General features: G+C 71.3%; 54 protein-coding genes (1 of these 54 only partly in view). 46 read left to right on the top strand and 8 right to left on the bottom strand.

The annotated features are described in order from the left end of the window. From EIO00_RS19205 to EIO00_RS19160, 10 genes are all read left to right on the top strand, one after another. Positions 1–120, top strand: partial view of a YebC/PmpR family DNA-binding transcriptional regulator gene (locus EIO00_RS19205; RefSeq protein WP_140180938.1) — the end only. It extends 630 nt beyond the left edge of the window; 120 of the gene's 750 nt are visible here — the last part of the coding sequence; its start codon lies off the left edge, out of view; its stop codon occupies positions 118–120. 114 nt (positions 121–234) lie between these two features. Next, positions 235–858, top strand: coding sequence for a crossover junction endodeoxyribonuclease RuvC (locus EIO00_RS19200; protein ID WP_140180936.1), 624 nt, complete (start codon positions 235–237; stop codon positions 856–858). Then, complete coding sequence (gene ruvA, locus EIO00_RS19195) at positions 855–1,466, top strand: Holliday junction branch migration protein RuvA (RefSeq protein WP_140180934.1); 612 nt, start codon at positions 855–857, stop codon at positions 1,464–1,466. The genes EIO00_RS19200 and ruvA overlap by 4 nt, the downstream gene beginning before the upstream one ends. After that, positions 1,463–2,533, top strand: coding sequence for a Holliday junction branch migration DNA helicase RuvB (gene ruvB, locus EIO00_RS19190; RefSeq protein ID WP_140180932.1), 1,071 nt, complete (start codon positions 1,463–1,465; stop codon positions 2,531–2,533). The genes ruvA and ruvB overlap by 4 nt, the downstream gene beginning before the upstream one ends. Positions 2,534–2,697: 164 nt before the next feature. Further along, positions 2,698–3,081, top strand: coding sequence for a preprotein translocase subunit YajC (gene yajC, locus EIO00_RS19185; protein ID WP_140180930.1), 384 nt, complete (start codon positions 2,698–2,700; stop codon positions 3,079–3,081). 31 nt (positions 3,082–3,112) lie between these two features. Continuing rightward, the gene (gene secD / locus EIO00_RS19180; protein WP_241661464.1) at positions 3,113–4,861 is read left to right on the top strand and encodes a protein translocase subunit SecD; all 1,749 of its coding nucleotides are present in this window, start codon (positions 3,113–3,115) and stop codon (positions 4,859–4,861) included. Next, positions 4,858–6,024, top strand: a complete 1,167-nt coding sequence (gene secF / locus EIO00_RS19175) for a protein translocase subunit SecF (protein ID WP_140180928.1) — start codon at positions 4,858–4,860, stop codon at positions 6,022–6,024. Before secD ends, secF begins: the two co-directional genes overlap by 4 nt. Before the next feature lie 2 nt (positions 6,025–6,026). Continuing rightward, complete coding sequence (locus tag EIO00_RS19170) at positions 6,027–6,554, top strand: adenine phosphoribosyltransferase (RefSeq protein ID WP_175596278.1); 528 nt, start codon at positions 6,027–6,029, stop codon at positions 6,552–6,554. A gap of 365 nt (positions 6,555–6,919) precedes the next feature. Further along, positions 6,920–9,100, top strand: a complete 2,181-nt coding sequence (locus EIO00_RS19165; RefSeq protein WP_175596277.1) for a RelA/SpoT family protein — start codon at positions 6,920–6,922, stop codon at positions 9,098–9,100. Next, positions 9,097–10,308 (top strand): glycosyltransferase 87 family protein, encoded by a 1,212-nt coding sequence (locus EIO00_RS19160; protein ID WP_140180924.1) that lies wholly within the window; start codon positions 9,097–9,099, stop codon positions 10,306–10,308. Before EIO00_RS19165 ends, EIO00_RS19160 begins: the two co-directional genes overlap by 4 nt. 69 nt (positions 10,309–10,377) lie before the next feature. Here EIO00_RS19160 and EIO00_RS19155 read toward each other — a convergent pair whose 3' ends face one another. Then, complete coding sequence (locus EIO00_RS19155) at positions 10,378–11,619, bottom strand: DUF349 domain-containing protein (protein ID WP_140180922.1); 1,242 nt, start codon at positions 11,617–11,619, stop codon at positions 10,378–10,380. A gap of 71 nt (positions 11,620–11,690) precedes the next feature. After that, positions 11,691–12,482: a peptidylprolyl isomerase gene (locus EIO00_RS19150; protein WP_140180920.1), complete on the bottom strand. Its 792-nt coding sequence runs from the start codon at positions 12,480–12,482 to the stop codon at positions 11,691–11,693. A 207-nt stretch (positions 12,483–12,689) separates the two neighbouring features. Here EIO00_RS19150 and EIO00_RS19145 point away from each other — a divergent pair, with 207 nt between their 5' ends. Both EIO00_RS19145 and hisS read left to right on the top strand, forming a co-directional pair. Further along, positions 12,690–13,385 carry an MBL fold metallo-hydrolase gene (locus EIO00_RS19145; protein ID WP_140180918.1) on the top strand — a complete coding sequence of 232 codons (696 nt, stop codon included), beginning with the start codon at positions 12,690–12,692 and terminating at the stop codon, positions 13,383–13,385. A gap of 10 nt (positions 13,386–13,395) precedes the next feature. Beyond that, complete coding sequence (gene hisS, locus EIO00_RS19140; RefSeq protein ID WP_140180916.1) at positions 13,396–14,661, top strand: histidine--tRNA ligase; 1,266 nt, start codon at positions 13,396–13,398, stop codon at positions 14,659–14,661. A gap of 16 nt (positions 14,662–14,677) precedes the next feature. Here the strand turns inward: hisS and EIO00_RS19135 are convergent, their stop codons facing one another. Continuing rightward, the gene (locus tag EIO00_RS19135; protein ID WP_140180914.1) at positions 14,678–15,421 is read right to left on the bottom strand and encodes a HesA/MoeB/ThiF family protein; all 744 of its coding nucleotides are present in this window, start codon (positions 15,419–15,421) and stop codon (positions 14,678–14,680) included. Positions 15,422–15,495: 74 nt separating this feature from the next. Continuing rightward, entirely contained in the window at positions 15,496–15,768 is a 273-nt protein-coding gene (locus EIO00_RS19130) for a hypothetical protein (protein ID WP_012852473.1), read from the bottom strand. Positions 15,769–15,863: 95 nt separating this feature from the next. Here EIO00_RS19130 and aspS (EIO00_RS19125) point away from each other — a divergent pair, with 95 nt between their 5' ends. Beyond that, positions 15,864–17,249 (top strand): aspartate--tRNA(Asn) ligase, encoded by a 1,386-nt coding sequence (gene aspS / locus EIO00_RS19125; RefSeq protein WP_206664192.1) that lies wholly within the window; start codon positions 15,864–15,866, stop codon positions 17,247–17,249. A 71-nt stretch (positions 17,250–17,320) separates the two neighbouring features. On the opposite strand, the gene EIO00_RS19120 is transcribed toward aspS (EIO00_RS19125), so the two are convergent. Then, positions 17,321–17,521 carry a hypothetical protein gene (locus EIO00_RS19120; RefSeq protein ID WP_012852475.1) on the bottom strand — a complete coding sequence of 67 codons (201 nt, stop codon included), beginning with the start codon at positions 17,519–17,521 and terminating at the stop codon, positions 17,321–17,323. 161 nt (positions 17,522–17,682) lie between these two features. Between EIO00_RS19120 and EIO00_RS19115 the strand changes: the two genes are divergently transcribed. From EIO00_RS19115 to aspS (EIO00_RS19105), 3 genes are all read left to right on the top strand, one after another. After that, positions 17,683–18,537, top strand: coding sequence for a helix-turn-helix domain-containing protein (locus EIO00_RS19115; RefSeq protein WP_161602756.1), 855 nt, complete (start codon positions 17,683–17,685; stop codon positions 18,535–18,537). Continuing rightward, positions 18,534–18,866, top strand: coding sequence for a DUF397 domain-containing protein (locus tag EIO00_RS19110; protein ID WP_012852477.1), 333 nt, complete (start codon positions 18,534–18,536; stop codon positions 18,864–18,866). The genes EIO00_RS19115 and EIO00_RS19110 overlap by 4 nt, the downstream gene beginning before the upstream one ends. A 181-nt stretch (positions 18,867–19,047) precedes the next feature. After that, positions 19,048–20,808 carry an aspartate--tRNA ligase gene (gene aspS / locus EIO00_RS19105; protein ID WP_140180910.1) on the top strand — a complete coding sequence of 587 codons (1,761 nt, stop codon included), beginning with the start codon at positions 19,048–19,050 and terminating at the stop codon, positions 20,806–20,808. Positions 20,809–20,930: 122 nt separating this feature from the next. On the opposite strand, the gene EIO00_RS19100 is transcribed toward aspS (EIO00_RS19105), so the two are convergent. The 3 genes from EIO00_RS19100 to EIO00_RS19090 all read right to left on the bottom strand — a co-directional run bounded on the left by EIO00_RS19100 (position 20,931) and on the right by EIO00_RS19090 (position 22,650). Next, positions 20,931–21,581, bottom strand: a complete 651-nt coding sequence (locus EIO00_RS19100; RefSeq protein ID WP_140180908.1) for a DUF305 domain-containing protein — start codon at positions 21,579–21,581, stop codon at positions 20,931–20,933. Further along, entirely contained in the window at positions 21,578–22,174 is a 597-nt protein-coding gene (locus EIO00_RS19095; RefSeq protein ID WP_140180906.1) for a DUF3105 domain-containing protein, read from the bottom strand. The genes EIO00_RS19100 and EIO00_RS19095 overlap by 4 nt, the downstream gene beginning before the upstream one ends. 74 nt (positions 22,175–22,248) lie before the next feature. Beyond that, the gene (locus tag EIO00_RS19090) at positions 22,249–22,650 is read right to left on the bottom strand and encodes a hypothetical protein (protein ID WP_140180904.1); all 402 of its coding nucleotides are present in this window, start codon (positions 22,648–22,650) and stop codon (positions 22,249–22,251) included. 315 nt (positions 22,651–22,965) lie between these two features. Between EIO00_RS19090 and EIO00_RS19085 the strand changes: the two genes are divergently transcribed. The 30 genes from EIO00_RS19085 to EIO00_RS18935 all read left to right on the top strand — a co-directional run bounded on the left by EIO00_RS19085 (position 22,966) and on the right by EIO00_RS18935 (position 56,236). Continuing rightward, positions 22,966–24,225, top strand: a complete 1,260-nt coding sequence (locus EIO00_RS19085; RefSeq protein WP_479681612.1) for a replication-associated recombination protein A — start codon at positions 22,966–22,968, stop codon at positions 24,223–24,225. 183 nt (positions 24,226–24,408) lie between these two features. Further along, the gene (locus tag EIO00_RS19080) at positions 24,409–24,822 is read left to right on the top strand and encodes a DUF948 domain-containing protein (RefSeq protein WP_140180900.1); all 414 of its coding nucleotides are present in this window, start codon (positions 24,409–24,411) and stop codon (positions 24,820–24,822) included. Next, positions 24,819–25,127: a DUF6167 family protein gene (locus EIO00_RS19075; protein ID WP_140180898.1), complete on the top strand. Its 309-nt coding sequence runs from the start codon at positions 24,819–24,821 to the stop codon at positions 25,125–25,127. Before EIO00_RS19080 ends, EIO00_RS19075 begins: the two co-directional genes overlap by 4 nt. A 1-nt stretch (position 25,128) precedes the next feature. Further along, positions 25,129–27,798, top strand: a complete 2,670-nt coding sequence (gene alaS / locus EIO00_RS19070) for an alanine--tRNA ligase (protein WP_140180896.1) — start codon at positions 25,129–25,131, stop codon at positions 27,796–27,798. Positions 27,799–27,913: 115 nt separating this feature from the next. Further along, positions 27,914–28,384, top strand: coding sequence for a Holliday junction resolvase RuvX (ruvX, locus tag EIO00_RS19065; protein ID WP_140180894.1), 471 nt, complete (start codon positions 27,914–27,916; stop codon positions 28,382–28,384). Further along, positions 28,381–29,535, top strand: a complete 1,155-nt coding sequence (gene mltG, locus EIO00_RS19060) for an endolytic transglycosylase MltG (protein WP_140180892.1) — start codon at positions 28,381–28,383, stop codon at positions 29,533–29,535. The genes ruvX and mltG overlap by 4 nt, the downstream gene beginning before the upstream one ends. Then, the gene (locus tag EIO00_RS19055) at positions 29,536–30,366 is read left to right on the top strand and encodes a shikimate dehydrogenase (RefSeq protein WP_140180890.1); all 831 of its coding nucleotides are present in this window, start codon (positions 29,536–29,538) and stop codon (positions 30,364–30,366) included. A 398-nt stretch (positions 30,367–30,764) separates the two neighbouring features. After that, positions 30,765–31,343, top strand: coding sequence for a translation initiation factor IF-3 (gene infC / locus EIO00_RS19050; RefSeq protein WP_140180888.1), 579 nt, complete (start codon positions 30,765–30,767; stop codon positions 31,341–31,343). Positions 31,344–31,605: 262 nt separating this feature from the next. Beyond that, positions 31,606–31,800 carry a 50S ribosomal protein L35 gene (gene rpmI / locus EIO00_RS19040; RefSeq protein WP_140180884.1) on the top strand — a complete coding sequence of 65 codons (195 nt, stop codon included), beginning with the start codon at positions 31,606–31,608 and terminating at the stop codon, positions 31,798–31,800. A 69-nt stretch (positions 31,801–31,869) separates the two neighbouring features. Continuing rightward, positions 31,870–32,247, top strand: a complete 378-nt coding sequence (rplT, locus tag EIO00_RS19035) for a 50S ribosomal protein L20 (protein WP_140180882.1) — start codon at positions 31,870–31,872, stop codon at positions 32,245–32,247. 43 nt (positions 32,248–32,290) lie between these two features. Further along, positions 32,291–33,139, top strand: coding sequence for a TrmH family RNA methyltransferase (locus tag EIO00_RS19030; protein WP_140180880.1), 849 nt, complete (start codon positions 32,291–32,293; stop codon positions 33,137–33,139). Between the two features lie 411 nt (positions 33,140–33,550). Then, positions 33,551–33,904: an STAS domain-containing protein gene (locus EIO00_RS19025; RefSeq protein ID WP_241661462.1), complete on the top strand. Its 354-nt coding sequence runs from the start codon at positions 33,551–33,553 to the stop codon at positions 33,902–33,904. Between the two features lie 168 nt (positions 33,905–34,072). Then, positions 34,073–35,179, top strand: a complete 1,107-nt coding sequence (locus tag EIO00_RS19020; protein ID WP_140180940.1) for a sensor histidine kinase — start codon at positions 34,073–34,075, stop codon at positions 35,177–35,179. A 99-nt stretch (positions 35,180–35,278) separates the two neighbouring features. Continuing rightward, a complete protein-coding gene (pheS, locus tag EIO00_RS19015; RefSeq protein WP_140180876.1) occupies positions 35,279–36,388 on the top strand; it encodes a phenylalanine--tRNA ligase subunit alpha in 1,110 nt (369 codons plus the stop codon). Then, on the top strand, positions 36,388–38,853 hold the full coding sequence (pheT, locus tag EIO00_RS19010; protein WP_140180874.1) for a phenylalanine--tRNA ligase subunit beta: 2,466 nt from the start codon (positions 36,388–36,390) through the stop codon (positions 38,851–38,853). The genes pheS and pheT overlap by 1 nt, the downstream gene beginning before the upstream one ends. 329 nt (positions 38,854–39,182) lie before the next feature. Continuing rightward, positions 39,183–40,859 carry an ABC-F family ATP-binding cassette domain-containing protein gene (locus EIO00_RS19005; protein WP_140180872.1) on the top strand — a complete coding sequence of 559 codons (1,677 nt, stop codon included), beginning with the start codon at positions 39,183–39,185 and terminating at the stop codon, positions 40,857–40,859. A 77-nt stretch (positions 40,860–40,936) separates the two neighbouring features. Then, positions 40,937–41,668, top strand: a complete 732-nt coding sequence (locus EIO00_RS19000) for a DUF7873 family protein (protein WP_140180870.1) — start codon at positions 40,937–40,939, stop codon at positions 41,666–41,668. Between the two features lie 504 nt (positions 41,669–42,172). Further along, positions 42,173–42,619, top strand: a complete 447-nt coding sequence (locus tag EIO00_RS18995; RefSeq protein WP_140180868.1) for a TIGR03668 family PPOX class F420-dependent oxidoreductase — start codon at positions 42,173–42,175, stop codon at positions 42,617–42,619. 82 nt (positions 42,620–42,701) lie between these two features. After that, the gene (argC, locus tag EIO00_RS18990) at positions 42,702–43,730 is read left to right on the top strand and encodes an N-acetyl-gamma-glutamyl-phosphate reductase (protein WP_140180866.1); all 1,029 of its coding nucleotides are present in this window, start codon (positions 42,702–42,704) and stop codon (positions 43,728–43,730) included. Next, positions 43,727–44,884, top strand: a complete 1,158-nt coding sequence (gene argJ, locus EIO00_RS18985) for a bifunctional glutamate N-acetyltransferase/amino-acid acetyltransferase ArgJ (RefSeq protein WP_140180864.1) — start codon at positions 43,727–43,729, stop codon at positions 44,882–44,884. Before argC ends, argJ begins: the two co-directional genes overlap by 4 nt. Beyond that, complete coding sequence (gene argB, locus EIO00_RS18980) at positions 44,881–45,777, top strand: acetylglutamate kinase (protein WP_140180862.1); 897 nt, start codon at positions 44,881–44,883, stop codon at positions 45,775–45,777. The genes argJ and argB overlap by 4 nt, the downstream gene beginning before the upstream one ends. Next, a complete protein-coding gene (locus EIO00_RS18975) occupies positions 45,774–46,970 on the top strand; it encodes an acetylornithine transaminase (RefSeq protein WP_140180860.1) in 1,197 nt (398 codons plus the stop codon). The genes argB and EIO00_RS18975 overlap by 4 nt, the downstream gene beginning before the upstream one ends. A 3-nt stretch (positions 46,971–46,973) precedes the next feature. Further along, on the top strand, positions 46,974–47,900 hold the full coding sequence (argF, locus tag EIO00_RS18970; protein WP_140180857.1) for an ornithine carbamoyltransferase: 927 nt from the start codon (positions 46,974–46,976) through the stop codon (positions 47,898–47,900). Further along, positions 47,897–48,403 carry an arginine repressor gene (locus tag EIO00_RS18965; protein ID WP_140180855.1) on the top strand — a complete coding sequence of 169 codons (507 nt, stop codon included), beginning with the start codon at positions 47,897–47,899 and terminating at the stop codon, positions 48,401–48,403. Before argF ends, EIO00_RS18965 begins: the two co-directional genes overlap by 4 nt. A 232-nt stretch (positions 48,404–48,635) precedes the next feature. After that, on the top strand, positions 48,636–50,054 hold the full coding sequence (gene argH, locus EIO00_RS18960; RefSeq protein ID WP_140180853.1) for an argininosuccinate lyase: 1,419 nt from the start codon (positions 48,636–48,638) through the stop codon (positions 50,052–50,054). Between the two features lie 20 nt (positions 50,055–50,074). Continuing rightward, positions 50,075–50,704 carry a DNA-3-methyladenine glycosylase gene (locus EIO00_RS18955; protein ID WP_140180851.1) on the top strand — a complete coding sequence of 210 codons (630 nt, stop codon included), beginning with the start codon at positions 50,075–50,077 and terminating at the stop codon, positions 50,702–50,704. A 289-nt stretch (positions 50,705–50,993) separates the two neighbouring features. After that, complete coding sequence (locus EIO00_RS18950; protein WP_140180849.1) at positions 50,994–51,251, top strand: hypothetical protein; 258 nt, start codon at positions 50,994–50,996, stop codon at positions 51,249–51,251. An 88-nt stretch (positions 51,252–51,339) separates the two neighbouring features. Continuing rightward, on the top strand, positions 51,340–52,617 hold the full coding sequence (tyrS, locus tag EIO00_RS18945; protein WP_140180846.1) for a tyrosine--tRNA ligase: 1,278 nt from the start codon (positions 51,340–51,342) through the stop codon (positions 52,615–52,617). Between the two features lie 1,528 nt (positions 52,618–54,145). After that, the gene (locus tag EIO00_RS18940) at positions 54,146–54,772 is read left to right on the top strand and encodes a phospholipid scramblase-related protein (protein ID WP_206664191.1); all 627 of its coding nucleotides are present in this window, start codon (positions 54,146–54,148) and stop codon (positions 54,770–54,772) included. 1,164 nt (positions 54,773–55,936) lie between these two features. Next, positions 55,937–56,236 (top strand): hypothetical protein, encoded by a 300-nt coding sequence (locus EIO00_RS18935; RefSeq protein WP_140180842.1) that lies wholly within the window; start codon positions 55,937–55,939, stop codon positions 56,234–56,236. Positions 56,237–56,919: the final 683 nt, after the last annotated feature.

The following is a 56,919-nucleotide window of genomic DNA, read 5'->3' as shown; positions in this document are numbered from 1 at the left end:
GACGAGGAGACCGCCAAGAAGGTCTTCCGTCTCATCGAGGCCCTCGAGGACAGCGACGACGTCCAGGAGGTCTACGCCAACTTCGACGTCTCCGACGAGGTGCTGGCGGCCATCGGCTGACTCCTCGCCCGACGGGCGGCCCTCGGCTCCCCGACACGCGGCGGGGCGGTACGGGTGGATTCGCGCGTCCCCGGGTAACGTGGGCACCCGAACACATGATCGAAGGGGTGGCGGATGCGCGTGCTGGGCGTCGACCCGGGGCTGACCCGGTGCGGAGTCGGGGTCGTCGACGGCGCTCCCGGCGTCCCGCTGCGCCTGGTGCACGTCACGGTGCTGCGCACCAGCCCCGAGGAGGACATCGCCGCCCGGCTGCTGGGCATCGAGACCGGCCTGGAGGCGCTGCTGGAGGAGTACGCCCCCGACGTCGTCGCGGTGGAGCGGGTGTTCGCCCAGCACAACGTGCGGACCGTGATGGGCACCGCNCTGGAGGCGCTGCTGGAGGAGTACGCCCCCGACGTCGTCGCGGTGGAGCGGGTGTTCGCCCAGCACAACGTGCGGACCGTGATGGGCACCGCGCAGGCCGGCGCGATCGCCATCGTGGCCGCCGCCCGCCGCGGCCTGCCGGTGGCGCTGCACACCCCCAGCGAGGCCAAGGCCGCGGTCACCGGCAACGGCCGCGCCGACAAGGCGCAGGTCACCGCGATGGTGACCCGGCTGCTGCGACTGGAGACCGCGCCGAAGCCGGCCGACGCCGCCGACGCGCTGGCGCTGGCGATCTGCCACGTGTGGCGCGGCGGCGCGCAGGCCCGGCTGGAGGCGGCGCGCCGGGCCGTACGACAGACAGGGAGCAGGTCGTGATCGCCTTCGTCCGTGGGCGGGTGGCCGCCACGGGCCCGGACGGCGCCGTCGTGGACGTCGGCGGCGTCGGGCTGGCCCTGCAGTGCACGCCCGCCGCGCTGGCCGGGTTGCGGGTCGGCGAGGAGGCCGAGATCCCCACCTCGCTGGTGGTGCGGGAGGACGCGCTGACGCTCTTCGGGTTCGCCGACGACGACGAGCGCGCCACGTTCGAGGTGCTGCAGACCGCCAGCGGCGTCGGCCCCCGCCTGGCGCTGTCCATGCTCGCCGTGCACAGCCCGGACGCGCTGCGCCGGGCGGTGGCCACCGAGGACGTGTCCGCCCTCACCAAGGTCCCCGGCATCGGCAAGAAGGGCGCCCAGCGCATCGTGCTGGAGCTCAAGGACCGGCTGGGCGCCCCGATCGCCGGAGACGGCGAGACCGCCCCGCGCGGCCGGCCGGTCGCCGCCCCGTGGCGCGACCAGGTCGTCACCGGCCTGATCAACCTCGGCTGGTCCGCCAAGGACGCCGAGGCCGCCGCCGAGGCGGTCGCCGCCGAGCTGGACGGCGAACAGGTCCCGCCGGTCGCCGACCTGCTCAAATCCGCCCTCAAGAAACTCGCCAAGCCATGACCGACCACGATCGCCTGGTGTCCCCCGAGGCCGGTGCGGACGGCGAGGAACGCCTCATCGAGGCGGCGCTGCGGCCCAAGCGGCTGGATGAGTTCATCGGCCAGCACCGGGTCCGCGAGCAGCTGTCGCTGGTGCTGCACAGCGCGCTGCGCCGGGGCCGTCCGCCGGACCACGTGCTGCTGTCCGGCGGCCCCGGCCTGGGCAAGACCACCCTCGCCATGATCATCGCCGCCGAGCTGGGCAAGCCGCTGCGGATCTCCAGCGGCCCGGCGATCGAACGGGCCGGGGACCTGGCCGCGGTGCTGTCCACCCTCTCGGAGGGGGAGGTGCTGTTCCTGGACGAGATCCACCGGATGGCCCGCCCCGCCGAGGAGATGCTCTACATGGCGATGGAGGACTTCCGGGTCGACGTGGTCGTCGGCAAGGGCCCCGGCGCCACCTCCGTCCCGCTGGACATCGCCCCGTTCACCCTCGTCGGCGCCACCACGCGGGCGGGCATGCTGCCGGGTCCGCTGCGCGACCGGTTCGGCTTCGTGGCGCACATGGACTTCTACGAGCCCGCCGAGCTGGAAGTGATCATCAAGCGTTCGGCCCGGCTGCTGAACGTGCGGATCGAGGACGAGGGCGCGGCCGAGATCGCCGCCCGCTCCCGCGGCACCCCCCGCATCGCCAACCGGCTGCTGCGCCGGGTCCGCGACTACGCCGAGGTCCGCGCCGACGGGGTGATCACCCGTGATCTGGCGCGGGCCGCGCTGACCCTGTACGAGGTGGACGAGCGCGGCCTGGACCGGCTCGACCGCGCCGTGCTGGAGTCGCTGCTGCACAAGTTCGGCGGAGGACCGGTGGGCCTGTCCACGCTGGCGGTGTCGGTGGGGGAGGAGCCTGAGACGGTCGAGGTGGTGGCCGAGCCGTTCCTGGTCCGGCAGGGGCTGCTGGCGCGCACCCCCCGCGGCCGGATCGCCACGCCCGCCGCCTGGCGGCACATGGGGTTGACCCCGCCGCCGTCCGCGCCGATGGCCGACACGTTGTTCGCCCTGGAGGAGGCCGGCGAGGAGAAGCCCGAATAACCGTTCGGGAACTTCCCGGCCGCCTCGCTCGTCCTGTCGTTGCCGGTGATTCGCGTAGTCTCTACACTCCGGGACTTGGTCGCCGTCCCCAGCCGGCGGTCCCGCGCGCGAACGTCATGAACGGCGAAACGCTGGGGCAACCCACATCGGAAGGATGCCCTTTGATGGGCGACAGCATGTTCCTTGCACAGCAGTCCAGCGGCGGCGGTCTGATCAACCTCCTCCTGCTGCTGGCCATCCCGGTCCTGTTCTACCTGCTGCTGATCCGGCCGCAGAACAAGCAGCGCCGTGCACAGCTGCAGATGCAGAGCTCGCTGCGACCCGGCATGAAGGTGATGACCACCAGCGGCATGCACGCCGAGATCGTCGAGGTCGACGACGACGGGGTGGTGCTCGAGATCGCGCCCGGCGTCAAGGTCCGGTTCGTCAAGGCCGCCATCATGAACATCGTCTCCGACGACGGAGACGAGGACGCCGAGGACGCCGGCGCCGTCGACCTGACCAAGGACGCCGAGGACGTGCGGAAGGCGGACAAGCCCTCGGCCTGACCGCCCTGAACGAATCGGAAGAGACCCCCCATTGGCACCGCCGAGCACTCCCTCCCGGCCCGGCCGGACGATTGTGCTGCTGTTCGCCGTCCTGGCCGTGCTCACCGGGGTGATGTTCCTGCACGGGCAGACCACCCCCAAGCTGGCGCTCGATCTGGCGGGCGGCACCACGGTGACGCTCACCGCGGTCACCGAGGACGGGCAGAGCCCGCCGCAGGCCCAGCTCCGGCAGGCGGTGAACATCATCCGGGACCGGGTCAACGGGCTGGGGCTCTCCGAGGCCGAGGTCGCCCCGCAGGGCGGCGACCACATCGTGGTCCAGGTGCCCGGCACCGGCGACCAGCGGCGGGTGGTGGACCTGATCGGCACCACCGCCCAGCTGCAGTTCCGGCAGGTGTACGCGTTGGCGGGCGCCACGCCGTCGACCGGCTCGCCCGGACCGTCGGCGAGCCCGACCGCCTCGCCCCGGCCCTCCCAGAGCCCCTCGCGGGACGCCTCCTCGCCCACGCCGACCGCCTCCGCCCGGCAGCGGGCGCTGTCGCAGGCGCTGGCCGCCCCGTCGCCCTCGCCGTCCGGTTCGCCGTCCCCGTCCGGAGGCCCGACGCCCTCGCCGTCCGCCCCGCTCGACCTGGACGACCTGACCCGCGACTACAGCGGCGTCGATGACAAGGCCGTCATCGCCCAGTTCGAGGAGCTGGACTGCTCCGGGCCGGACAAGAAGGCCCCCGGCGCCGACGATCCGCGCCGCAGGTGGGTCGCCGCCTGTGACCGGGAGGGCCGGGTCAAGTACCTTCTCGGTCCGGTGCGGGTGGAGGGCCGGCAGATCGCCGACGCCGCCGCCGTCCCGCCGAACGCCCAGAACGGGCAGACCGGCTGGTCGGTGTCGCTGGAGCTGAAGGACCGGGGCGCGCGGCAGTTCGCCGCGCTGACCGCCGACGCCTACCGCGCGTACCAGGCCGATCCGCTCTCGCCCCGCCGGCAGATCGCCATCGTGCTGGACGGCCAGGTGGTCTCCGCGCCCGAGATCACCCAGGGACCCATCACCGGCGGCCAGGCCAGCATCAACGGCCCTTCCAGCAGCTTCACCCAGCGATACGCCACCGACCTGGCCAACGTGCTCGACTACGGGGCGCTGCCGCTGAAGTTCGAGCGCTCCTCGATCGAGACGGTCTCCTCCACTCTCGGCTCCGACCAGCTGGAGAAGGGCATGCTGGCCGGCGCGATCGGCCTGGCGCTGGTGGTGGCCTACTCGCTGTTGTATTACCGGGGCCTGGGCCTGGTCTCCGTGGCCAGCCTGGCGGTCGCCGCCGGCATCACCTACCTGGCGGTGGTGCTGCTCGGCTACGAGAGCACCCTCGGGTTCCGGCTGTCGCTGGCCCACGTGATCGGCCTGATCGTCTCGATCGGCATCGCCGCCGACTCCTTCATCGTCTACTTCGAGCGTCTGCGCGACGAGCTGCGCGAGGGCCGCCCGCTGCGGTCGGCGGCGGAGACCGCCTGGCGGCGCGCCCGGCGCACCATCCTGGTCGCCGACGCGGTGATGTTCATCGGCGCGGCCGTGCTGTACGTGCTGGCCGTCGGCGGGGTCAAGGGCTTCGCGTTCGCCATCGGGCTGACCACGCTGATCGACGTGGTGGTGGTGTTCTGCTTCACCAAGCCGATGGTGGCCCTGCTGGCCCGCCGGAGGTTCTTCGCCAAGGGCCACCGCTGGTCCGGGCTGGACCCGGCCCGGCTGCGCCGCACCCGGTCCGTCCCGTCCCCGGCCGAGGGAGCCCGATGATCGCCGTCCGCGCCGTGCTGTCGCGCATCTACACCGGTGAGACCAGCGCGAACATCGTCGGCCGTCCCCGCCTGTGGACCTCGCTGTCGGTGATCCTGCTCACGTTCTCCGTCGCCGGGCTGATCGTTCGCGGCCTGTCGTTCGGGGTGGAGTTCACCGGCGGATCGGTGTTCACCTTCAAGGCCCCGAACGCCTCCATCGAACAGGTCCGCTCCACCGTCGTCGGGGCCGGACCGCACCAGGTGATCGTGCAGGCCACCGGGAGCGGGTGGCGGGTGGTCACCGAGTCGCTGTCCTCGGCCGAGGCCGCCGAGGTGCAGCGGGCGCTGGGCGAGGAGTTCGGCCTGTCCGCCGATCGGGTCAGCACGCAGGTCATCGGCTCCACCTGGGGCGATGAGATCACCGAGAAGGCCTGGCTGGCGCTGGCGGTGTTCATGCTGCTGATCGTCGGCTATCTGTCGCTGGCCTTCGAGTGGCGGATGGCGCTGGCCGCGGTGGCGGCGCTGCTGCACGACCTGGTGATCACCGCCGGCGTTTACGCCTGGTCGGGATTCGAGGTCACCCCGGCGACCCTGCTGGGGTTCCTGACCATCCTGGGCTACTCGCTGTACGACGCGGTCGTGGTCTTCGACATGGTCAAGGAGGTCACCCGCGACCTGGGCGCGCCCGGGAGGCTCAAGACCTACGGCCAGGCCGTCAACGAGGCGCTCAACCGCACACTGGTCCGGTCGCTGAACACCTCGCTGGTGGCGATCCTGCCGGTGGCGTCGATCCTGTTCGTGGGGGCGTTCCTGCTGGGCGCGGGAGCGCTGAAGGACCTGTCGCTGTCGATGTTCGTCGGCATCCTGGTCGGCACCTACTCTTCGCTGTGCGTGGCGCCCCCGCTGCTGGTCCACCTCAAGGAGCGTGAGCCCCGTTACCGGGAGCTGCGGGAACGGATCAGGGCGCGGCGGGCCAGCGTCAAACGGCGGGTGCGGGCCGCCGCTCCGGAGGCCGGCGGAACGGCGGACGCCGCACTCGGCGGAACGAGCGGCGGAGCGGCGGACGCCGAGAAGGTCGAGGCCGCCGCGGGCGCGTCCCCCAAGGTCAAGGCCGTGCAGGTCGGGCCGCGACGTCAGCCCCGACGCGGCACCCGGCGGCAGCGCCGGCGGACGAGAAGGTAACGATGATCGATCTCACCACGCTGATCACCGAGCGCATCCGAGACATCCCGGACTATCCCAAGCCCGGTGTGGTGTTCAAGGACATCACACCGCTGCTGGCCGATCACGTGGCGTTCGCCGCGGTGGTCGACGCGATCGTGTCGTACCACGGCCGCGGCACCGTCGACAAGATCGTCGGTATCGAGGCGCGCGGCTTCATCCTGGCCGCCCCCGTGGCCTATCACTTCGGCGCCGGGTTCGTACCGGTGCGGAAAAAGGGAAAGCTGCCCGCGGCGGCGCATGCACAGACTTATGATCTGGAGTACGGCACCGAGACGATCGAGATGCACATCGACGCGTTGCGGCCCGGTGAGCGCGTGTTGATCGTCGACGACGTGCTGGCCACCGGAGGCACCGCACAGGCGGCCGCCGAACTGGTCCGGCGCGGTGGCGGCGAGGTCGTCGGACTGTCGGTGCTGATCGAGCTGTCGTTTTTGAACGGGCGGGACAAGCTGGGGAATCTGGACGTTCACTCCCTGGTTACGGTGTAGTACCGAAAACCCGGCGGCTAGACTGGCCGCACCAGGGCAGGTGGCGATCCCGCCCCCCGGGTGGCCGGCAACGACGCCGGACGGTCCGCGAGCGTCCGACAAGGCGCGAACGGACTTCGACCGACGCACGACCGGCGTTGAGAGGAGGCTGGGTGCCAGGTGAGGTGGTCTCGACCGACGCGGTAGCGCAGACCCCGCAGGACCGGGGGACCACAGCGCGCACCGCGACGCCCGACCACGGGCGCCGTCCGTCCGCGCCCGCCGCGCCCTCCGGAGCGCCGGCACAGAACGCGGCCGCCGCCCCTCCGTCGGCCGCCCGCGTCCGTCGTAGGCTCGCGAGACTGGGCGCCCAGCGTGGCACCACCATGAACCCGGTACTGGAACCACTGATCAAGACCGTCCGCAACACCCATCCCAAAGCGGACATCCGGCTCATCGAACGCGCCTACGACGTCGCCGCGTACTACCACCGCGATCAGAAGCGCAAGAGCGGCGACCCGTACATCACCCACCCGCTCGCGGTCACCACGATCCTCGCCGAGCTCGGCATGAACACCGAGACGTTGTGCGCGGCGCTGCTGCACGACACCGTCGAGGACACCGAGTACACCCTCGAGGAGCTGCGCGAGGAGTTCGGCGACGAGATCGCCGCGCTGGTCGACGGCGTCACCAAGCTCGACAAGGTCAAATACGGCGACGCCGCCGAGGCCGAGACGGTGCGCAAGATGGTCGTGGCGATGGCCCGCGACATCCGGGTGCTGGTGATCAAGCTCGCCGACCGGCTGCACAACATGCGCACCCTGCGCTACATGCCGCGGCACAAGCAGGAGAAGAAGGCCCGGGAGACGCTGGAGGTCTTCGCTCCGCTGGCGCACCGGCTGGGGATGAACACCCTCAAATGGGAGCTGGAGGACCTGGCGTTCGCCACCCTCTACCCCAAGCGGTTCGACGAGATCGCCCGCCTGGTCTCCGAACGCGCCCCGCGCCGCGACGTGTACCTGCAGCAGGTCATCGAGCAGGTCTCGGCCGACCTGCGCGAGGCGAAGATCAAGGCCACCGTCACCGGACGCCCCAAGCACTACTACTCGATCTACCAGAAGATGATCGCCCGGGACGTGGGCTTCGACGACATCTACGACCTGGTGGGCATCCGGGTGCTGGTGGACACCGTCCGGGACTGCTACGCCACCTTGGGCATCATCCACGCGCGATGGAATCCGGTCCCCGGCCGGTTCAAGGACTACATCGCGATGCCCAAGTTCAACATGTACCAGTCGCTGCACACCACCGTGATCGGCCCCGAGGGCAAGCCGGTGGAGCTGCAGATCCGCACCTGGGGCATGCACCGGCGGGCCGAGTACGGGGTGGCCGCGCACTGGAAGTACAAGGAGGAGACGGTCGGCGGCCGCAAGGCCGGCGACATGCAGTGGCTCAAGCAGCTGCTGGACTGGCAGAAGGAGACCGCCGACCCGGCCGAGTTCCTGGAGTCGCTGCGGTTCGACCTGTCGGTGTCGGAGGTCTTCGTCTTCACCCCCAAGGGCGATGTGATCGCGCTGCCGCAGGGGGCCACCCCGGTGGACTTCGCCTACGCCATCCACACCGAGGTGGGGCACCGATGCATCGGCGCCCGTGTCAACGGCCGGCTGGTCCCGCTGGAGTCCACCCTGGACAACGGCGACCTGGTGGAGGTGTTCACCTCCAAGTCGCCCGACGCCGGGCCGAGCCGCGACTGGCTGAACTTCGTCAAGTCCGCCCGCGCCCGCAACAAGATCAAGCACTGGTTCACCAAGGAGCGGCGCGACACCGCGATCGAGGCGGGCAAGGAGTCCATCGCCCGCGCGATGCGCAAGCAGAACATGCCGCTGCAGCGGATGATGTCCGGTGAGGCGCTGCTGGCGCTGGCCCGCGACATGCGCTTCCCCGACGTGTCCGCGCTGTACGCGGCGGTCGGCGAGGGCCAGATCTCGGCCCAGAGCGTGGTGCAGAAGCTGGTGGAGGCCCTCGGCGGCGTGGAGAGCGCCGAGGAGGACATGGCCGAGGTGGCGGTGCCGACCCGCCGCAAGGGCCGTCCCCGTCCCGCGGGCGACCCCGGCGTGGTGGTGGCCGGCGGCGATCCGGACGTGTGGGTCCGGCTGTCGCGCTGCTGCACCCCGGTGCCCGGCGACGAGATCGTGGGGTTCGTCACCCGCGGCCATGGCGTGTCGGTGCACCGCGAGGACTGCGGGAACGTCGCCGATCTGCGCAATCAGCCGGACCGGCTGATCGATGTGAAGTGGTCGCCCGGCGAGGACTCGGTGTTCCTGGTGGCCATCCAGGTCGAGGCGTTGGACCGGCCGAGGCTGCTGTCGGACGTGACCCGGGTGCTGTCGGACCAGCACGTCAACATCCTGTCCGCGTCGGTGACCACCAACCGGGACCGGGTGGCGATCAGTCGTTTCACCTTCGAGATGGGCGACCCCAAGCATCTGGGGCATGTGCTCAAGGCGGTCCGCTCCGTCGACGGCGTCTATGACGTCTATCGCGTGACCAGCGGCGCGGCCCGGTGAGCCGCGCCGCGCTCTGGGGCTGTTGGCTGGCCACCCGGCTGATCGGCCTGCTGATCGTCGTCGACCGGTTCCCCTACCCGCGGCGTGAGGAGATCCTCGGGGATCCGGCGATCTACGCCGAGTGGGCGCAGATCCTGGCCTCCGGGTCCTTCCCCGAGGGGGACGTCCGCTGGCAGTATCCGCCGCTGGCCGCCCCGGTGATGCTGCTGCCGCGCTGGCTCGGCGGGGACTACACCACCGCCTTCGCGTTGGTCGCCCTGGCCGCGGACCTGGCGGTCATGTGGGCGTTGACCCGTTCTCGTCACAACGGGGCGTCGGCGGGCGCCTGGCTGTGGACCGTCGGCATCGTCGCGCTCGGCCCGATGAGCTATGTCCGCTACGACCTGATCGTCACCGTCGCCGCCGTCGCGGCCCTGTTCGCCGTGCACCGGGCCCGCCTCTTCGGCGTCCTGGCGGCCCTCGGCGCCCTCCTCAAGGCCTGGCCCGTCCTCCTCCTGGCCGCCCTCCCGCGCGCCCGTCGCAGCCTGCACGCGATCGCGGCCTTCGCCCTCACCTGCGGGGCGGTTCTGTCGGCCTTCGCCCTGGCCCGCGGCACGGCCCCCTGGTCGTTCCTGGACGCCCAGGTCGGACGGGGCCTGGAGTGCGAGGCCCTGGCCGCCACCCCGTTCATGCTGGGCCGCACGGGCGGACACTGGAACGGCGTCATCGTCTACCAGTACGGCTCCATGGAGCTCGTCGGCCCGCACGTCGCCCGGGTCGCCGAGGCGCTGCCGTATCTGACGGTCGCCGCCCTCCTGGCGATCGCCTGCGTGGCCTGGCGCGGCTCCGGCCGCTCCTGGGACGTCTCCTGGGGCTGCGACGTCGCCTTCGCCGCCGTGCTGGCCGCCGTCGCCACCAGCAGGGTCCTGTCCCCCCAGTACTTTTTGTGGCTGCTCGGCCTGGGCGCCGTCTGCCTGTCCCACCGCCGCACCCGGCAGCGGCCCGCCGTGCTGCTGATCCTGGCCGCCGCCGCCCTCAGCCAGTTCCTCTACCCGATCAACTGGCCCGGTCTGATGGCCGCCGAGACCCTGGAGAGCTGGACGCTGGCGATCCGCAACGCCCTCGTGCTGATCGCCGCCGTCTGGTCCGTCGCCGTCCTGGTCAAAGGACCCGCCGAGCTCCGAGGGCGGCGGACCCGTTCCGCCGGGACCCCCGAGCCCGTCCGATGAGCGCGCCGGGGCCGGCAGGCGACGACCCCGGCGGGGGAAGGGCGATGCGGACGGTCTCGGCGGCCCGGGTCAGCCGGTGAACTCGGCCAGCGTGCGCTCGGCCTCCTGCAGCCAGGCGCGACGGGCGGAGAGGGCCTCCTCGACCTCCTGGATCTCCTTGTCGTCGCCCGCCTGGCGGGCCTTGGCCAGGCGCTCCTCCAGCTGCGCGATGGAGGAGCGGAGCTGGGTGACGGTGGCCTCGGCCCGGGCGCGGGCCTCGGGGTTGGTGCGTCGCCACTCGGCCTCCTCGGCCGCCCGGACGGCGTCCTCGATCTTGCGGAGCCGGTTCTCGAGGCGGTCGCGGGAGTCGCGCGGGACGGGGCCGACGGCCTCCCAGCGCTCCTGGATGCTTCGCAGCGCCTGGCGGGCCTGACGGACGTCCCGCACCGGCAGGAGCCGCTCGGCCTCGGTCAGGATCTGCTCCTTGAGCTCGACGTTGCCGCGCAGCTCGGCGTCGCGTTCGGCGTAGGCGGCGGCCCGGGCGGCGAAGAAGGCGTCCTGCGCGGCCTTGAAGCGGGCCCACAGCTCCTCCTCCACGTCCCGCGCGGCCCGCCCGGCGGCCTTCCACCGGCGCATCAGCTCGCGGTAGGCGGCGGCGGTGCCGCTCCAGTCGGTGGAGTCCACCATCGCCTCGGCCTCGGCGACCAGCCGCTCCTTCTCCTGCCGGGCCTGCTCCCGCTGGCTCTCCAAGGAGGCGAAGTAGGCCTTGCGGCGCTTGGAGAACGCATTGCGGGCGGCCGACAGCCGCTTCCACAGCGCGGTCTCGGTGGGCCGGTCGATCCGGTCGGCGGCCTTCCACTCCTCGACCAGCTGACGCAGCCGCTCGCCGCCGTTCTTCCAGTGGGTCTCCTCGGCGGCGATCCGCTCGGCCTCGGCGACGATCCGCTCCTTGACCAGGCGGGCCTCGGCGCGGGCCTGCTCGCGCTGGGCGCGGATCTCCTCGCGCCGCTTGTCGACCAGCTCGCCGAGCACGTCCAGCCGCCGCACCAGGGCGTCCAGATCACCGACGGCGTGCGCGTTCGCCACCGACTCGCGCAGCCGCGCGATGCTCTGTTCGGCCTGGGCGGGGGACAGGTCGGTGGTGCGGACCCGCTGTTCGAGCAGCTCGACCTCGGTGACCAGCGCGTCGTACTTGCGCCTGAAGTAGGCAAGAGCCTCCTCCGGAGCGCCGGCCTGCCAGGAGCCGACGACCCGCTCGCCCTCGGCGGTCTTCACATAGACCGTGCCGTTCTCGTCAACACGACCGAAGGGATCGGTGGCGCTGGACACCATTGCCTCCCATCATGGTCCGGCCATTCCTACCTCATGGCTGGACCCTCCAAACCATAGCCGTATGGGCGTTATTACGCTGCCACCCCGGCTTGGGCCACCTTGTCGATGACGTCCATCCCCGACGTGATCTTTCCGAAGATCGTATAGTCGGCCGGCAGCTCCGAGTCGCCGTAGACGATGAAGAACTGACTGCCGTTGCTGTCGGGCTGCATGCTGTGCGCCATGGCGACGACCCCGCGGGTGTACTTCGCCCCCTTGGTGTTCTCGTTGGCGAAACGGTAGCCCGGCCCGCCGCTGCCGGTGCCGGTCGGGTCGCCGCACTGCAGCACCTTCAACGTCTCCGCGGTGGTGAGCCGGTGGCACTTGACGTTCTCGAAGAACTTCTTCTTGGCCAGGTGCGCGAACGAGTTGACGGTGCACGGCGCCTTGTCGGCGTCCATCTCGATCTTCACGTCGCCGAGGCTGGTCTTGACGGTGGCGGTGACCTTGCCGTCGTAGGCGGCCGTGGAGGGCGGCTTGCCCAGGCCCTTGGGGGCGCCCCGGTCGTCGTCGGAGTCCGGGTACGTGCACTTGGCGGTGCCGCCGCCCTTCTTTCCGGAGACGCTCACCTTCTGCAGGGCGATCTCCTGCTTGGGCTTGCCGTCCTCGGGCGGCGGGGAGCTCGCCGCCGGATCGGCCTTGGCGTCGTCGTCCCCGCCGACCAGCGAGACGATGCCGAAGCCGCCTCCGGCCACGAGGGCGACCGCCACCACGGATCCGAGCACCCGGATCCGACGAGCCTTCTTGGCCTCGGCCTCCCGGAGCGCCTGCTGGCGCAGATAGCGCTGCCGGGCCAGCTGCTTCTTGCGGTCCTTACCCGCCACGCGTGCCCTCCTCGCGGTGCCCAGCCTCGTTCAGTGCTGCGCATGGTACCGGCCAAGGGAAGGTAGAGGATTCCCGCCCCGAACGGGTCGCGCCCGATCGCCGGCCCCGACACGGCGGCCGATCTCGTTCGCGAGGGCGCGGGCCCCGCCGGTACGCTCGAAGCGCCGCGCATCCAGCGGCACCCGAGTCTGCAGGAGAGGACGACCGTGCTCGTCGCAGGGTTCCCCGCCGGATCATTCGCTGCGAACTGTTATATCGTGGCGCCCGCCGCCGGTGAGGAATGCGTGATCATCGACCCCGGGCAGGACGCCGAGGAGGGGATCGAGGAGATCGTCCGCGAGCACCGGCTCAAGCCGGTCGCGGTGATCGCCACGCACGGCCATATCGACCACGTCTGGTCGGTGGCCCCGGTGTGCGGTGCCCGTGACGTGCCGGCCTACATCCATCCCGCCGATCGCGACCTGCTGACCGATCCGGCCAAGGGCCTGTCCCTGGGCGTCGGGCAGCAGCTGTTCGGCGGGCTGCGGCTCAGCGAGCCCGACGACGTGCGGGAACTGGCCGACGGGATGGTGCTGGAGCTGGCCGGGCTGCGCTTCACCGTGGACCATGCTCCGGGACACACCCCCGGATCGGTGACGTTCCGAACCCCGGAGAGCGGCGATCAGCCCCAGGTGATGTTCAGCGGGGATCTGCTGTTCGCCGGCTCGATCGGGCGCACCGACCTGCCGGGCGGATCGTACGAGGAGATCCTCAAGAGCCTGGCCCGGGTATGCCTGCCGCTGCCGGACGAGACGATCGTGCTGCCCGGCCACGGGCAGCAGACCACCATCGGCCGGGAGCGGGCCACCAACCCGTTCCTGGCGGACCTGGCGCCCGAGCAAGGGCCCAGCAGGGGACTTTGAGCACACGACCATGAGTTCGAGCTTCCAGGCCCCCAAAGGGGTCAGCGAATACCTTCCGCCGCGCGCCGAGGTGCTGCGGACCATCCGCGACGCCTTCGCCGAGCAGGCGCGGCTGGCCGGATACGGCTATCTGGAGCTGGCGGTCTTCGAGGACACCCAGCTGTTCAAACGCGGGGTGGGCGAGTCCACCGACGTGGTCAGCAAGGAGATGTACACCTTCGAAGACCGCGGCGGCCGCTCCATCACGCTGCGTCCGGAGTTCACCGCCGGGGTGCTGCGCGCCGTTCTGGAGCACGGCCTGCACAAACAGGGCCTGCCGGTCAAGGTGTGGACCACGGGGCCGGCGTTCCGCGCCGAGCGCCCGCAAAAGGGCCGCTACCGGCAGTTCTACCAGCTCGACCTGGAGGCCATCGGCAGCCAGGACCCCCAGATCGACGCCGAGACCATCGCCATCGCCTGGAACTGGTACCAGGGCCTGGGGCTGCGGCAGGTGCGGCTGCTGCTGAACTCCCTGGGCTGCCGCGAGTGCCGGCCCGCCTACCGCACCCGGCTGCAGGAGTTCCTGCGCGGGCTGGACCTGGACGAGGCCACCCGCGCCCGCGTGGAGATCAACCCGCTGCGGGTGCTGGACGACAAGCGCCCGGAGGTCAAGGCCCAGCTCACCGACGCGCCGCTGATGGCCGACCACCTGTGCGCGGCCTGCAAGGCCCACCACGACAAGGTCCGCTCGCTGCTGGCCGACGTGGGCATCGCCTGGACCGACGAGCCCCGCCTGGTGCGCGGCCTGGACTACTACACCCGCACCACCTATGAGTTCGAGCACCCGCTGCTGGGCGCCCAGTCCGGCATCGGCGGGGGCGGACGCTACGACGGGCTGTCGGAGGACATCGGCGGCCCGCCGCTGCCGGGCATCGGCTTCGGCCTGGGGTTGGACCGCACCCTGCTGGCGCTGGAGGCCGAGGGTGTGCAGCTGCCGGTGCCGTCCCGCTGCCAGGTGTTCGGGGTGCCGCTGGGGGAGACCGCCGAGCACAAGGTCTTCACGCTGGTGGCCGAGCTGCGCCGCGCCGGGATCGCCGCCGACATGGCCCCCGCCGGCAAGAGCCTGAAAAGCGCGATGAAGAGCGCCGACCGTTCCGGAGCCGCCTACGCCGTGATCATCGGCGAGCGAGATATCACCGCCGGGTCCGCCCAAGTCAAGGACCTGGCCACCGGCGAGCAGATCGCCGTCCCGCTCACCGACCTCACGGCAACGTTGCTGGAGAGAATCGGGCGGTGACCCCGGATACGCGGCATCAGTCCGGCTGCGCCGCTTCGCCACAGGCGGCGCAGCCGGGCCGTCGTGCGGCGGGGACGAATTGGAAGGCCCCCTGGAACGCGCTGAAGGTGAGGTAGCCGTTCACGATCGGTCGCCCTGCCCCTGTGATGATTTTGATCACCTCGGCTGCACCCAGGCATCCGGCTATGCCCGTGGCGACCCCCAGGACGGGGACGCTCCCACCGTGACCTCGGGGAAGATCGGGGAAAGCGCACTGAAAACATGCGGTCCGGCCGGGCAGCAATGTCAGGACATAACCGTAGTTGTACTGGGCGCTGGCGTGGACCATGGGGGTTCGTGACCGCAGACAGTGATCGTTGACGAGCAGCCGGGCCGCGAGGGAGTCGCCGCCTTCCACGATCACATCGAAGCCACCGGTCAGCTCTGCGATGTTCCCCTCATCGACACGGGAATCCACCGCCTCGATGTCGATCTCGTCGTTGAGTCGTCGCAGCCGGTCGGCGGCGGCAAGCGCTTTGTTCCTGCCGATGTCGGCGCGAGTGTAGAGAATCTGCCGGTTGAGATTGCTCAACTCGACGCGGTCGAAGTCGATGATGCGAATCCGGCCCACTCCGGCTGCCACCAGGTAGTAGAGCAGGGAAGACTTGACGCCGCCCGCACCGATCGACACGACGTGCGCTTCGGCGAGCTTCTTCTGCCCCTCCGGGCCGATCTGGGGCATCAGCTCCTGACGGTTGTACCGGGTGTCAGCGAAATCCACCGGGCTCCCTCCGTCGGTACGCGGCGGCACGCGATCTCCGGTGCGTGCCGCCGCGGTCGTTCCGGGCAGGCGGTTCAACCGTCGCAAGGCAAGGAGGCCAGTACCGTCACCGTGGGTTCCCTGCCGATCGGTGTCCGGTGGGCGACGGGAACGCCGTGGACCATGACTTTGGTGGTCTGCCGGGGACTGCCGTCTTCGTGCAGGAGCGCTTCGTCGAGTCCGGGGGCGAGCGTCGCCACCTGGCGTACCACATAGTCGGCGGTCGCGTCCGGGGGAGCGTCGAGGGTGATGGTGTCGGTTGCCAGGACGGCTTCCGGGTAGCCGAGGAGGTGGACACAGAGCGTCATAGATCCTCGCCTTCGCTCGGTGGCTATGATGGCTGACGCTACGGCGGGGTGCTCGTCCCGGCCAAGGTGCCGCACGGTGTCATCACCGTTACCGGATGGCAAGAGCTCTGGTAAGCCACTACCGTGTTGGCGTTCCAATCACCTTCGACTGCGGAGAAGAGTTCGCCACGATGCCCAGGACGCTGGTACGCGATCTGCGTGACCACCTTGACCAGACCGTCACGGTGTGCGGTTGGGTCAACGCACTGCGGTTGCAGCGCAAAATGCAGTTCGTGATCCTCCGCGATCCCACGGGCATGGTGCAGATCACTCACAAACGGGGCGGCGAGGGGGATGAGCTCGAGCAGGCCATCGAGGCGCTGACCACTGAGTCCGCCGTGGTCATCACCGGCAGGGTCGTGGACAACCCCATCGTCAAGCTCGGCGGACTGGAGATCGTGCCGGAGCGGGTCGAGGTCGTCGGCAAGGCGGAGGCATCGCTCCCCATTGACGAGAAGTCGGGGATGGAGCACAGGCTGGACTGGCGCTTCCTCGACATCCGTCTCCGGCCGAGCTCACGTCTGCTGTTCGACGTGCAGACGACCTTCGAGGCGGGCCTGCGGGAGTATGCCTACGCCGAGGGCTTCACCGAGATGCACACGCCCAAGCTCATGGGCACGGCCTCGGAGTCGGGCGCCGAGGTCTTCAAGCTCGGCTACTTCGGCGGCGACGCCTATCTGGCGCAGTCACCCCAGTTCTACAAGCAGATGGCGGTCGCGGCGGGCATCGAGCGCGTCTTCGAGATCGGCCCGGTCTTCCGTGCCGAGCCCTCCTTCACCTCCCGCCACGCCACCGAGTTCACCGGCGTGGACGTCGAGATGGCGTGGATAGACGACGTCGAGGATGTGATGGCCTTCGAGGAGCGCATGCTGGCGCACGCCATCGCGAAGGTCGCCGACGTCCACGGAGAGGCGATCCGAGAACATTACGGGGTCGACCTTAAGGTCCCCACTGTGCCTTTCCCGCGCCTTACGATGGCCGAGGCTCAGGAGATCCTCCGTGCCAGGGGGTGGGACCCCGCAGGCGAGAAAGAGGATCTTGACCCCGAGGGCGAGCGGGCGATCTCGGCTCATATCGCCGAGCAGACCGGCCATGAGTTCGTGTTCATCACGCATTACCCGGCCAGCATCCGGCCTTTCTACCACATGCGTCCCAAGGATCGGCCGGATCTCACCCTCAGCTTCGACCTGCTCTGGAAGGGCCTGGAGGTCACCACCGGCGCGCAGCGTGAGCATCGCTACGACGTGCTGTGCAAGCAGGCGGCCGAAAAAGGCCTGGACACCGCGCCGATGCAGGACTACATGAACATCTTCCGATTCGGTACCCCTCCGCACGGCGGGCTCGGGATGGGGCTCGGCCGGCTGCTGGTGGCCATGCTGAACCTTGACTCGATCCGCGAAGCGACGTTCTTGTTCCGCGGTCCCAACCGCCTCACTCCGTGACACTCATGCAGCGGAGCCCTGAGACAGGAGCGGTTCGAAGGGAGTGACTCAGGTCTCAGGGCTCCGGCGTTTCATGAGGTGGACGGCTGCCCGACTGCGGCGATGAGCATGCTGAGCGTCGCCGTGAGTCGGCCGATCACAGCGGCCATCTCGACCTCGCTCATGTCGCACACGGTCTCCATGTCGAGGTCGTCCACGGTCTTCTTGGCCGCCTCGATCACCGCCTGGGCCTGATCGGCCATGGCGGCGCTACTCTCCTGCGTGATCGTCATCGTTCCTCACTATCTGCGTGGGGCGATCGCCACGGCGGCGCGGCGCGATCGGTTTGATTCCGCAGCCACGTACCGTGACATAGGGCACACTGTCAGCATGTACTCCAGCAATCCCGCGCGCAAGTGCGTTCGCAAAACCAATGGATATTGGGGGCATAGCCATGCCTGACAGTCCCACCGCCCGTAAGCGCCAGCTCGGCATCCAGCTCCGCAAGCTGCGTGAGGCGGCGGGGCTGCGCAACGCCGAGCTGGCCGAGCTCATGGGCTGGTCCACGACCAAGATGAGTCGCCTTGAGACCGGCCAGACGACCATCACTGCCGCAGAGGTCGAACAGTTGTGCGATCACCTCGGCGTTGAGGATGTGGACCTGAGGGAGACCTTGAAGGAAACCGCTCGCAAGTCCAGGCAACGTGGCTGGTGGCAGCCCTTCACCAAGGTGTTGCCGAAGGGCTTCACCGTCTACATCGACCTGGAGTCGGCCGCTTCGGTGATCCACGTCTTCTCCCCGAGCTTCGTGCCAGGTCTGCTGCAGACCCCGGATTACGCCCGTGCCATGTTCCGTACCGCCCCGATCGGCTATGTCGAGTCAGAGATCGATCGGCTGGTGTCGGTGCGCATGGCGCGCCAGGAGATCCTCAAACGGGAGGCCGACCCTCCGAAGCTCTGGGCGATCTTGGATGAGGGGGCGCTCGTTCGGCCCATCGGCGGTGAGGAGACCATGAACGCTCAACTCCGCCATCTGGTGGAGTGCGCGGCGATGCCCAACGTCACGATTCAGCTTGTACCGACCGAGGTCGGCGCCTACCCGAGCATGGGCAACGGCTTCTCGATGCTGGAGTTCGCGAGCACAGACCAACCCGTCGTGCATGTCGACATCAGCGTGGGCGGCAGTATGTACTTGGAAGAGCCGGCTCAGATCCGGATGACCAGGCTGACGCTGGACCGCCTCAAAGCAGTGGCCCTGTCCCCCGAGGCGTCCGTGACGGCCATCCGCCGACTGGTGAAGGACTCATGAGCATTCGAGGCGAACGCGGCACGCTTACCAGCGCTCGATGGCGCAAGAGCACACGCAGCAACGAGATGGGCGGTGAGTGCGTGGAGGTTGCCGCCGTATGGCGCAAGAGCCGCCACGGCAGCGACATGGGCGGTGCCGGTGTGGAGAACGCCGGCGCGGGACCGGCGGTCGCGGTGCGCGATTCCAAGAACCCCGAGGGAGCCAAGCTGTTCGTCTCCCCCGACGGCTGGGCGGGGCTTCTCGGCGACATCAGAAGGGGCGCGTACGACAGGCCGCGCCGGGTGAGTGCTCACCAAGAACGACCGGTGCCTCTGCAAACCGGGGGATGATCCGCGTTGAGGGCCTGCGCGGCATGAAGGCCCGAGTCATGAGCCTGCCCCCTTCGACACACCCTCGCCCCGGCGAGCGCGTGGCCTGAACACCCATACCACCCGCTTCGATGGGCATACACCTTTGCGACGGAAACTCCTTCCGACGCAAGGTCGTCAAGCTGATCAGGACGCTCACGAGATGATCCGTACGCACGGCGCCGGCGTGCTGCGCAAGGAGCACGCCGGGGAACGCGTGGTGCTCGCCGGCTGGGTGGCCCGCCGCCGCGACCACGGCGGGGTCACCTTCATCGACCTGCGCGACGCCTCCGGCGTCGTCCAGGTGGTCTTCCGCGAAGAAGACACCGCGCACGACCTGCGCGCCGAGTACTGCGTCAAGATCACCGGCGAGGTGCGGGTGCGGCCGGCCGGCAACGAGAACCCCGACCTGCCCACCGGGGAGATCGAGGTGGCCGCCACCGACATCGAGGTGCTGTCGGAGGCCGCGCCGCTGCCGTTCCCCATCGAAGGGGACGTCAACGTCAACGAAGAGGTCCGGCTCAAGTACCGCTACCTCGACATCCGCCGCGAGCGCGTCGCCCGCGCCCTGCGCATCCGCTCCCAGGCCGCCTACCTGGTGAACGAGGTGATGCGCGAGCACGGGTTCGTCAACGTCGAGACCCCGACGCTGACCCGCTCCACCCCCGAGGGCGCCCGCGACTTCCTGGTGCCGGTGCGGCTGCAGCCGGGCCACTGGTACGCGCTGCCGCAGTCCCCGCAGCTGTTCAAGCAGCTGCTGATGGTCTCCGGGCTGGAGCGCTACTACCAGATCGCCCGCTGCTACCGGGATGAGGACTTCCGCGCCGACCGCCAGCCGGAGTTCACCCAGATCGACATCGAGATGTCCTTCGTCGAGGCCGAGGACGTCATGGCCATCGGCGAGGAGCTGGTGGCGCGGCTGTGGAAGGAGATCGTCGGCTACGAGGTGCCCCGGCCGATCCCGCGCCTGGCCTACGCCGACGCGATGGCCCGCTACGGCTCCGACAAGCCCGACCTGCGGTTCGGCAACGAGCTGGTCGACATGACCGCCTACTTCTCCGCCACCCCCTTCCGGGTCTTCCAGGCCCCCTACGTGGGCGCGGTGGTGATGCCCGGCGGCGCCTCCCAGACCCGCAAGGAGCTGGACGCCTGGCAGGACTGGGCCAGGGCCCGCGGCGCCCGCGGCCTGGCGTACGTGCTGGTCCAGCCGGACGGCACGCTGACCGGGCCGGTCGCCAAGAACATCTCCGACGCCGAGCGGGCCGGGCTCGCCGAGGCCGTGGGGGCCGAGCCGGGCGACGCGGTGTTCTTCGCCGCCGGACAGCGGCACGCCTCGCGTGAGCTGCTGGGCGCGGCCCGGCTGGAGATCGGCCGCCGCTGCGGCCTGATCGACGAGGACGCCTGGTCGTTCGTGTGGATCGTGGACCCGCCGGTGTTCGAGCCCGCGGTCGACGACGACGGCGAGCAGAACGGCTGGACCTCGGTGCACCATCCGTTCACCGCGCCCAAGCCCGAGTACGCCGCCTCCTTTCACGAGAACCCGGAGGCGGCGCTGGCCGACGCCTACGACCTGGTGTGCAACGGCATGGAGATCGGCGGCGGGTCGATCCGTATCCACCGCGCCGAGATGCAGCAGCGGGTCTTCGACGTGCTGGGCCTGGACAAGGAGGAGGCCGAGACCAAGTTCGGCTTCCTGCTGGAGGCGTTCAAGTACGGTCCGCCCCCGCACGGCGGCATCGCGTTCGGCTGGGACCGGGTGGTGATGCTGCTGGCCGGCGGGGACTCGATCCGTGACGTGATCGCCTTCCCCAAGGCCGCCTCCGGATACGACCCGCTGACCGGCGCGCCCACCGCGATCACCGAGCAGCAGCGTGCGGAGGCCGGGGTCGACGTCCGGCCCGAGGAGGAGCCCGCCGAGTCCTGAGCCGCGCCCCGGGAAGAGCGGGGAAGCGAACTGAAAGGGGCCGGCCCGGCGCCGCACGGCGCCGGGCCGGCCCCTTTCAGGGCCTCAAGGCCTCAGGGCCTCAGGGCCTCTTCACGGTCTCTTCACGGCGCGGCGCCCCGCTCCCGGAGCATGGCGGTCATCAGCTCGATCTCCGACTCCTGCCCGTCGACCATGCTGGTCGCCAGCCGTTTCACCTGCTCGTCGGCGGTGAGCGGCAGGATCGCCCGGGCCATCTCCACCCCGCCCTTGTGGTGGGCGATCATGAGCTGGAGGAACAGCACCTCGGCGTCGCGGCCCTTGGCCTTCTTCAGCCGGTCGAGCTGCTCGTCGGTGGCCATGCCGGGCATCGACGTGGCCCCGCCGCCGCCCGCGCCGTGCCCGCCGTGGCCCCGCATCCACCGCATGGACCCGCCCGGGTTCACCTTCGGCGCGTCCCAGGCGTCCAGCCAGGCGGTCATCATCCCGATCTGCTGGGACTGGGTGTTGATGATGTCGTACGCCAGCGTGCGGATCTCCTCGTCCTCGGTGGCGTCGTAGACCAGGAAGGACATCTGCACCGCCTGGGCGTGGTGGACGCTCATGTCCTGGGCGAACCCGGCCTCCGGGCCGTCGGGGGAGGGGCCGCCGGGCCGCAGCACCGACACCCCCACCCACAGCGCCGCGGCCAACGCCACCAGCCCCGCCAGGACCAGGGTGACGGTGCGGCTCCGCGAGCCGTTCGCCGGGGGCCGCTCCTGGACGGCCTCGCTCATGGCGTGTCCTTGCCGCCGGCGCAGGCGGCGCCCGGCTCGGGCGTCTGCGGGCCCTTGAGGAACGCCTTGAGGAAGGCGTCGATCCGCTTGTCGTCGGCGTCGTTCACCTTCACCTGCTTGCCCCAGGCGGTCAGGATGATCGGCGCGTCCTGCTCCGGCACCGGGCTGAGCATGGTGTAGTCGATGCTGGAGACCTTCTTCTTCAGCTTCTCCAGGTCCTCGTCGGGCAGCCCCGGCCGGTAGGTGAACCAGACCGCCCCGTGCTCCAGCGAGTGCACGGCGTGCTCGTTCTGCACCGGCTGGTCGTAGACCCGGCCGTCGCAGTTCTGCCACACCGGGTGGTGCTCGCCGCCCATCGGCGGGGTGGTGTCGTAGCGGACCTTGGTCTGCACGTGGCCTCGCGGCAGCCCGTCCCGCTCGATCAGTCCGGCGATGGGCTCGGCCGGCTTGAACGCCAGCCATGCGGCGAAGCCGATCGCGACGACGGCGATCAATCCGATCACGGAGAAGAAGGCGATCGCGCCCCACGGGGGGCCGGAGCGGACCAGCGGGTTCTGTTGGCGGTTGTAGCGGATCCGGTTGCTCTTGGACATGGGGGTTCCTCACGGGTACGGCTTCGATGACGAACACGACCGTCCGCGCGGCTCGACGCCGCGCGACGCCCCCGTCACAGCCGTAGGACCTGCAGGACGGCGAGCGAGCGCGCCCTGCACGGCGCTCTCGCGGGCCTGCGCACCACCCACCCGGATCGCGCCGGCCGGACGCCGCGGCGAAGCGGCGCCGCCGCCAGCCCGAGCATCACGAGCGTCAGCAGGATCGCCAGCGACAGATACGTCTGCGGGTGCGTCGCCGGAGACGGCGGGGTCGGGTGCGCCTGGTCCTGGACCACGATCCCCGGACCGGTCGGCGGCGCCTGATCCGGCGCCAGGTCGTGGATCACGCACGCCTGCAGCGGCGGCACGTGCCCGCCCAGCCCATAGCTGAACGCCACGCCCGCCAGCGCGAACAGCACGACGAGCATGCCCGCGATCCCGCACGGGACGCGCCCGTGCACGCTCGTCGTCTTCACGTCGTCACTCCCGGCCGCCCGACGTCGGGGAACAAGGGGAGGTTCCCGGACCTTTGGATAGCACAGTACGACCTTGGAGGATCACCACATAACGGCAAATATCTCCATTCGCTCTTTTTCTCTCGAGCACCGTGTCCCTCCCGCACCGACGGGACGGGAGGCGTGTCCGCGCGAGCCACTAATGTCGAACACATGTCCAGGGGTGATCCCGTGCAGCCCGACGGCCTCTTCGACGAGCCCGCTCCGACCCCGACGCCGGAACGGGCCGCCGCGGCCGAGCGGGCGGTGGCCGCGCAGCAGCCGCTGGCGGTGCGGATGCGGCCCAGCGGTCTCGACGAGGTGGTCGGGCAGGAGCATCTGCTGGGCCCCGGCACGCCCATCCGGCAGCTGGTGGACCGGGACGCGCCGATGTCCCTGGTGCTGTGGGGGCCGCCGGGGACCGGCAAGACGACCCTGGCGTACGTGGTGGCGGGGGTCACCCGACGGCGTTTCGTGGAGATCTCGGCGGTCAGCGACGGGGTCAAGCGGGTCCGCGCCGAGATCGACCTGGCCCGCCGGGAGCTGGGGATGACCGGCCGGCAGACCGTGCTGTTCGTCGACGAGGTGCACCGGTTCAACAAGGCCCAGCAGGACGCGCTGCTGCCGGCGGTGGAGAACCGCTGGGTGTCGTTCATCGGCGCCACCACCGAGAACCCGTTCTTCTCGGTGATCAGCCCGCTGCTGTCGCGGTCGCTGCTGCTGACCCTGGAACCGCTCGGCGAGGAGCATCTGCGACGGGTGATCGCCCGGGCGCTGGTCGACGAACGAGGGCTGGGCGGCCGGGTGGAGCTGACCCGGGAGGCCGAGGACCAGCTGATCCGGCTGGCCGGCGGGGACGCCCGCCGCGCCCTCACCTATCTGGAGGCCGCCGCGCTGGTCGCCGAGAAGACGGGCGTCATCGACGTCGAGGTGCTGGAGAAGGCGGTCGACCGGGCCGCGGTCCGCTACGACCGGGAGGGCGACCAGCATTACGACGTCGTCAGCGCGTTCATCAAGAGCATCCGCGGCAGCGACGTGGACGCCGCGCTGCACTATCTGGCGCGGATGCTGGAGGCGGGGGAGGACCCCCGGTTCATCGCCCGGCGGCTGATCGTGCACGCCAGCGAGGACGTCGGGATGGCCGACCCGACCGCGTTGCAGACCGCCGTCGCCGCCGCCCAGGCCGTGGAGTTCGTGGGGCTGCCCGAGGCCCGGATCAACCTCGCCCAGGCGGTCGTCCACCTGTCCCTGGCGCCCAAGTCCAACGCCGTCGTCACCGCCGTCGACGAGGCCGTCGCCGACGTCCGGAAGGGCCTGGTCGGCCCCGTCCCCCCGCATCTGCGCGACTCCCACTACCGGGGCGCGGCGAAGATCGGTCACGGAGAGGGCTACAAGTACCCCCACGACCACCCGGGCGGGGTGGTGCGGCAGCGGTACGCCCCCGACCCGGTCGCCGACCGGCGGTATTACCGGCCCACCCGGTACGGCGCCGAGGCGCGCTTCCACGACGTGCTGGAGCGGATCCGCGCCGTGCTGCGCGGCGACCGGCGCCGGTGAGCGCCGCCGCACCCCGGCGCGACCGGCTAACCTGCCGGTAGAGGCATGCGGACCCCGCCGCGACGGGGTCCGTGACACGCCGCACGGCCGGCGAAACTCGTACGGGCGGTCGGCGCGCACGCGGTATGGTCGTGCGCACCGCACCTGGCCTGACGACGGACGGCGACGCGAACGGAAACCCGGATGCTTACTGGTGGAGAGCTGGCAGGCCTGATCGTGGCCATGTTCTGGGCGATCTTGGTCTCCTTCCTGGCCTACGCCCTGCTGCGGCTCGCCAAGCTGATCGGAGAGGCCACCAAGCTGGTCTCCGAGATCGCCGACCAGGCCGTCCCGCTGCTGGACGACATGACCGAGACGGTCCGCCGGGCCAACGAGCAGCTCGGCCGGACCGACGTGATCACCCGTCAGGTCGCCGGCGTCACCCAGAACGTCTCGGCGGTCAGCACCGTGGTGTCCTCGGTTTTCGGGGGCCCGGTGATCAAGGCGGCGGCGTTCTCCTACGGAGTGCGCAAGGCGTTGGCCGGCCGCGCCGCGGACCGCGCCGGTCGGCGGCCGGAGCTGCCGGTCCGCCGCGCCGACGGGAGGGAACGACGATGAGGCGAACGTTCTGGCTGCTGGTCGGTGCCGGTACCGGCGTGTGGGCGACCCGCAAGGCGACGCGGATGGCCCGCCGGCTGACCCCGGAGAGCCTGGCCGGTCGTGCCGCCCGGCAGGCGTTGACCACCGGCGAGCGGCTGCGGCTGTTCGCCCGGGAGGTCGCCGAGCTGGCCCGGGAGAGGGAGGCCGAGCTGCGCGAGGCGATCGCGCTGGACCGCGATCCGCCCGCCGTGGAGGGCGCCCCGCCGCGCCGGATCCTCAAGGCCCGTTACACCGTTATCGACGAAGACAAGGATGGCCACTGAGATGGAGTCGGCAGAGGTCGCACGCCGTTTCCTCACGTTCTTCGAGGAGCGGGGGCACACGGTCGTGCCCTCGGCCAGCCTGGTGGCCGAGGATCCCACGCTGCTGCTGGTCCCCGCCGGGATGGTGCCGTTCAAGCCCTACTTCCTCGGGCAGCGCACCCCGCCCGCGCCGCGGATGGTCAGCGCGCAGAAGTGCGTGCGCACCCCCGACATCGACGAGGTCGGCAAGACCACCCGGCACGCCACGTTCTTCCAGATGCTGGGCAACTTCTCGATCGGGGACTACTTCAAGGAAGGCGCCATTCCCTTCGCCTGGGAGCTGCTGACCCGCTCCGAGGCCGACGGCGGCTTCGGCTTCCCCGAGGACCGGCTGTGGGTGACCGTCTACCAAGACGACGATGAGGCCGCCGACATCTGGCACCGCGAGGTCGGCGTGCCCGCCGAGCGGATCCAGCGCCGCGGGCTGGCCGACAACTACTGGCACATGGGCGTGCCCGGTCCCGGCGGCCCCTGCTCGGAGATCTACTACGACCGGGGCCCCGACTACGGCCGCGAGGGCGGTCCGGTCGCCGACGAGGACCGCTACCTGGAGGTGTGGAACCTCGTCTTCATGCAGGAGCAGCTGTCGAAGGTCCGCAGCAAGACCGACTTCGACATCGCCGGACCGCTGCCCGCCAAGAACATCGACACCGGCATGGGCCTGGAGCGGATGGCCGCGATCCTGCAGGGCGTCGACAACATCTATGAGACCGACACCCTGCGGAAGATCCTCGACCGCGCGGCCGAACTGACCGGCTCCCGGTACGGCCGGGAGCACCGCGCCGACGTGTCGCTCCGGGTGATCGCCGACCACGTGCGCGCCGGGACGATGCTGGTCGCCGACGGCGTCATCCCCGCCAACGAGGGCCGCGGCTATGTGCTGCGCCGTCTGCTGCGCCGCGCCATCCGCAACCTGCGGCTGCTCGGCGGCCGGGAGACCGGGATGATGCACGAGCTGACCGCGGTGGCGATCGACGTGATGGGGCAGCAGTACCCCGAGCTGATCCGCACCGCCGCCAACATCCACGCGGTGATCGACGCCGAGGAGGAGCGCTTCAGCCAGACGCTGCGCACCGGCACGGCGATCTTCGACCAGGCGGTGGCGGAGACCCGGCGGGCCGGCCGCACCACCTTGGCCGGAGAGCAGGCGTTCACCCTGCACGACACCTACGGCTTCCCCATCGACCTCACCCTGGAGATGGCCGCCGAGCAGGGCCTGAAGGTCGATGAGGAGGGCTTCCGCCGGCTGCTGGAGGAGCAGCGGCGGCGGGCCAAGGCCGACGCCGCCGCCAAGAAGACCGGCAATCTGGACGTGTCGGTGCTCGGGCAGCTGCTCGACCAGGCCGGCGGCCGGGTGGACTTCACCGGCTACCACGACGTCAGCGGCGAGGCCCGGCTGGTCGGCCTGATGGTCAACGGCGCCTCCGTCCCGGCGGCCGGACCGGGCACCGACGTGGAGGTGGTGCTGGACCGCACCCCCTTCTACGCCGAGGGCGGCGGCCAGCTCGCCGACCAGGGCGTGATCCGGCTCGGGAACGGCGCCCGCATCGAGGTCCGCGACGTGCAGTCCCCGCTGCCCGGGCTGATCGTGCACCGCGGCACCGTCCGCGACGGCGAGGCCCAGGCCGGCGACTCGGCGTTCGCCGAGATCGACGTCGAACGGCGCCGTGCGATCTCCCGCTCGCACACCGCCACCCACATGGTGCACGCCGGGTTCCGGCGGGCGCTGGGCGAGTCGGCCGCGCAGGCCGGTTCGGAGAACTCCCCGGGCCGGTTCCGGTTCGACTTCACCAGCACCGGCCCGGTCCCGCCGAGCGTGCTGCGCGACGTCGAGGACGAGGTCAACGAGGTGCTGATCAACGACCTGGACGTCCGGGCGTTCCACACCTCGCTCGAGGAGGCGCGGGCGATGGGCGCGCTGGCCCTGTTCGGCGAGAAGTACGGCGAGGAGGTCCGGGTCGTCGAGGTCGGCGACTACTCCCGCGAGCTGTGCGGCGGCACCCATGTCGCCCGCTCCGGCCAGCTCGGTCTGATCAAGGTGCTCGGCGAGTCCAGCATCGGCGCCGGGGTGCGCCGGGTCGAGGCGCTGGTCGGCATCGACGCCTTCCGCTTCCTGGCCCGCGAGAGCGTGCTGGTCGCCCAGCTGTCCGAGCAGCTCAAGGCGCGCAAGGAGGAGCTGCCGGAGCGGATCGCGGGGGTGGTCTCCCGCCTCCGCGAGGCCGAGAAGGAGCTGGAGCGGCTGCGCTCGCAGCAGGTGCTGGCGGTCGCCGGCTCGCTGGCCGAGGGGGCCAAGGACGTGAACGGCGTGGCGTTCGTGGCGCACCGCGTCCCGGACGGCACCACCGCCGACGACCTGCGCAAGCTGGCCGTCGACGTGCGCGGCAGGCTGGCCGCCCGGCCCGCCGTGGTCATGATCGCCGGTGTGCCGAAGGACCGGCCGGTGGTCGTGGTCGCGCTCACCGAGGGCGCCCGCGAGCGCGGGCTCAAGGCCGGCGCGCTGGTGGGCGTGGCGGCCAAGGCGCTCGGCGGCGGCGGAGGCGGCAAGGACGACCTCGCGCAGGGCGGCGGGGCGAACCCCCAGGCCATCGGGGACGCCCTGGCGGCGGTGGAACGGGCAGTCGGTTCCGCGTGATTTCGAACCACGTTCCGGGCCGCACCCGTATTGTTCGGTGTGTGTGCGGATCCCCTCCCCGCCCGGTGCCCGCCGCGCCGGTCCCGTCCGCCCCGTGCCGGGCGGTGATGCCGGCGTGAGGCCGGGCACCCGATTGGGCATCGATGTGGGCAGCGTCCGCATCGGTGTCGCGCGCAGCGATCCCGCAGGCATCCTGGCCACCCCGCTGGAGACCGTCCGGCGGGGCAAGGGTGATCTGGATCGGATCGCCGAACTGGTGGCCGAGCACGAGGTGGCCGAGATCGTCGTCGGGCTGCCCACCTCGCTGTCCGGCCGCAACGGCCCGGCCGCTCAGGAGGCCCGGCGGTTCGCCGAGGCATTGGCCCGCCGGCTGGCGGGAATCCTGCCCGAGGACGGGATCCGGTTGTACGACGAGCGGCTGACCACCGTCACGGCCGAGGCGGGCCTGCGGCGGTCGTGGGTGCGTGGCAGGAACCGCCGCCAGGTGATCGACCAGGCCGCCGCGACGGTGCTGCTGCAGGCCGCCCTCGACGCCGAACGCGCGACGGGGCGGCCGCCGGGCGAGAGCGTCCGGGGAAGCCGATGAACGATCTGGACCTGTTCGAAGAACCCGCCTGGAGCGATCAGCGCGACCGGCGGCGGGGCCGCCGGGCCCAGGCGGCGGTGCGCAAACGGCAGCGCCGCCGCAAGCTCAACAGCCGCGCCGCGGTGCTGTTCTCGCTGGCGTTCCTGGTGGCCGTGTTCGGCGGCGGAGGCCTGATCGGCCTGGCCGTGCTGGACAGGAAGCTGTCCGTCCCCGACTACAGCGGGCAGGGCGCCGGCAGCGTGATCGTCCAGATCAAGGACGGCGACACCGGATGGACCATCGGTGAGCGGCTGGAGAAGGCCGGCGTGGTCAAGAGCGCCAAGGCCTACGTCAAGGCCGCGGAGAAGGAGCCCAGGTCGGCCGGCATCCAGCCGGGCTTCTACACCATGCGCAAGAAGATGTCGGCGGCCGCCGCCCTGGCCCTGCTGCTGGACCCCAAGTCCCGCGCCGGCAACCAGATCACCATCCCCGAGGGACTGCGAGCCGTCCAGGTCGTCGACCAGCTGTCGAAACGGACCGGCATCCCCCGCCGGGAGTTCCACAAGGTCCTCAAGAACCCCGAGGCGCTGGAACTGCCGCCGTACGCCAAGGGCAAGGTCGAGGGCTACCTGTGGCCGGGCCGTTACGACCTGGACCCCAACGGCACCGCCGAGTCCGTGCTCAAGGCCATGGTCGATCGTTACAAGAAGGAGGTCGCCGACCTGGACCTGGAGGCCAAGGCCCGGGCGGCCGGGCTCGAGCCGCACGAGGTGATGACCATGGCCAGCATCGTGCAGGCCGAGAGCGGCAAGCCCAGCGACATGCCCAAGATCGCCGAGGTCATCCACAACCGGCTGGAGAAGTCGATGCTGCTCCAGATGGACAGCACGACCAAGTACGCCAACGGCACCTACGGCATCGAGGCCACCGCCCAGGAGCGCGCCTCCACCAGCCCCTACAACACCTACCGGGTGAAGGGACTGCCGCCCGGCCCGATCGCCAACCCGGGCGCGGACGCCATCCGGGCGGTGCTGGAGCCGACCGACGACGGGTGGCTGTTCTTCGTCACCACCGACCCGGAGAAGGGCGTCACCAAGTTCGCCCGCACCCTGGCCGAGCACAACAGGCTGGTCGCCGAGTACAACCGCAACAAGCGAAACGGAGGCGGCTGAATGCCCCGCGCCGCGGTTCTGGGGTCGCCGATCGCGCACTCGCTGTCGCCGACGCTGCATCGCGCGGCGTATGCGGCGATGGGCCTGTCCGGATGGACGTACGAGGCGGTCGAGTGCGACGAGGCGGGGCTGGCGCCGTTCCTGGACGGCCTCGACGGCGACTGGGCGGGCCTGTCGCTGACCATGCCGCTCAAGCGGACCGCCCTCGCGCTGGTCGACGAGGTCTCGGAACTGGCGGCCACGGTCGGCGGGGCCAACACGGTGCTGCTGCGGGAGGGCTGCCGATACGGCGACAACACCGACGTGTACGGCATCGTGACCGCCCTGACCGAGGCGGGGGCGGCCGCGCCCCGGACGGTGACGATCCTCGGCGCCGGCGCGACGGCGGCGTCCGCATTGGCCGCATTGCACGAGCTGGGCGTGCGTTCGGCGACCTTGTGCGTGCGCAGCCGGGCCCGCGCCCGGGAGACCTGTGCGGTCGGCCGGCGGCTGGGGCTGCGGGTCGAGACGACGGAGCTCGACGGGCTGGAGCGGGCCCTCCCGGCCGATCTGGTGGTCTCCACGCTGCCCGGCCGGGCCGCCGACCCTTACGCGGACCGGATCGCCGGGGCCTGCGGCGCGCTGTTCGACGTGGTGTACGCCCCCTGGCCGACCGCGCTGGCGCAGGCGGTGGAGGAGGCCGGCGGGGTCGTGGTCGGCGGGTTCCCGATGCTGCTGCACCAGGCCGTGCGGCAGGTCGCGCTGATGACCGGCCGTGAGGACGTCCCGGTCGAGGCGATGCGGGCCGCCGGAGAGGCGGAATTGGCCGCTCGGGCGGCCGGGGTCCGGTGAAATCCGGTGGACCGGGGATCGGCCGGCGGAGCCCGGACGCCGTCGCGCGACGATGATCCACGGCCGCTTCCGGTCGGCCCTCTGGCCGGCCGCCGGGGATGAGGTAGAGTGGACATGCAAAGACGTGATAGCGTTGCTCGCTGACCGATCCGAGGGCGACCTCGGGTACTCAAGCGGAGGCCACTCCCACCTGTCCGGCCGATCAGGTCGGAGGGTCATCGGTCCGGCGGACGGCGGACATCTCGATGTCCCCGTCCGGCGTCGCCGTCCGGCGATGTGAATCGTCGGGCGCGCCGATGGTGGCCCCGCATGTGAGTCGTGCGGGGCTTTTCTCATGGAGGCCCGCGGGCGCGACCGGTCAGTGAGGTAACGGCCAAGGAACGCCCCAAGGAGGTCCCATCAGCGCCGAACCGCGTATCAACGACCGCATTCGCGTGCCGGAGGTCCGGCTCGTCGGCCCGAACGGCGAACAGGTGGGCATCGTCCCCCTCGTCAAGGCCCTGGAACTCGCCCGCGAGTCCGATCTGGACTTGGTGGAGGTGGCGCCGACCGCGCGTCCGCCCGTGGCCAAGTTGATGGACTACGGCAAGTTCAAGTACGAGTCCGCGATGAAGGCCCGCGAGGCGCGGCGTAATCAGGCGCACACGGTCATCAAGGAGATCAAGCTCCGGCCGAAGATCGATCCGCACGACTACGAGACCAAGAAGGGTCACGTGGTGCGGTTCCTCAAGGCGGGCGACAAGGTCAAGGTCACCATCATGTTCCGCGGGCGTGAGCAGTCCCGGCCCGAGCTGGGCATCAGGCTGCTCCAGCGGCTCGCCGAGGACGTGGCCGAGCTGGGCTTCGTGGAGTCGCGGCCCAAGCAGGACGGCCGTAACATGATCATGGTGATCGCCCCGCACAAGAAGAAGGCCGAGGCCAGGGCGGAAGCCAGGGCCGAGCGCGCTGCTCGCGAGCGCGCGCGCAGGGCGAACTGAGCACCCCGGCCGCGTGCGGCCGGGGATTCTTTCGGGCGGCGCCGGACGGTGCCGGGGGACCCGGTGCCGCCGCGCGACGGCCCGTGCGTCCGGGCGCCATGCCCGGACGCCGAGCCCGGGCCGGGGAGCCGGCTGGGCGATGTCAGCACGTAACATTCGGTGCGTCGAACAGGCGCGCCGCCATGCATTCCATGGTGGGCGCCTTGATCACGCACGTCCCCGCGGCTGCGTGGGATGACGATCGAGGGAGACGACGGCGACCATGCCGAAGACCAAGACTCACAGCGGTGCCAAGAAGCGCTTCAAGCTGACCGGCTCCGGCAAGGTGACGCGCCGCCGCGCCAACCGCAACCACCTGCTCGAGCACAAGCCGTCCCGGCGGACCCGTCGGCTGGACGGTCGCATCGTGGTCGCGGACGCCGACACCAAGGTGATCAAGAAGCTGCTTCGCAAGTAGCCATCGCATCGACTTTCCCCACCATCGGCCGGGCGCAGGGGCCCGGTCTTGCGCAAAGGAGATTGAGACATGGCACGTGTGAAGCGGGCTGTCAACGCCGCCAAGAAGCGTCGGGTCGTCCTTGAGCGGGCCAGGGGCTACCGGGGGCAGCGGTCGCGGCTGTACCGCAAGGCCAAGGAGCAGATGCTCCACTCGATGACCTACGCCTACCGGGACCGCAAGGACCGGAAGGGGCAGTTCCGCCGGCTGTGGATCCAGCGGATCAACGCCGCCGCCCGCGCCCACGGCATGACCTACAACCGGTTCATCCAGGGCCTGAAGGCCGCCGAGCTGGAGATCGACCGCCGCATGCTGGCCGAGCTGGCGGTCAACGACCCCGCGGTGTTCAAGACGCTGGTCGAGCTGGCCAAGGAGTCGCTGCCGGCGCAGGGCGCCAAGGCCGCCTGAGCACGGAGGGCAGAAGGTCGTCCGAACGGCGAAGACGGGAAGCATGGCGGGCCGCGAGCTGACCTCCATCCGGTCGCCCCGGGTGAAGGCCGCCCGGCGGCTCGCCAAGCGCACGTTCCGGCATCGCGAGCGTCGTTTCCTGGCCGAGGGGCCCCAGGCGGTCCGGGAGGCGCTGGTCCGGCCGGGCGTGCTGAGGGAGCTGTTCACCACGGCCGAGGCCGAGTCCCGCCATGCCGATCTGGTGCTGGCCGCCGAGCGCGCGGGGGTGCCGGTGCTGCGGGTCAGCGGTGAGGTGATGGCCGAGCTGGCGCAGACCGTCACCCCGCAGGGACTGCTGGCGGTCTGCGGTTTCGTCGACGTGGGCCTGGAGGAGGCGCTGGCGGGCCGGCCCACCCTGCTCACCGTGCTGGCGCACGTCCGCGATCCCGGAAACGCCGGCACGGTGCTGCGGACCGCCGACGCGGCCGGCTCTCAGGCCGTGGTCTTCACCGACGCCTCGGTCGATCCCTACAACGGCAAGTGCGTACGGGCCTCGGCGGGCAGTCTGTTCCACCTCCCGGTGGTGACCGGTCCGCGGTTCGACGCGCTGATCCCGGCGCTGCGGGAGAGCGGGCTGACCGTGCTCGCCGCCGACGGCGCCGGTGAGCGCACCCTGGACTCGGCCATCGATGACGGGCTGTTGGCCCGTCCCACCGCCTGGATCTTCGGCAACGAGGCCTGGGGCCTGCCGGAGGAGATCCTGCGGCACGTCGACGAGGTGGTGCGGGTCCCCATTTACGGGCGGGCCGAAAGCCTCAACCTGGCCACGGCCGCCGCCGTCTGCCTCTACGCCTCCGCCCGCGCCCAGCGGGCCGGGACGGACGGCGCCGCCGGAGCGGCGGTCACCGCCTGACCTCCCCGAACGACAACGTTCACGACCGCGCAAAGGTTGCTCCCGGGGCCTGGCCGGTTCTGGCCGCGCGAAGACGATCTTCATGCGCGGTCCGGCTGTCAGGATGGACGTGAAAGTTTCACAGCATCCCGCACGCATCGGGTCGCCGGCTCGTCCACAAGAGGAGCGGGCGCCCGTCCGACGGGGTTCGCCGCCGGCCCGGCCGCTCACGGTGACCGTCGGGAGCGGTGGCACGGCCGGCGTGACCGTGACGAGATCGACGACAGGAAGGCGCCACAGGTGCCGCGTACCAGAACGCATAGACAGGGGCCGCGCTCATCGGCGGCCCTCCCGCGCTGCGGGCGGCCCGCCGTCCGGCCGCAGAGGGACGGTGCGGAGCCGCCGGATCCGACCGAGGATCTGATCATCACGGTGACGGGCCTGCCCTGCGGGACGCCGGTGGCCCATGTCGCCGGCGAGATCGATCTGCGCACCGCGCAGCTGCTGCGCACCCGGCTGATCGAGATCGGCCGTGAGCTGACCGCCGCCGGGGCCGCCCGGCTGGTGGTGGACTTCGCCGACGTCGCGTTCTGCGACGCCAGCGGACTGGGTGCCCTGGTGGGGGCGCACAACGACCTGCGCACCCGCGGCGGCGAGCTGGCCCTGGCCCGGGTGCGCCCGGCGCAGCGCCGGTTGTTCCAGGTGACCGGCCTGGACCGGCTGTTCGGACTGTACGACACCGTGGCCGAGGCCGTCGGCCCGCGCCGCACCTCGTTCACCGGCTGAGTGCACCGGCCGGTCGCGCCGCATGCCCGACCGCGGATCGCGATCCCTTGTGGGGTAAGGGTTTTCTCAGTCCCGCGGTGCCGCGGTTGGGCTATAGAGTCTCTTTCGACAGGCCGCGTTTTCACGGGTGCTCTGGAGGCCCTGGTGGGTGACGAGAACTCCTCGCACATGTCGCGGCCCGTCGTGCCCGCCCAGCGTCGTGCTCGGAGCGCGGATCCGGCCATCGAGTCCGCCCGTGACCTGACCGACGACCTGCCGGACGGCCTGTTGGTGGCCGATGCCGACGCACGGGTGGTGCTGTTCAACCGGGCCGCGGTCCGGCTGACCGGCATCCCCGCCGAGCAGGCGCTGGGTCGCGACTTCCGCGACGTGCTGCCGCTGCACGACGCCGAGGGCCGCGACTGGTGGAAGTGCCTGGACCCCTATGGCGGGTTGGCCACCCGCACCCGCCACCCCGAGCGGTCCCTCTACCTGGCCGACGGCACCGAGCTGCTGGTCACCGCCGCCTACCGGCGGGGCCCGCGCGGGGTGGTGGAACGTTTCACCGTCAGCTTCCGCGACGCCGCCTGGCGCGCCCGCCGCGAGAGGGAGCGGGCCGACCTGGTCTCCACCGTCGCCCACGAGCTGCGCTCCCCGCTCACCAGCGTCAAGGGCTTCACCGCCACCCTGCTGGCCAAGTGGCACCGCTTCAACGACGACCAGAAGCGGGTGATGCTGGAGACCGTCAACGCCGACGCCGACCGGGTCACCCGGCTGATCACCGAGCTGCTGGACGTGTCGCGGATCGAGGCCGGACGGCTGGAGATGCACCGCCAGGTGGTCGACCTGGTCGAGGAGGCCCGCAAGGTGATCGCCGGGCGGGTGGCCGCTGGCGATCCCGAGGACCGGTTCCGGCTGGAGGTGCGCGGCGAGCTGCCGGAGATGTGGCTGGATCCGGACAAGATCGACCAGATCCTCGGCAATCTGCTGGAGAACGCCGTCAGGCACGGTGCTGGTACGGTGACAGTTGTGGTGGAGCCGGACGCGCACAAGGAGGGGGCCGCCGTGTCGGTACGCGACGAAGGCGAAGGCATCCCCCCCGAGGCCGCTCAGCGCGTGTTCCGCCAGTTCTGGCGCGGTCCCGGCGGCCACCGGCGCGGCGGCACGGGGCTCGGCCTGTTCATCGTCAAGGGCCTGGTGGAGGCGCACGGCGGCACGATCGCGGTGCAGCGCGCCCCCGGCGGCGGCGCCGAGTTCCGATTTACCTTGCCCGCCGGCGCCCCCGACTACGCCTGACCGGGGCCCGCCGCGCGGGCTTCTCCGTCGTCAGCCCCTGTGGGCACAGCTCCCACTAGACTCGCGGGCGATCACGCCCTGGCTGGAGTTCTCACCACCATGTCTGCACCCAACAAGTCGTACGACCCTGTCGAGGTCAGTGCGCTGCGCCCGGAGGAAGTGGACCGGGCGCGCGAGGAGGCGCTGGCCGCCGTCGCGGCGGCGGCCGACCTCGAGGAGCTCAAGCGGGTCCGGCTCGCGCACGCCGGCGACCGCTCCCCGCTGGCGCTGGCCAACCGGGAGATCGGCGCGCTGCCGCCGCACGCCCGCGCCGAGGCCGGCAAGCGCGTGGGCGCCGCCCGCAAGGCGGTCGCCGAGGCCCTCAAGCGCCGCCAGGCCGAGCTGGAGGAGGAGCGCGACCGGCGCGTCCTCATCGAGGAGACCGTCGACGTCACCCTGCCGTGGGACCGCGCCCCGCGGGGCGCCCGGCATCCGCTGACCACCATCGCCGAGCGGATGGCCGACGTGTTCATCTCGATGGGCTTCGAGATGGCCGAGGGCCCCGAGGTCGAGGCCGAGTGGTACAACTTCGACGCCCTGAACTTCAAGCCCGACCACCCGGCCCGCACCATGCAGGACACCTTCTTCGTCGAGAGCGAGGACAGCGGCCTGGTGCTGCGCACCCACACCTCCCCGGTGCAGGTGCGGGCGCTGCTGTCCCGACCGCTGCCGGTGTACGTGGTGGCGCCCGGCCGCACCTTCCGCACCGACGAGCTGGACGCCACCCACACCCCGGTCTTCCACCAGCTGGAAGGCCTGGCGGTGGACGAGGGGCTGACCATGGCCGACCTGCGCGGCGCGATCGCCGCGTTCGTCGAGGGCATGTTCGGCGAAGGGCTGAACGTGCGGCTGCGCCCGTCGTACTTCCCGTTCACCGAACCCTCCGCCGAAGTGGACATGCAGTGCTTCGTCTGCCGGGGCGCCTCCGTCGAGGCGGGCGCGCCGCCGTGCCGCACCTGCGGTTCCGAGGGCTGGATCGAGCTGGGCGGATGCGGCATGGTCAACCCGCGGGTGCTGGTGGCCGCCGGGATCGATCCCGAGCGCTACAGCGGGTGGGCGTTCGGGCTGGGCGTGGAGCGTACGCTGATGTTCCGCCACGGCGTCGAGGACATGCACGACATGGTCGAGGGTGACGTGCGGTTCACCCTTCCGTTCGGGATGGAGATCTGATGCGGGTCCCGCTGTCCTGGCTGCGCGAGCACGTCGAGCTGCCCGCCGACGTCACCGGCCGCGACCTGGCCGCCAAGCTGATCGCCGTCGGGCTGGAGGTGGAGAAGGTCGAGTCCCCCGGCCACGACGTCACCGGCCCGCTGGTGGTCGGCCGGGTGCTGGCCATCGAGGAGCTCACCGGCTTCAAGAAGCCGATCCGTTACTGCCGGGTGGAGGTCGGCGAGCCCGAGCCGAGGAACATCATCTGCGGCGCCCGCAACTTCGCCGAGGGCGACAAGGTCGTCGTCGCGCTGCCCGGCTCCGTGCTGCCCGGAGGCTTCGCGATCGGCGCCCGCAAGACCTACGGCAAGATGTCCGAGGGCATGATGTGCTCGGTCTCCGAGCTGGGCATCGGCGACGACCACAGCGGCATCCTGGTGCTGCCGGACGACGCCGAGGTCGGCGCCGACGCGATCGAGCTGCTGGGCCTTCGCGACGAGGTGCTGGACATCGCCGTCACCCCCGACCGGGGGTACGCCCTGTCCGTCCGCGGGGTGGCGCGGGAGGCGGCGCTGGCCTACGGGGCGCCGTTCACCGACCCCGCCGCCGTGCCGCTGCCCGCCGACACCGAGCGTTCCTACCCGGCGAGCATCGCCGACCCGACCGCCTGCGACCGGTTCGTGCTGCGCGAGGTCCGCGGCTTCGACCCGTCCGCGCAGACGCCGCTGTGGATGCGGGTGCGGCTGTACCGGGCGGGGATGCGGCCGGTGTCGCTGGCGGTGGACGTCACCAACTACCTGATGCTGGAGCTGGGCCAGCCGCTGCACGCGTTCGACCGGGGCAAGCTGACCGGCGAGATCGTGGTGCGGCGGGCGCGGCCGGGGGAGAAGCTGGAGACCCTCGACCACGTCGTGCGCACCCTCGACCCGGAGGACATCCTCATCACCGACGAATCCGGGCCGATCTCCATGGCCGGCGTGATGGGCGGTCTGCACACCGAGATCGACGAGAAGTCCACCGACATCGTCATCGAGGCCGCCCACTTCGACCCGGTCGGCATCGCCCGGGCCGTCCGCCGGCACCGGCTGCACAGCGAGGCCTCGTACCGGTTCGAGCGGAACGTCGACCGCGAGCTGCCGCTGCGGGCCTCCTACCGGGCCGTGCAGATGCTCGCCGAGCTGGGCGGCGCCGAGATCGTGCCGGGCGTCACCCACGCCGAGGCCCCGGTCGAGCCGGTGACCATCACCATCCCCGCCGACCATCCGGACAAGGTGGCCGGGGTGACCTACGGCCGGGACACGGTGGTGCGGCGGCTCACCGAGATCGGCTGCACCGTCACCGGGGACGAGGAGCTGACCGTCACGCCCCCGTCCTGGCGACCCGACCTGGTCGACCCCAACGACCTGGCCGAGGAGGTCATCCGGCTCGAGGGGTACGAGAACATCCCGGCCCGTCCGCCCCGGCCGATCGCCGGGCAGGGCCTGACCCCCGCCCAGCGGCAGCGCCGCCGGGTGGGCCGTGCGCTGGCCGCCGCCGGGTACGTGGAGGCGCTCAGCTACCCGTTCGTCGGCGCCAAGGACTTCGACGACCTGCAGCTGGACGCCGACGACGACCGGCGCCGGGCGCTGCGGCTGGCCAACCCGCTGTCGGAGGACGAGCCGCTGCTGCGCACCACTCTGCTGCCGGGGCTGCTCAAGACCCTGGCCCGCAACGTCGGCCGCGGCCAGGCGAACGTGGGCCTGTATGAGATGGGCCTGGTGTACCGGCCCGGGCCGGACGGCGTCCGGCGCGCCCCCCGGCCGCCCGTGGACCGCGGCCCCACCGCCGAGGAGGTCGCCTCGCTGGAGGCGGCGCTGCCCGACCAGCCGCTGCGGGTCGCCGTGGTGCTGGCCGGGAACCGCGAGCCGGCCGGATGGTGGGGTCCGGGGCGCCCGGCGAGCTGGGCCGACGCGATCGAGGCGGCCCGCACCGTGGCCCGTGAGGCCGGCGTCGAGCTGACCGTCAAGGCCGACCAGCATGCCCCCTGGCATCCCGGCCGGTGCGCCGCCCTGTACGTCGGCGACCTTCTCATCGGACACGCCGGGGAGCTGCATCCGCGGGTCGTGCAGGCCTACGGCGTGCCGCCGCGGACCGCCGCGATGGAGCTGGAGCTGTCGCGGCTGGCCCCGAGCGACGCCGTGCGGGCGCCGCGCGTGTCCACCTACCCGGTCGCCACCCAGGACGTGGCGCTGATCGTGGACGCCGACCGCCCCGCCGCCGAGGTCGAGGCCGCCCTCCGCGAGGGGGCAGGGGAGCTGCTGGAGTCGATCCGGCTGTTCGACGTCTACACCGGCGATCAGGTCGGTGAGGGCCGCAAGTCGCTGGCCTTCACGCTGCGCTTCCGCGCCCCCGACCGCACCCTCACCGCCGAGGAGGCCGGCCGGGCCCGCGACGCGGCGGTGGCGAAGGCGGCCGAGCGCACCGGCGCCGTGCTGCGCGGCGGCTGATCCGCCGAGTGCGACCGATCCGGCGTCCCGCGACCGCGAGCCGGTTGCGGGACGCCGGTGTTTTTCCTACGGTGGACGAGTCCTGTTCCCGTCCGATGGGGGTTTCGGTGAGGCGCTGAGGTCGCAGACACCGCGCAGATGACCGGCGTGCGGCGCCCATGCCGCCGCTTCGGCGCGTGACCTCGGTGATCTCCGTTCCGGACGGGTCCGTCTTCTCGGGTGTCCCTCTTCTCACCCGTCCGTCTTCTCATCTGCGTCTTACGCGCTGTCCGCGGTGTCTCCACGTGCGATGTGAACCCGTTCCGGCACGTGATGAGGAGGACCGCTCCATGACGCACGCCGTCGTCTTCTCCGGCGTCACCTTCGCCTGGCCTGACGGCACCCCCGTGCTGACCGACCTGGACGGCGCGTTCGGCGCCTGCCGCACCGGGTTGGTGGGCCTCAACGGCTCCGGCAAGACCACGCTGCTGCGGCTGATCGCCGGGGAGCTGCGCCCGCAGTCGGGCACGATCACGGTCTCGGGCACCGTCGGACATCTGCCGCAGCACCTTCCGCTGGGCACCGCCCGCACCGTCTCCGACCTGCTGGGCGTCACCGAGATCCGGGCCGCCCTGCACGCCATCGAGCGCGGCGAGGCCACCGAGGAGAACTTCGCCGTCGTCGGCGACGACTGGGACGTCGAGGAACGCGCCCGCGCCGAGCTGGACCGGCTCGGCCTGGGAGGGGTGGACCTGGACCGCACCGTGGCCACGCTGTCGGGCGGGGAGGCCATGATGGTCGGGCTGGCCGCCCTGTTCCTGCGCCGCCCTGACGTGCTGCTGCTGGACGAGCCCACCAACAACCTGGACCTGGACGCCCGGCGGCGGCTGCAGGAGGCCATCGGCTCCTGGCCCGGCGTGCTGATCGTCGTCAGCCATGACCGGGCGTTGCTGGAGGGGGTCGATGAGATCGCCGACCTGTACGACGGCCGACTGCGGACCTTCGGCGGCAACTTCTCCGCCTACCGGAAGGCGCTGGCCGTTGAGCAGGAGGCCGCGGAACGTGCCGTGCGCGCCGCCGAGTCCGAGGTGCGCCGCCAGCGCCGTGATCTGATGGAGGCCCGGCTCAAACTGGCCCGCCGGGCCCGCCACGGCAGGATGCAGGCCGAGCGCGGAAGCGAGCCCAAGATCGTGCTGGGCGCCCGGAGACGGGCCGCCCAGGAGTCGGCGGGCAAGTACCGCCTCCTGCACGAGGAACGCCTGCGCCGGGCCCGCGAGCGCCTGGCCGAGGCCGAGGAGGCGGTCCGTGACGACGAGGAGATCCGCATCGAGCTGCCCCGCACCCGCGTGCCGGCGGGCCGGACCGTGCTCGTCGTCACCGGGCTGACCCCGCCCGGCGGGGCGGCCGACCCCGCCCCCTCGGGCGGCGGGGGGCAGGAGGAGCCCGCCGACAGGGCCCGGCCGCTGCGGGAGCTGATCGTGCGCGGTCCGGAACGGATCGCCCTGACCGGCCCCAACGGTTCCGGCAAGACCACCCTGCTGCGCGCCGTGACGGGCGAGCGCCCCCTGCCCGGGGTCGAGGTGAGGGTCGGCGTCGAGGGCGTGCGTCATCTGCCGCAGCGGCTGGACGTCCTGGACGACTCCCGCAGCCTCGTCGACAACGTCCGCGCCTTCGCCCCCGACGCCTCGCCCAACGAGGTCCGCGCCGGACTGGCCCGCTTCCTGTTCCGCGGGGAGCGCGCCGATCGGCTCGCCGGAGGGCTGTCGGGCGGCGAGCGGTTCCGCGCCGTGCTGGCCGCGCTGCTGCTGGCCGATCCGGCTCCGCAACTGCTGCTGTTGGACGAGCCCACCAACAACCTGGACCTGGCCAGCGTCCGACAGCTCGTCCAGGCGCTGGAGGCCTATCAGGGGGCGCTCCTCGTGGTCAGTCACGACCTGCCGTTCTTGGAGGAGCTGGGCATCACCCGGTGGCTGCGCATGGATCCCGTCCGCGGGCTGCTGGAGGAACCGGAAGGCCCTCGGCCCTGACCGGTCGGTAAATGTCATGAGAAGTCGATCTTGTGCTGCTAGGTTGGTCACCGACGGAAGGAACAGGGGGACCGACCATGGCGAAGCTCAACCAGATCATCGCCGTCGAGAAGGGCGTCAAGAGCAAGGCCGTCCAAGAGCTCGCCCAGGCGAATCAGACGCTGCAGAAGCTGCCGGCGCTGTCCGGCATCTCGCGCACCTATCAGCCCAAGGACGAGGACGGCGAGCAGCTCCCGCCCGAGTCCACCCGGGTCCAGGTGAAGGCCGAGGAGGTGCTGCGTCAGGTCGCCGCCACGCTGACCCGCCTGTTCGACGTCACCGCCACCAAGGATTGGACCAATTGCGTCGCCAAGGCCGACGTCGTCGTGGAGGGCCGCCCGCTGCTGCGCGACGTCCCGGTCACCTATCTGCTTTTCCTGGAAAAGCAGTTGAAGGAGTTGCAGGCTTTCGTCCGGCAGTTGCCGGTGCTGGATGCCGCCGAGTCGTGGACCTATGACGCCTCCACCGACGTGTGGCGCACCGAGCCGGTCCGCACGGTCAAGACCAAGAAGGTGCCGCGCAACCACGTCAAGGCCGAGGCCACCGAGCATCACCCCGCTCAGGTCGAGGTCTACTACGAGGACGTGCCGGTGGGCTACTGGACCACCGTGAAGTTCTCCGGCGCGCTGCCCGCCAAGCGGGTCAACGAACTGCTCGACCGTCTGGAGAAGCTGCAGGACGCCGTCAAGTTCGCCCGTGAGGAGGCCAACGGCACCGAGGTCGCCGACCAGCGCGTGGGTCAGGTCATTTTCGACTATCTGTTCCAGTGAATCCGTCGCAGGACCCGCAGGATTGCGGCGAGGCTGAAAAGCCCGGCGGGAAGGGATAGAATCAAGACGCCCTCCGCCTTTGCGCGGAGGGGGCGCATGGAGCGCAAGTTGAAACTGAGGCTCAGGCTGATGAAAGGCGTGTGAGAGGCGGAGGCCGGATCTACCCCCGGCGTCCGCGCGTCCCTGATCGGCAGGAGTTCTGCCGGAGGGGCGGCGCCGCCAGATTCAGGCTATCGCTCCAGATTCAACATTCGTCGCCGAGCGCCGATGCGTCGACGCGGACGGACGCCGTCGTCCATGCCGGTTCGACTCCGGTCCGCGCCTCTCGCGGCGCGGTGGCCTAAAGGTAAGGCGGGCGGTCTGAAACTGATCCGCGTCCGCAGAACATCGGTGCGCGCAATTGGGCGGCACGCCGGGGCCCGGGGGTAGGGCAGACCCTCGGGCTCCACCATGTTTCGGCCGTGCACGGGTATGCCGGAACCGGAGGCGGATGCGAGGAGCGGCATGCCAGGGCTCGAGGCCGGGGAGGCGCGACGCAGGCTGGCCGCCGCACCGGTGGTGCGGCTGGCGACCGTGGACGAGCGCGGTCGGCCGCACCTGGTGGTGACGACGTTCGCCCTGGACGGCGACCTGATCCGCATGGCGGTCGACCACAAGCCCAAACGGACGCGGCACCTCAAACGGTTGCGCAACATCGTCGGCAACCCCTGGGTGAGCGTGCTGGCCGACCACTACGAGGACGACTGGAGCCGGTTGTGGTGGGTGCGCGCCGACGGGCGGGCCCGCGTCACCGACGACCCCCGTGAGCTGCGGCGGACGGCGGACCTGCTGGCGGAGCGGTATCCCCAGTACCGCGAGCGCCCTCCCCAGGGACCGGCGATCACGGTCCAGGTGCAGCGCTGGGTTGGATGGATATACGGAGATGAGCTGGGCAAATCGGCCACAGGCTGAGATATCTCTCACCCGGTCTTGAATAATCATCCACTCCTATGCATACTCTTGCTGAAGAGTCTTCCGGGGAGGGTCGGTCGGGATGGGCATCACGGCGGCGGTGGCCGGAGCCAGCGGATACGCGGGCGGCGAGTTGCTGCGCATCCTGGCCGGCCATCCCGAGTTCGAGATCGGTGCGCTGACGGCGGGCGCCAACGCCGGGGCCGAACTGGGGACCCTGCAGCCGCACCTGCGACCGCTGGCCGCGCGGGTCCTGGCGGAGACCAGCGCGGAGACGCTGGCCGGGCACGACGTGGTCTTCCTGGCGCTGCCGCACGGACAGTCCGCGGCGCTGGCCGAACGGCTCGGAGACGACGTGCTGGTCGTCGACTGCGGCGCGGACTTCCGGCTCAAGGACGCCGGGGAGTGGGAGGAGTTCTACGGCTCCCCGCACGCGGGCACCTGGCCGTACGGGCTGCCGGAGCTGCCGGGCCAGCGGGAGGCGCTGCGCGGCGCCCGGCGGATCGCGGTGCCCGGCTGCTACCCGACGGCCGTCACGCTGGCGATGTTCCCGGCGTTCGGGGCCGGGCTGGTCGAGCCGGACGTGGTGGTGGTCGCGGCCTCCGGGACCTCCGGGGCCGGCAGGAGCCTCAAACCGCACCTGCTCGGCAGCGAGGTGATGGGGTCCATGTCGCCGTACGGGGTCGGCGGCGTGCACCGCCACATCCCCGAGATGAGGCAGAACCTCAGCGCCGTGGCCGGGGAGCCGGTCACCGTGTCGTTCACCCCGACGCTGGCCCCGATGAGCCGCGGCATCCTCGCCACCTGCACCGCCAAGGTCAGGCCCGGCGTCGACCGCGCCGCGATCCGCCGAGCCTACGGCGAGGCCTACGACGGCGAGACGTTCGTGTCGCTGCTGCCGGAGGGGCAGTGGCCGGCCACCGCGATGACGCTCGGCGCCAACACCGCGCTCGTCCAGGTGGCCCTCGACGAACGCGCCGGCCGTCTGATCGCCGTCGCCGCCATCGACAACCTCACCAAGGGCACCGCGGGAGGCGCCGTGCAGAGCGCCAACATCGCCCTCGGCCTGCCCGAAGAGCTCGGACTCACCACGATCGGAGTGTCCCCGTGAGCGTAACCGCCCCTCTGGGATTCCGCGCCGCCGGCGTCGCCGCCGGACTCAAGAACGGCGGGGATCGCGACCTGGCCCTGGTCGTCAACGACGGCCCGTCCCGCGCCGCCGCCGGGGTCTTCACCCGCAACCGGGTGAAGGCCGCCCCCGTGCTGTGGTCGCAGCAGGTCCTGCGCGGCGGCCGAGTGCGCGCGGTGGTGCTGAACTCCGGCGGCGCCAACGCCTGCACCGGGGCGCCCGGGTTCCAGGACACCCACGCCACCGCCGAGCGGGCCGCCGAGGTGCTCGAGGACTCGGCCGCCGAGATCGCCGTCTGCTCCACCGGCCTGATCGGCGAGCGGCTGCCGATGGACAAACTGCTCCCGGCGATCGACGTCGCCGCCGCCGAGCTGTCCCGCGACGGCGGGCTGGCCGCCGCCGACGCCATCCGCACCACCGACACCGTCGCCAAGATCTCCTTCCGGCGCGCCCAGGAGGCCGGCTACACCATCGGCGGGATGGCCAAGGGCGCCGGCATGCTGGCCCCCTCGCTGGCCACCATGCTGTGCGTGCTGACCACCGACGCCGACCTGGACGCCCAGACCCTGGACCGGGCGCTGCGGTCGGCCGTCGAGGTCACCTTCGACCGGCTCGACACCGACGGCTGTATCTCCACCAACGACACCGTGCTGCTCCTGGCGTCCGGCGCCGCCGGGGTCGCCCCGGACGAGGCGGAGTTCACCGCGCTGCTCACCGAGGTCTGCGCCGACCTGACCCGGCAGCTGCTGGTCGACGCCGAGGGCGCCACCAAGGCCATCGCCATCGAGGTCGTCGGCGCCGCCAGCGTCTCGGACGCGGTCACGGTTGGCCGCGCCGTCGCCCGCAACAACCTGCTCAAGTGCGCCATCCACGGCGAGGACCCCAACTGGGGCCGGGTGCTGAGCGCGGTCGGCGCCACCGACGCGGTGTTCGAGCCCGACCGGGTGAACGTGGCGATCAACGGCGTGTGGGTGTGCCGGGGCGGTGCGGTCGGCGACGACCGCGAGAAGGTGGACCTGCGCCCCCGCGACGTGACGATCACGGTGGACCTGGCGGCGGGCTCGGAGTCGGCGACCGTCTGGACGACCGACCTGACGGCCGAGTACGTCCACGAGAACTCGGCGTACTCGACATGAGCGCCCCGCGCAGCCACGTGCTCGCCAAGGCCGCCACGCTGATCGAGGCGCTGCCCTGGCTGGAGCGCTTCCACGGTGAGACCGTCGTCATCAAGTACGGCGGGCACGCGATGACCGAGGAGTCGCTGCGGCGCTCCTTCGCCGAGGACGTCGTGTTCCTGCGCTACGCCGGGCTCAGACCGGTGATCGTGCACGGCGGCGGCCCGCAGATCAACGCCGCCCTGGAGAAGCACGGCATCGAGTCGCGCTTCACCGCCGGGCTGCGGGTCACCACCCCCGAGGCCATGGAGGTCGTCCGGATGGTGCTGGTCGGCCAGGTCAACCGGGACGTGGTGGGCCTGATCAACCGGCACGGCCCGTTCGCGGTCGGGATGAGCGGCGAGGACGCCAACCTGTTCACCGCCGAGCGCAAGCACGCCGTCGTCGACGGCGAACCGGTCGACATCGGTCAGGTCGGCGAGATCGTCGAGGTCCAGGTCGGCGCCGTGCGCAGCCTGCTGGACGACGGCCGCATCCCGGTGGTCTCGTCCGTGGCGCGCGGCGACGACGGCGAGATCTACAACGTCAACGCCGACACCGCCGCCGCCGCGCTGGCGGTCGCGCTCGACGCCGCCAAGCTGATCGTCCTCACCGATGTGGAGGGCCTGTACGCCGACTGGCCCGACAGCGAGGAGGTCATCGCCGAGCTGACCACCGACGAACTGGCGGAGCTGCTGCCGACGCTGTCGTCGGGGATGGTCCCCAAGATGGAGGCGTGCCTGCAGGCCGTGCGCGGAGGAGTCCCCCAGGCGCACGTGCTCGACGGGCGGGTGCCGCACTCGCTGCTGCTGGAAGTGTTCACCGACGAGGGCATCGGCACCATGGTCGTGCCGAGCCGAGGAGGCGCACCGTGAGCTCGGAAGACCTGCTCGCCCGGTACACGGCGGCGTTCATGCCCAACTACGGGACGCCGCCGGTGGCGCTGGTGTCCGGCAAGGGCTGCACGGTCCGCGACGCCGACGGCAGGGAGTACCTGGACTTCATCGCCGGCATCGCGGTCAGCTCGCTCGGCCACGCCCACGAGGCCCTCGTCACCGCCGTCACCGAACAGGTCCGCGCCATCGCCCACACCTCCAACCTCGTCGTCAACGAGCCGGAGGTGCTGCTCGCCGAGCGGCTGCGGCGGCTGCTCGGCGGCGAGGGCCGGGTGTTCCTCACCAACAGCGGCACCGAGGCCAACGAGTGCGCCCTCAAACTCGCCGTCAAATACGGCAAGGCGAACGGCCGGTCCTACTTCGTCGCCGCCGAGAACGGCTTCCACGGCCGGTCGATGGGCGCGCTGTCGCTGACCGGCAAGCGCTCCATCCGTGAGCCGTTCGGACCGTTCGCCCTCGATGTGCGGTTCGTCCCGTACGGGGACGCCGACGCCCTCCGCCGGGCCGTGACCGAGGAGTGCGCGGCGGTCTTCCTGGAACCCGCCCTGGGCGAGGGCGGCGTCGTCCCCCCGCCGGAGGGCTACCTGACGACGGCCCGGCAGGTCTGCACCGACACCGGCGCCCTGTTCGTCATGGACGAGATCCAGTCCGGGATCGGCCGCACCGGCACCTGGTTCGCCCACCAGCACGAGGGCGTGCGGCCTGACATCCTCACCCTGGCCAAGGGCCTGGGCGGCGGACTGCCGATCGGCGCCTGCATCGGCTTCGGCCCCTGCGGGGAGCTGTTCGCCAAGGGCGACCACGGCAGCACCTTCGGCGGCAACCCGATCTCCTGCGCCGCCGCCCTCGCCGTGCTGACCACCATCGACAAGGAAGGCCTGCTCGACAACGCCGCCCGAGTCGGCGCGCTGCTCTTCGACGGCCTGTCGGCCGTCGACCATCCGCTGCTGAAGGGCGTGCGAGGACGCGGCCTGTGGCTGGGCGTCGTGCTCACCGCCGACCGCGCCGCCGAGGTGGAGGCCGCCGCCCGTGACGCGGGCTTCCTGGTCAACGCCGTCCAGCCGAACGTGATCCGACTGGCCCCGCCGCTGATCATCGCCCCCGACCAGGCCGCCGCCCTGGTCGAGGCCTTCCCCTCGATCCTCGACGCCGTCTCCGTGAAGAAGGGCTGATCGATGACGCGCCACTTCCTGCGCGACGATGACCTCACCCCCGCCGAACAGGCCCGGATCCTCGACCTGGCCGCCGAGGTCAAGCGGGACCGGTTCGCCCGTCGCCCCCTGGAAGGGCCGCGGACCGTGGCGGTGCTGTTCGACAAGCCCTCCACCCGGACCCGGATCTCCTTCGCCGTCGGCATCGCCGAACTCGGCGGACACGCCCTGATCATGGACGCCGGCACCAGCCAGCTCGGCCGCGGCGAGACCATCTCCGACACCGCCCGGGTCCTCGAGCGCCAGGTCGCCGCCATCGTCTGGCGGACCTCGGCCCAGGAGCGCATCGAGGAGATGGCCGCCGCCTCCTCGGTACCGGTGGTCAACGCCCTCACCGACCGGTTCCACCCCTGCCAGATCCTGGCCGACCTGCAGACCGTCCGCGAGGTCAAGGGCGGGCTGGCCGGAGTCACCCTCGCCTACCTCGGCGACGGCGCCAACAACATGGCCCACTCCTATCTGCTCGGCGGGGCCACCGCGGGCATGCACGTGCGGATCGGCGCCCCCGAGGGATGGCACCCCGACCCGGCCGTCGTCGCCGACGCCACCCGGATCGCCGAGGCCACCGGCGGCTCGATCACCGTCACCACCGACGCCAAGGCCGCCGCCGAGAACGCCGACGTGCTGGCCACCGACACCTGGGTGTCGATGGGACAGGACCCCAAGGACCTGACGGTCTTCGCCCCGTACGCCCTCGACGAGGACAAGGTCGCCCTGGCCGCCCCCGACGTGGCGGTGCTGCACTGCCTGCCCGCCTACCGCGGCAAGGAGATCTCCGCCGCCGTCCTGGACGGCCCGCACAGCGTCGTCTGGGACGAGGCGGAGAACCGGCTGCACGCTCAGAAGGCCCTGCTGGTCTGGCTGTTGGAACAGCAGGATGGCTTCTCATGAGCACTCCCATGACCAAGGCGGCGCGACACGCCCGCGTCATCGAGATCCTCAACCGCCACCCGGTCCACTCCCAGGCCGAACTGGCCCGGCTGCTGGCCGAGGAGGGGCTGGAGGTCACCCAGGCCACCCTGTCGCGCGACCTGGTGGAGATCGGCGCGGTCAAGCTCCGCGCCGACGACGGCAGCCTGATCTACGCCGTTCCCGGCGAGGGCGGCGAACGCATCCCGCGCACCCCCACCGGGTCGGCGGAGACCTTCCACGGCCGGCTCGCCCGGCTCGCTCAGGAGCTGCTGGTCTCCGCCGAGGCCTCCGCCAACCTGGTCATCGTGCGCACCCCCGCGGGCGCCGCCCAGTACCTGGCCTCCGCCATCGACCACGCGCAGTGGCCCTCCGTCCTGGGCACCGTGGCGGGGGACGACTCGATCCTGGTCATCGCCCGCGACCCCGACGGCGGGCAGGAGCTGGCCGACGCGCTGCTCCGACTGACCGAACGACGAGGCTAGGGACCGCGCCCCGGCGGTCCCCGGCCCGAGCCCACCCGCCTGCTCGGGCGGAGACGGACCTTTCCGCCCGGTAGGCTTCGCATGACCCAAGTCCATTGAAGGCCACCCGCGGGCGGGCCGCGCGGTCACGCGAGTCCGGTTCGCGATCGCCCCTCTGCGCGATCGCGAACCGGCCGCGGACGACCATGACGGCCCGCCCGCCGGAGCGGCGGAGCCGCGACCGAGGAGAAGAGTGAGTAAGGCACCGACGAGGTTGTGGGGCGGCCGATTCGCGGGCGGTCCATCGGACGCGCTCGCCCGGCTGTCGGTGAGCGTGCAGTTCGACTGGCGCCTGGCCCCGTACGACCTGATGGGCTCGCGCGCCCACGCCCGCGTGCTGCATCGTGCGGGCCTGCTCACCGACGACGAGCTGACCCGCATGCTGGCCGCGCTGGACGACCTGGAAGAGGCATGCCGCTCTGGGGAGTTCCGTCCCACGGTGGCCGACGAGGACGTGCACACCGCCCTGGAGCGCGGCCTGCTGGAGCGGCTCGGCGCCCTGGGCGGCAAGCTGCGCGCCGGCCGCAGCCGCAACGACCAGATCGCCACCGACCTTCGGCTGTACCTGCGCGACCACGCCCGGCAGATCGTCTCCCGGCTGGTGGAGCTGGAGACCGCGCTGATCGCTCAGGCCGAGCACAACATGGGCGTGGCCGCCCCCGGCATGACCCACTTGCAGCACGCCCAGCCGGTGCTGTTCTCCCATCAGCTGCTGGCGCACGTGCACCCCCTCGCGCGGGACATCGACCGGCTGCGCGACTGGGACCGCCGCGCCGCCGTCTCCCCCCTGGGGTCGGGGGCGCTGGCCGGCTCCTCGCTGCCGCTCGACCCGCAGGCGGTCGCCGACGAGCTGGGCTTCGACGCCGCCGCCCCCAACTCGATGGACGCCGTCGCCGACCGCGACTTCGCCGCCGAGTTCCTGTTCGTGGCGGCCATGATCGGCGTGCACCTGTCGCGGCTGGGCGAGGAGATCGTCCTGTGGGCCTCGCAGGAGTTCCGCTGGATCGAGATGGACGACGCCTACGCCACCGGGTCGTCCATCATGCCGCAGAAGAAGAACCCCGACGTCGCCGAGCTGGCCCGCGGCAAGGCCGGCCGTCTCATCGGCCATCTGGTCGGCCTGCTGACCACCCTCAAGGGCCTGCCGCTGACCTACAACCGGGACCTGCAGGAGGACAAGGAGGGCGTCTTCGACGCCGTCGACACCCTTCTGCTGGTGCTGCCCGCCATGTCCGGCCTGATCGCCACCATGCGGGTCAACACCGAACGCCTGGAGGCCACCGCCCCCGAGGGCTTCGCGCTGGCCACCGACCTGGCCGAGCTGCTGGTCCGGCGCGGCGTCCCGTTCCGCGAGGCCCACGAGGTCGTCGGGCACCTGGTGGTGTGGTGCCAGGTGAACGACAAGGACTTCGACGACCTGACCGACGAGGAGCTGGCCAAGGTCTCCCCGCACCTGACCCCGGACGTCCGCGAGGTGCTCAACGTGCAGGGCGCCCTGGCCTCCCGCAAGGCCTACGGCGGCACCAGCCCCGAACGGGTCCGCGAACAGCTGGAGAACCTGCGCGCCCTGGTCGACGAGCACGCCGCCTGGGCCTCCGGCTCGGAGGAGTGAACCGTGCCGGGACGGCGGCCGTGAGCGATCTGCTCGACCGGGACTTCTTCGACCGTCCCGTGGAGGAAGTCGCCCCCGCCCTGCTCGGGCAGGTCCTCGCCCACCGCACCGCGGAGGGCGAGGTCGCCGTGCGCCTCACCGAGGTCGAGGCGTACGCCGGTCCGAAGGACCCCGCGTCGCACTCCTACCGGGGGCGCACCGCCCGCAACGCCGTCATGTGGGGACCGCCGGGGCACGCCTACGTCTACTTCACCTACGGCATGCACTTCTGCATGAACCTGGTCTGCGGCCCCGACGGCACCGCCTCGGCCGTGCTGCTGCGCGCCGGCGAGATCGTCGACGGCCTGGAACTGGCCCGGGCGCGCCGCCCGCGCTCCACCGTCCGCGACCTCGCCCGGGGTCCCGCCCGCCTGTGCCAGGCCCTGGCCATCGACCGCGCCCACAACGGCCTGGACGCCTGCGATCCGGACTCTCCGCTGCGCATCCTGGCCGGCGACGCGGTGGACCCCGCCCGGGTGCGGACGGGCCCGCGCGTCGGGGTGAGCGCGGCCAAGGAGGTCCCCTGGCGCTTTTGGATCGACGGGGAACCGAGCGTCTCGCAGTACCGCATGCACGTCCCGCGCCGTCGCAGGAGCGCCCGCACGGATTGAAACCTCCCTCTCCTCCCCGCCGTCGCAGGAGGAGACAGGAGAGGAACGTCCCGTGCGGACCGGGCGGAGACGGCGGGACGTGAGCCGACGCCGCAGCCGAGCGCCGAGGCCGCGCAGGACATCGGAGGACGATCGAAGGACAGGAGACCCGGCCTCATGGAAGGCGGCGCCATCGCCAGGACGCTCGCCGGTGCGCTCGCCGCGGGCTGTCTGACGGCGGCGGACGGCGGCGGACGGCGGCCTGCACCGGGCCCGGACGCTCGGCCGCACGCTCCAGCAGCCCGCGACCGTGCGCTACCCCGACGACTCCCGCCACTACGCGGTGATCGTCCAGCACCGGAGCTGGATCCTCGGCCGGCATCGGGAGTACCTGCTCTACACCGGGCGGGACCCGAAGGCGTCCTACGGACACACGGTGAAAGTGGACTTCACCGGGGAGGCCCCCGAACTGCGGGACGCGACCTGGGAACAGGCCGGAGTCCGCGTCCGCTTCACCTCAGGACACGAGGTGTACGTCCCCGCCCGCTACTTCACCGGCGGGCGGTGAATATCGTTACCGTGGGCGGCGACCATCGGGCACCCTGGTGGGCGCACCCGAAAGCCCAGAAGAGCAATGGCGGAAGACGAGGGAGACCGTGACCGACGTCCTTGAGGATCTCGCGTGGCGCGACCTGATCGCGCAGTCCACCGACCTGGACGAACTGCGGGCGCTGCTCGCCGCGGGGCCGGTCACCCTCTATTGCGGATTCGACCCCACCGCGCCCAGCCTGCACCTGGGCAACCTCATCCAGATCCTCACCCTGCGCCGCTTCCAGCTGGCCGGACACCGTCCGATCGGCCTGGTCGGCGGCGCCACCGGGCTGATCGGCGACCCCAGCGGAAAGAGCGCCGAGCGCACCCTCAACTCCCCGGAGGTCGTCGCCGGCTGGGTGGAACGGATCCGCGGGCAGGTCGCCCGGTTCCTCGACTTCGACGAGGGCCCGACCGGCGCGCTCCTGGTGAGCAACCTGGACTGGACCGGCCCGATGACCGCGATCGAGTTCCTGCGCGACATCGGCAAGCACTTCCCGGTCAACCGGATGCTCGCCCGCGAGACCGTGAAGACCCGCCTGGAGAGCACGGGCATGAGCTACACCGAGTTCAGCTACGTGCTGCTGCAGGCGATGGACTTCCTGGAGCTGTACCGCCGGTACGGCTGCCGGCTGCAGACCGGCGGCAGCGACCAGTGGGGCAACCTCACCGCCGGCGTCGACCTGATCCGCCGGGCCGAGGGCGGCACCGCGCACGCCCTGACCACTCCGCTGCTCACCAAGGCCGACGGGACCAAGTTCGGCAAGACCGCCGGCGGCGAGACCTACTGGCTCGACCCCGAGCTGACCTCGCCGTACGCGTTCTACCAGTTCTGGATCAACGCCGATGACCGGGACGTGGAGAAGCTCCTGAAGGTGTTCAGCTTCCGTCCGCGCGAGGAGATCGAACACCTGGTCAAGGAGTCCGCCGAGCGTCCCGCGGCCCGCATCGCCCAACGCGCCCTGGCCGAGGAGGTCACCACCCTCGTCCACGGCGCCGACGAGTGCGCCAAGGTCATCGCCGCCTCCCGCGCCCTGTTCGGCCAGGGCGCCCTGGAGGAGCTCGACGAACGCACCCTCGCCGCGGCGCTCGCAGAGGTGCCGCGCGCGGAGATCCCGCCCGGCGACCTCCCGTCCGTCGCCGACCTCCTCGCCGCCTCGGGCCTGTGCAAGAGCAAATCCGAGGCCCGGCGCACCATCGCCCAGGGCGGAGCCTACCTCAACAACGCCAAGGTCCTCTCCGAGGACGCGACCCCGACCGCCGACGACCTTCTGCACGGCCGCTTCCTGGTCCTTCGCCGAGGCAAGCGCAACATCGGCATGGTCGAGGTGAAGCGCTCCTGATCCGCGGGGCGCGACGGACATCCGCGCCGTCGCCCGGACGTCCACCGCGCCCCGCCCCCGCCGGGCCACCGCCGGAGGGCCTACGGGACGATGCCCGGACGGCTCGCCTGAACGGCTCGTGACAAGGCGGCCGCACCGTTCGTTCGCACGAGGTGCGCGCCGAAGCACCTTGCCGCAACGCCTGCCGTCGCGCGTCCGCCCGCCGGCGCCGCATCGCCGGTGCGTGAGAGCGGTGATGAGGTCCGGCGGGCCGCCGAGACGCCGGAGGGGGACGAGCCGCGCGTCATGAGGCTTTCCACGGGCGCATGCCGCCGATGGGGTGATCGTTCGTGTGCGGGCGGGCCGAGGCGGCCTCGCCGCCGGACATGCCGACGACATCGCTCGCGCATGTCCTCTGCCGTCGATGCGGGCTTTCGGTGTGAGAACGCCTTCCGGGGCGGCGATCCGGACGGCGTGAGCGGGACCCCGTGCACCACGATCGGTGCATGCGGCGGCGATGCGCAGCGGTCGCTGAGAGCGGTCATCATCGGGGCGCGTCGAACCGCTCGCCGTTGAGCGCCCGGTGCGGAGGGGGACCTCCCGCTGTGCCGAGTGTTCCTCCTCTCATGGCCCCTCTGCGGACCGGGCTCGCATCGGTGTCCGGAGAGCGCCCTCGAAGCCCCGGCCGTGAGGGACACGACCCATGATCGGCCTGGTCGCCGGTTGAGGGCTCGACGAGTGGCTCTCTTTGGGGGACTCGAAGCCCTTGCAGGTCGGCAGGGTCATGACCGTGGGAGCGAGGCCTGCAACCGTCGAACCGCGAGCAGGTCGTGAGGAGCCGCGGAGGAGCGGTTTCCTCGACCACGCGTACGGGCGGGTGCGGGGCGGTCCATGAAGATCGACGGGTCGTCCCAGGTGAGAGACGAGTTCGTGTTCTGCTCATCATGAGCGCCCAGCGGGCCGCGGGCAGTCGCCTGCGGAAGAAGGGTTCGGCTGCAGGAGCGTTGCTTCGCGAAGGTCCCATGAGTACGGCGTCGGCCGGCGGCGGACCTTCCGTGTGGGGTGCACGGCCTGGTCACGGATTGATCACGTGGTGCGGCGATCGGGGCGTGCAGGACAGGAATATGCGTGCTGAGCTGGGCGTTCGTGCACCTGGTCGCCGATTTGACGTTGCCGCAGGGGCGATCTAATGTTCTACGTGCCCCGAGGGGAGCGGGACGCCGAGAGGCGGCCGGCCCCGGGGAATCCACCGCGATCTTCAAGGGAGCAGTCCGCTGCGCCCTTGTGGTCAGGGTGGGGTCGGTCGGCTCGACGCAGATGTATCGGGCGACCGAGTACGAGAGACGATCTCCTNCCCGCCACGCCGGGCGGCGGCGACATGGACTTCTGATCCGAGTCCAACGCCCGTACCACCGCGGTACGAGACCACAGGGCGGTCCCGGGGCACCGGGGCCGCCCTTCTCCTTTTCCGCCCGGTTTCCCGGTCGCATTCCCCCTCCGCCCTTACCGGAGGGGGACCTGAGCGTCTCCGATTGGCCATACTGCCGATGTGACGGAACTTTTCACCCTCCCCATCCTGCGGGTGGAACAGCCCCGCAAAGTGGTCGCCACCCGCACGCGATACGACTTCTTCGACGAGCGAGGCACCCTCGTCGCAACGGCTGCCGACGTCAACGAGCGACCCCGTCGCGTGGCCCTGCGCGCGGCCCTTCCCGGCAATGTCCTGGCAGGGGACCAGGTCCTTCTGCTCACCGACGCCGACGAGACCCCGCTCCTGGTCATCGAGAAGCACGCCTCCAACCGCCGCACCGTCGTGCGCCGACCGGGCGATGACTCCTCCGAAGAGACCGACCCGTTCGAAGGCGAGATCATCGGCACCATCGACGCCGTCCGCACCACTCGCCACCACGTCCTCAAAGACGCCGAAGGCACCAAGATCGGCGAAGTCACCGGCGACCTGGCCCTGAAGCGTTTCGCCGTGACCGACACCGAATCCCGCCATGTCGCCCAGGTCAACAAGCGATGGGCGGGCCTGCGCGCCGAACTGCTCACCAACGCCGACCGTTACACGGTGGAACGCCTCACCAACCGCCTCAGCGACACCTTCCGGGCGCTGATCGTCGTGCTCCCCGTGGTCTTGGACCTCACGCTCTATGAGTCCAAGGACATCCTCTGAACCCGTTCCCGCCGGCCGCATCCCAGAACGCCGCCGACGTGCCGGTCGGCGGCGTCCGTCGTCTCACCCCTCACTCTCCGGGAGACGACGAGCGACCCGGGCCACGGCGAGGGCGAGACCGCAGAACGTCCACGCCATGATCGAGACCGCACACGGCGATCGACGCCGTGGGCGCTCACGACACGGGCGGAGACTCGGGCGCTCGGCACGGGTCGAAGACGAACCCGGCCCGGAGACAGGCCCGGAGACCGGGGACAGGCCCGGGGCACGGACAAGCCGAGGCCCGCCCGGGAACACGGCCGGCCCCCTGGGCGCGATCCGCATGTTCCGCAGGACGCCCCCGAGCCGGCTCGAACGAGCCGCCGAAGGAAGGCCGCCTGCCGGAGGAGGCCTCGGCAGGCGGACGAAGCGGACCTCCCGGCCTCGAGAACGCCATGGCCCCACCGCTCCTCCCCGGCCTCAGGGCGCGATGCGAGCGGGCCGCCGAGAGCGGGGAGCAGGATCCGGCAAGCGCCGTGACCGGGCGCCGGCGATCGGTCGCCCCGGCCGATCCCCCCCGGCGGCCACCCCGCCGGTCGATCCGTCGCCCGCTCTCCGGGCGGGCTGGAGCGTCCTCCAGCGGCACCGATGTCATCACGGCGGCCGGCTCGGCCCGTGCGGGCCGTGCACCGGTCCCCTGCCGATGGACGGGATGGGCGAGGCCGTCGTGCGGGACCGGATGCCCGGACCCGGACGTGCGCCGGCCCCCGCCGATGAACGAGACGAACGACGCGTGAGGTTGATGACGGCCGAGCGACGTGCGGGTCGAGCCTCGCGGCATCGCCTTCGCCTGCACCCTGCCGCGCACATGCCGTGCCCGCCCGTGCGGGTCCGCCCGACGGGCTCATCCGACCGCGCGCATGCAGACCGTGCCCAGATCACGTCGCCGCCCGGCGGCGACGCCCCCCATCTCCGCGTTCGCCCGCGTATGCGGACCGCCGGGTGTCCGCAGCACTCCTCGCCGATCCGCTTCACGGCGCCTGGATGGGGATGAGCAGGGGCTTACGCATGGGAAAACCGCGAAAGGTCGAGTTTTTGTCATGGGGGATGCGCGGGTACGTCAAAGATGTGGAGGTCATGCAGAGTGGGGCCGGCGGGCTACGGGTCTCACCCGCGGTGCCCACTGTGGCGAATCTCGCTCTTGCCGTCTTTTGGGCCTGCACCGCACTGGCGGGGTGGGGAGAGCAGGCGTTCTGCGGTGAGGGGGGTCACCGAGCGTCGGAGTGCCTGGAGGGGTTCGAGACGGCGGTGCTCGCCTCCCTCGCCCTGGCAGTGCCCGCGGCCGTCGTGGCGGTGGCGGCGTGGACGCTGCCGGGAGCCCGGCGGAACGCCGCGCGGCTGGAGGCGATGCTGACGCTCGCGGCGCTGATGTGGGTCGTGGCCGAGGGCGTCGTGTTCGTCGGAGGTTCCCTCGCCCAGCGCTGATCCCCGGCGTCGCCGCGGTCGAGCAGCGACCTCAAGAATCATGGACTGAGGTGTTTGCCCTGGTGGAGACCGGGAAAGAAGACCAGGCCTGGGGAGTTGACAACCGAGCGGCACGGACCGGTGACGCGCGGACGTGCGCGTCGGTTTGACGTCGTGCCCCCAGGGGCATAACGTTCTCTTCGCCCCGAGGGGAGCGCGGGACGCCGGAAGGCGGCCGGCCCCGGGGAGAACCACCAGCGATCATCGGGTTGGTTTCGCCATGCCCGGCGATCGGTGGTGGGATCGGAAGGGTCGGGTCTTTCGACCCGAGTTCTTCCGGTAACCTGGAAGAGTGCACCTCGGTGCACTTTGAAAAGGTCGTCAGAAAAGCCGGCGAATTGACAGGCCGAGCGGATCTGATAACCTAAAAGAGGTCGCCCCGAGAAAGGGCTCGCGAGGGTCCGGGCGGTGGGTGTCCGTTTCTTGAGAACTCAACAGTGCGTTAAAAGCCAGTGCGTGTGAGGCGACCCTCTTTGTGGGGGTTGTGTCCTCGTCAAATGGTTTGATGCGCATGCGGTCTCTGGCGCCGGTTGGTGTCGGGGGTTGTGTGCGTGGGGGTTGGATTCCCCATCGTGAAGGTTTCCACCATCGCTGTTGTGGTGGTGGGTGTGGCCTTTGATGGAGAGTTTGATCCTGGCTCAGGA

It is taken from the genome of Thermomonospora catenispora (assembly GCF_006363815.1).
In the GTDB taxonomy this organism is placed as follows: domain Bacteria; phylum Actinomycetota; class Actinomycetes; order Streptosporangiales; family Streptosporangiaceae; genus Thermomonospora; species Thermomonospora catenispora.
The sequence above is the reverse complement of the archived record's forward strand: the minus strand, read 5'-3'. Positions and strand labels throughout refer to the sequence as shown.

Excerpts from the sequence above, each read along its gene's own strand:
- ruvB (WP_140180932.1), top strand. The coding sequence starts at position 1,463 with ATGACCGACCACGATCGCCTGGTGTCCCCCGAGGCCGGTGCGGACGGC.
- yajC (WP_140180930.1), top strand. The coding sequence starts at position 2,698 with ATGGGCGACAGCATGTTCCTTGCACAGCAGTCCAGCGGCGGCGGTCTG.
- secF (WP_140180928.1), top strand. The coding sequence starts at position 4,858 with ATGATCGCCGTCCGCGCCGTGCTGTCGCGCATCTACACCGGTGAGACC.
- EIO00_RS19170 (WP_175596278.1), top strand. The coding sequence starts at position 6,027 with ATGATCGATCTCACCACGCTGATCACCGAGCGCATCCGAGACATCCCG.
- EIO00_RS19165 (WP_175596277.1), top strand. The coding sequence starts at position 6,920 with ATGAACCCGGTACTGGAACCACTGATCAAGACCGTCCGCAACACCCAT.
- EIO00_RS19155 (WP_140180922.1), bottom strand. The coding sequence starts at position 11,619 with ATGGTGTCCAGCGCCACCGATCCCTTCGGTCGTGTTGACGAGAACGGC.
- hisS (WP_140180916.1), top strand. The coding sequence starts at position 13,396 with ATGAGTTCGAGCTTCCAGGCCCCCAAAGGGGTCAGCGAATACCTTCCG.
- EIO00_RS19130 (WP_012852473.1), bottom strand. The coding sequence starts at position 15,768 with ATGACGCTCTGTGTCCACCTCCTCGGCTACCCGGAAGCCGTCCTGGCA.
- aspS (WP_206664192.1), top strand. The coding sequence starts at position 15,864 with ATGGCAAGAGCTCTGGTAAGCCACTACCGTGTTGGCGTTCCAATCACC.
- EIO00_RS19120 (WP_012852475.1), bottom strand. The coding sequence starts at position 17,521 with ATGACGATCACGCAGGAGAGTAGCGCCGCCATGGCCGATCAGGCCCAG.
- EIO00_RS19115 (WP_161602756.1), top strand. The coding sequence starts at position 17,683 with ATGCCTGACAGTCCCACCGCCCGTAAGCGCCAGCTCGGCATCCAGCTC.
- EIO00_RS19110 (WP_012852477.1), top strand. The coding sequence starts at position 18,534 with ATGAGCATTCGAGGCGAACGCGGCACGCTTACCAGCGCTCGATGGCGC.
- aspS (WP_140180910.1), top strand. The coding sequence starts at position 19,048 with ATGATCCGTACGCACGGCGCCGGCGTGCTGCGCAAGGAGCACGCCGGG.
- EIO00_RS19100 (WP_140180908.1), bottom strand. The coding sequence starts at position 21,581 with ATGAGCGAGGCCGTCCAGGAGCGGCCCCCGGCGAACGGCTCGCGGAGC.
- EIO00_RS19095 (WP_140180906.1), bottom strand. The coding sequence starts at position 22,174 with ATGTCCAAGAGCAACCGGATCCGCTACAACCGCCAACAGAACCCGCTG.
- EIO00_RS19085 (WP_479681612.1), top strand. The coding sequence starts at position 22,966 with ATGCGGCCCAGCGGTCTCGACGAGGTGGTCGGGCAGGAGCATCTGCTG.
- EIO00_RS19080 (WP_140180900.1), top strand. The coding sequence starts at position 24,409 with ATGCTTACTGGTGGAGAGCTGGCAGGCCTGATCGTGGCCATGTTCTGG.
- EIO00_RS19075 (WP_140180898.1), top strand. The coding sequence starts at position 24,819 with ATGAGGCGAACGTTCTGGCTGCTGGTCGGTGCCGGTACCGGCGTGTGG.
- alaS (WP_140180896.1), top strand. The coding sequence starts at position 25,129 with ATGGAGTCGGCAGAGGTCGCACGCCGTTTCCTCACGTTCTTCGAGGAG.
- mltG (WP_140180892.1), top strand. The coding sequence starts at position 28,381 with ATGAACGATCTGGACCTGTTCGAAGAACCCGCCTGGAGCGATCAGCGC.
- EIO00_RS19055 (WP_140180890.1), top strand. The coding sequence starts at position 29,536 with ATGCCCCGCGCCGCGGTTCTGGGGTCGCCGATCGCGCACTCGCTGTCG.
- rpmI (WP_140180884.1), top strand. The coding sequence starts at position 31,606 with ATGCCGAAGACCAAGACTCACAGCGGTGCCAAGAAGCGCTTCAAGCTG.
- rplT (WP_140180882.1), top strand. The coding sequence starts at position 31,870 with ATGGCACGTGTGAAGCGGGCTGTCAACGCCGCCAAGAAGCGTCGGGTC.
- EIO00_RS19030 (WP_140180880.1), top strand. The coding sequence starts at position 32,291 with ATGGCGGGCCGCGAGCTGACCTCCATCCGGTCGCCCCGGGTGAAGGCC.
- EIO00_RS19020 (WP_140180940.1), top strand. The coding sequence starts at position 34,073 with ATGTCGCGGCCCGTCGTGCCCGCCCAGCGTCGTGCTCGGAGCGCGGAT.
- pheS (WP_140180876.1), top strand. The coding sequence starts at position 35,279 with ATGTCTGCACCCAACAAGTCGTACGACCCTGTCGAGGTCAGTGCGCTG.
- pheT (WP_140180874.1), top strand. The coding sequence starts at position 36,388 with ATGCGGGTCCCGCTGTCCTGGCTGCGCGAGCACGTCGAGCTGCCCGCC.
- EIO00_RS19005 (WP_140180872.1), top strand. The coding sequence starts at position 39,183 with ATGACGCACGCCGTCGTCTTCTCCGGCGTCACCTTCGCCTGGCCTGAC.
- EIO00_RS19000 (WP_140180870.1), top strand. The coding sequence starts at position 40,937 with ATGGCGAAGCTCAACCAGATCATCGCCGTCGAGAAGGGCGTCAAGAGC.
- EIO00_RS18995 (WP_140180868.1), top strand. The coding sequence starts at position 42,173 with ATGCCAGGGCTCGAGGCCGGGGAGGCGCGACGCAGGCTGGCCGCCGCA.
- argC (WP_140180866.1), top strand. The coding sequence starts at position 42,702 with ATGGGCATCACGGCGGCGGTGGCCGGAGCCAGCGGATACGCGGGCGGC.
- argB (WP_140180862.1), top strand. The coding sequence starts at position 44,881 with ATGAGCGCCCCGCGCAGCCACGTGCTCGCCAAGGCCGCCACGCTGATC.
- argF (WP_140180857.1), top strand. The coding sequence starts at position 46,974 with ATGACGCGCCACTTCCTGCGCGACGATGACCTCACCCCCGCCGAACAG.
- EIO00_RS18965 (WP_140180855.1), top strand. The coding sequence starts at position 47,897 with ATGAGCACTCCCATGACCAAGGCGGCGCGACACGCCCGCGTCATCGAG.